This window comes from Rickettsia sp. Tenjiku01, assembly GCF_001653015.1.
GTDB lineage: Bacteria > Pseudomonadota > Alphaproteobacteria > Rickettsiales > Rickettsiaceae > Rickettsia > Rickettsia rickettsii.
Window position 1 is genome coordinate 1 of record NZ_BCMR01000017.1, and the last position, 55,634, is coordinate 55,634.

The following is a 55,634-nucleotide window of genomic DNA, read 5'->3' on the forward strand; positions in this document are numbered from 1 at the left end:
TATTGATAGACGGTAAAATTGAAATACGTCCGATGATGTATATAGCTTTATCTTACGATCATCGTATAATTGACGGGAAAGAAGGAGTATCGTTCTTGGTAAAAATTAAGCAGCTTATTGAGAATCCTGAAAAGTTATTGTTAAATTTGTAAAAAATTGTCATTGCGAGCAGCCGTAGGCTGCATGGCAATCTCATGAAATAATAACCAAACTCCTGAGATTGCTTCGTCAATTACTTCGTAATTTTCCTCACAATGACGTGGTCCCGTTTTTACTCTTTGAAAAAAAAGTAAAATCATTCAAAGAAAGGAAGTATATAATAATGATAAAATGTACTCGTCGTATTGAGTTCGATGCAGGACATAGAATTATAGAACATCAAAATAAATGTCAATTCCTGCACGGTCATCGCTATGTTCTTGAGATCACTATAGCCGCAAACAAAACCGATAAACTTGGTATGGTAATCGATTTTGGTTTAATTAAGGATTTAGCTAAAAAATGGATTGATGAAAATTTTGATCATAGCTTAATCCTACATCAAGACGATAAGGAAATGGGGCAGCAAATAGAAAATTGTACCGGTCAAAAAATATATTACATGCAAAATAACCCGACTGCAGAAAATATAGCGACGCATTTAAAGAATGACATTTTTCCTAAACTTTTCGTAAGTCAAAACTTCTTCGTAACTAGCCTCAAACTATATGAAACACCGAATTGTTTTGTTGAGGTTTAGGCATGCAAGATTGCTGTTTAATTTTAACTACTACTAATGATTTGCAAATTGCCGAGAAAATAGCATCTGTTTTGTTAGAATTAAATCTTACTGCCTGCATTCAAATTGACGATGTCAAAAGTTACTTTAGATGGAATGGTAGAGTAACTTTAGAAACTGAATATAGACTTGTAATTAAAACAAAATCTTCTCATTATAATGAAATTGAAAATAAACTCCTTGAAATTCATAATTATGAATTACCACAAATAATAAAAATAAATATTGACTATGGCTTTCAAAAGTACTTAGAATGGATTAACCAAAATAATCAATAAATTTATAGTTGAGCAAATTTAAAAATTAAGTAAATAAATTATGAAATTATGGCAAAAAGTTACCTTAGGGTTAATCTTAGGTATTATGTTTGGTATATACTTACCACAATATGTTAATTATATTAAACCTATCGGTGACATTTTCTTACGTTTGATAAAAATGATCATTACCCCTTTAATTTTCTTCAGTTTGGTTTCCGGTATCACTAGTATGAATGATAATTCTGCCCTTGGTAGAGTAGGAATGAAAGCGGTAGCCGCTTTTTTAGGTACTACTTTTTTTGCCACGGTTTTTGGACTCACTGTTGCCTTAGTATTAAAGCCAGGAGTAGGCGTACATATAGATTTCACCTCTTCAGAAACGACAAGCAGAACTTCATTTAATATAATTGATTTTTTTGTAAATATCGTCCCTGATAATGCTGTTGGGGCTTTTGCAAACGGTGATGTCTTACAAGTTGTATTTTTTGCTATTTTTGTTGGAATTACCTTAAACAAAATGAAATCTATCGGTGAACCTATTACTGATTTAATTCATGTAATGTCAAAATTAATATTAAAAATGATATCGTTTGTTATTCAATTATCCCCTTACGGTGCTTTTGCTTTAACAGCCTGGATTGTAGGCATGCAGGGAGTTGAGGTAATGATTAGTTTATCGAAACTTGTTGTAGCAGTAGTTGTGGCGATGACATTCCAATATTTAGTTTTTGGCTTACTTATATGTGTATTCTGTCGTGTTTCACCTATACCTTTTTATAAGAAAAGTTTTGAGTATCAGATACTTGCTTTTTCTACTTCAAGCAGTAAGGCAACTCTTGCAACTACTATGCAAGTTTGTCGTGCAAAGCTTGGCATTTCAGAGTCTAGTACTTCGTTCGTACTTCCGATAGGTGCGTCAATTAATATGGACGGCTTTGCTATAAATTTATCTCTTACCACCATATTTTTTGCTCAGATGATGGGAGTAACGCTTGCTCCTCACGACTATTTAGTCATTATTCTCACCTCAACACTTGGATCTATCGGTGGTGCCGGTATTCCCGGTGCCTCTTTGATAATGCTTCCTATGGTTCTTTCTTCGGTTCACTTACCTATAGAGGGAGTAGCAATTATTGCTGGTATTGACCGAATACTTGATATGCTACGTACTACTATCAATATTACCGGTGATGCAACAATTACTATGATTATAGATAACAGCGAAGATACTTTAGATAAGGAAGTATATTTATCTTAATGATATTGCTAACTAAGACCAGACATTGTCATTGCGAACAACTATAAGCATTGTTGTCTGAATTGAAAAATGCGTTTTATGTCATTCCCGCGAAAGCGGGAATCCAAGGAAAAGCGAAATTAAAATATAGTTATCAAAAAGAAGATAATAGAATAGAATTTTTACAAGGTGATTCTAATAAAGTAGAGGCAATATTCCCAAAAGAAAAAATATCTGAAATAGTACATCCTATACTTTGAATAGAAGATGCTCATATTAATACCATAGGTATTTTAGAATATTTTTGAAGAAGGGGATTATTTCATCATTGAAGATACTAATATTGACTATAATAATGCATGCTATGATGTTTGGAGGAAAATTTTAGATGAAAACACTTGTATAGCAACATTAGAAAATTTAAACAATAAAATTAGATTAACTAGCTGATTGAAAGAAAACAAAGATTTATATTTAGTAGCTACAAAAGAAATTAAAGATGTCGTAAATAATAATACAGAAATTATACATATAAAAAATATCGATCAAAAAAATTATAATATAATGACTCCCTATGACGGTGAGGTACGGATTAGCGGAATAGAAGAATTAATTTGTCATATGTATGGAGTAATAGGAATAATTGGTAGTTTGCCTGTATTATATAAAAAAGATAAGAATATTATTAGAGCAGTAGCACCAAGACGTAATTCGCATAATGAACATAGCGCTCAATCGCCGTATAATGATTGAGATTGGCATGTAAATGCTGCATACCGTCCAAATGACCAAGAAGAGTGATAACTTATCTCCTATAGTTGACTATTTAATTTGGGGGATTGTACATAAAGGACATGAGAATCTACCTATAGTATATATTAGCCTTAAAGATATATTAAATCAATTGAGCTACCAAGATATCTTAATCGGGCTAACAACATCGCAGTCGTAGACTGCATGGCACTCCCCAAAAAATAATAAAAAAATTCTGTAAATCAGAATTTTTTCTCTTCCTTACTTCGTCAATTGCTATGCAATTTTCTTGCAATGACAGAAACAGAACATAAGGCAGAAAATTAAGATAGGTTTTTATCCTAACTTGTGAAGTATAAATAGAAACGCTACAAAAATTTAACGGTAAGAATTAAGAAACTTTTTTATTACTTTTCTTTGTTTTGAGTCTTTATGCTATTTCTTGCTTTTATAATTTTCAGTTTAGTTTTAAATGGAGCAACAAATAAAGCAGTATAGTATACTACGTCAGAAGCATGTAAAGTTCCACCGCTATCCAATCTAAAGCTCTTTTCCCTTTACAATCTTTAATTTTTTGATCCGCTCCATATTCTAATAAAATACGAGTAGGTTCAACATTAAGATATGATGATGCATAATAAGGGAAGTCATTCCGGTTTTAGAATTTTGAACATTAGGATTAACACCTAACTTAAGCAAAAGCTTTATTAAATCAAGATTATTTCTTTCTGCGACTAGCATCATTCCGGTAATACCGTCTTCATATCTTAAATTAGGACTCATTCCCTGATTAATTAAAAGTTCGGCAATTTCCGGCTTCATAAATCCTATATTTATATGGATTAAATTCATAGGTGCACCACACTTTAATAAAAAATCGGCAATTTTTATATTATTATTCGATATAGCATAATCTCAAGGAGTCCAGCCCAAGTATGGTTGATTTACTCCATATCCCTCATCTAATATTTTTTTACTTCATCAATATTATCTGCTTTAATAGCATTTGCTATCGGTGTAATTGGATTTTTGACTTTTTGATCATACTCAACACCATTCACATATATCTTTTTTAAACTCAAGTTTACATTCCATAACATGAATAGACGAAATAATAAAAATAATTATAAACTTTAAAATTACTTGAATAATTTTCATATAATCAATCTAGGTACTATGTAGCTATACAGCATTAAACCTTTGTCGGTAAGATAGATATTTTCATCTAGTCTAATTAAGTCTAACGCTTGATAATGCTTAAGATTATTCATATCTAAAATATTCTCTAATTTCGTGTTTAATTTCTGCTCTAATGTAGAAATATTTATACCTTTGCTAAGGCGTAAACCCATCATTAGCACTTCTTCACTAATCTCTTGATGTGTTAACTTAGTATTAGTTTGAATACCAACATTTTTTGTTTTAACCGAATCTAACCATTTTTCAGGTTTATGCCACATCATAATTGCCGATACCGAACTTGAGGATTCAATGATTCTACTATGAGCTCCGGGACCTATACCTAAATAGCTATTATAATTCCAATAAGTTAAATTATGCAAACATTCATACCCTATCATAGCATAATTGGATATTTCATATCTAAAATACTTTTTAGATTCTAGATAATGATTCGTCCATTCATACATTTCAGCTGCCGCATCTGAATGCGGCAAAATCAGATTACCCTCCTTAAATAATTTATAACACGGCGTACCTTTTTCGATAGTCAATTGATAAAGAGAAATATGTGAGGTAGCGAGCTGCATAGCTTGTTTTAATTCTTCTTGCCAATCTTTTAATGTCTGACCGCTACGTGCATATATTAAATCAAATGACACTCGTAGAAAAATCGTATTTGCCGCCTCAATTGTTTTAATGGCCTGCATACAATCATGAGTTCTACCTAATTTTTTTAAATCGTCCTCTTTTAAGGATTGCACTCCTATTGAAACACGATTAATTCCGGCGGCTTTGAATGCTTTAAATTTTTCAGTTTCAAATGATGTGGGATTAGTTTCTAGAGTTATCTCGGTTTGATTATCAATAATTGCTAGATTACTGATTTTATTTATTATTCCTTCAACTATTACAGGATTCATTAAAGAGGGAGTACCGCCCCCAAAAAAAATAGATTTTATATATTTATTTTGAATAATATCCTTAAAATATTCACTTTCAGTTTCATAAGATTTAAGCCACTGATTATGATCTATAGTACTTACTACATGAGAATTAAAATCACAATACGGACATTTGGACAAACAAAAAGGCCAATGAATATAAATACTTAACTTATTAGCCATAACTCTCATATTTTGTATTTTTGCTAGTGCTAACTTAGGTTTTGTGGACATTGCTAAAAAGATTTAATTTTGGTTATTTTTTGCTACAAATTATAAGATTTTTTTGAAAAATGAATAACTATTTCTACAAAAATCTTATTAATTTTCGCTAAAAAAGACCTCAAAATAGCAAATCAATTAGCAATGTCCACAAAACCTAGCATTTTCTTTGATGTTATTCAAGGTGAATGAAAAAACACTATTCTAATTCAAAGAAAACTTTAAATAAAGCTTTTAATTTAATAGATATTATTAAAATAATGAAAAAAAATTACCCACTATTTTATAATTTTTTGTGTTCAAGCTATGGGAAGTAATAATGAACAAATATATAACCCAAAAGACACTAAATTTCTAGAAACAGCTGAAGCTCTAAAATGGGCAAAAGAGCATACTGATAAAACAGCAAAGGCTTGCCAATCTATGCCTACTTATAAGGTAGTTAAGAAAGAAATAGAGTCTGTTTGCTATGATCAAAGAAAAACTCCTTTTGGTGCTATACGTAAAGGTTACGTGTATAATTTTTGGATGGATTATAAAAACCCGCAAGGTTTATGGAGTAGGACATTGGTTGAGAATTACTCGAAAGATAAACCAACTTGGGAAGTTCTAATCGATTTTGATAAATTATCCAAAAAACTCGGTAAAAAAGTAATGTATCGAGGTGGGAGTGATTGTTTTCAAAATCCTAATCGTTTCTTAATGACCATGTCATTTGGCGGTAAGGATGAGATGTTTTTTAGAGCATGGGATTTAGAGCAAAAGATTTTGTAAAAAATGGTTTTGAGCCAAAAACAATTAGCGGGAAATTACTAGAAGGTAAATTTACTGTCCCTACTTGGGTTGATCAAGATACTATTATATTTATCCAGTTTTGCATCAAGAGGAAGTGACTGACTCTTTATATCCTAGCTTGCTCTACATATGGAAGCGAGGAGAACCTATAGAGAAAGCCAAAAAACTATTTGAAATACCAAAGAATTATACAAGTAAGCTTTTACCGATAATATTTCTTCATCTTTAATATTTATATCTGCAGATAAGGCTTTTTATAATTACGATAATTATATTATAGATACTAAAGATGAGAGCTTAAAATTACAAAAAATAAATATGCCATCAGATGCAATACCTGAAGGTTCTTTTAAAGAATATGTTATTTTTTGGCTACTGCGTTCCGATGGGCAATTTCAAGATAGTAATATAAAGCAGGTTCACTTGTTGCCATACACTACGCTGATCTTCTAAAAGAAGATAGCGATAAAGCTAACTTAAAAATATTATTTACCCCAACAGAGAGGGAAATATTGTATTTTGTAGGAATGACTAAAGATACGGTATTTTTAACTAGCTATGAGAATGTTATTTCAAAAGTAGTAACATTTACATTAGAAAATCATGAATGGACAAAACCGGTAACTTTACTGTCTTATGAAAATACAATTTTTGATATGTTGTCTGATGATGAGGAAGAAGATGCATTAATTACTATAGAAAATTCTATAGTTCCTCCCACTATCTATTTATGGGATAAAACTCATGAATTAAAAGTTATTAGAAAGCCTTTATATCCGTTTGATAGCAAAAATTATGCTGTAGATCAAAAGGAAGCTACAAGCTCGGATGGAGTTAAAATACCATATTTTATTGTCTATAAAAAAGGTACAAAGATTGTAAGAATCCAACATTACTTGAAGCATACAGCGGTTTTCAAGTAATCAACTCTCCATATTTCTCTCGCATGGAAAATGAAGTATGGGTTAAAACATGGCGGGGTTAGTGTTCTTGCTAATATTAAAGGTGGCGGAGAGTTTGGTCCTGAGTGGCATAAGGCGACTCAAGGAATAAAACGTCAAACCGGCTTGAATGATTTTATTGCAGTAGCAGAGGATTTAATAAAGCAAAATATTACTAGCCCTGAGTATTTAGGAATTAAAGGAGGAAGTAACGGCGGATTGCTAGTAAGTGTTGCAATGACACAGCGTCCTGATTTATTTGGAGCTATAGCATATGAAGTGCCGATACTTGATACGATATAAAGAATTCGGAGCAGGACATTCATGGGGTACAGAATATGGTGATCCAAAGTAGAAGATTTAGTACATATCAAAAAATATGCACCGCTAGAGAATTTATCTTTAACGCAAAAATACCAAGCTGTGTTTAATTACAGATTCAGTATTAGAGCAGCGTGTACACCCATGACATGGAAGAATTTTTGAGTATGTGCTTGAGAAAAACCCGCATACTAAAACTTACTTTCTAGGAAGAGTAGATAGTGGGCATGGTAGTGGTAGTGATTTAAAAGATAGTGCCAATTATTTGATCAATATTTATACATTTTTTGCAAATACTTTGAAATTAAAAATTAATTAAATTTCATACTAGGTCAATATGTGTTACTGATTATACTACTGGATAGTTTAAAAAAACCGTCGATGTCATTCCTGCGAAGACACATGGGTGTCAACTTAAGGAAAAGGTCACCCCGTGGCTTGACCACAGGATCCATATAATTTTAGTATTTTTAACTGGATCCCGTAATCAAGTCGGCATTGTTGCATGGATCGGAAAACCTACTCGATGTCATTCCCGCGTAGGCGGGAATCCAGAAAAATAACTTCAATATTGCTACAGAAGTTACATACTTGATAAAATAACCATACAAACACTTGTTTTTATATGCTTGACTGGATTTCCGCTTCGCAGGAATGACATAATGTAGATATAATATAAATTCAAGAAAACAATTTTCCAATTCCGCTACGTAATAGATTTTTAGGATTCATTTTACTGGCTTTTTTCATTATCTCGTTTATTTGTTTATATTGCTTTAGCAAAATATTTACCTTTTGTACCGTAGTTCCTGCTCCAACAGCTATACGTTTCCTACGAGAAGCATTAATTATATCGGGATTTTTACGTTCTTTTGGCGTCATAGATAAAATAATTGCTTCTTGATGTTCAATTATTTTACTATTTAATTTTGATTGATCTATTTGATCCATAATTTTACCGCTACCCGGTAACATACTAAGTATACTTCCAAAACCTCCCATTTTTTTTATACTTCTCATTTGCTGAAGATAATCATTTAAATCAAACTTACCCTTTTTTAATTTAGCTTCCGTTTTTTCGGCTTCTTCTCTATCAACAATACTAGCTGCTTTTTCAACAAAAGAGATAATATCACCCATATCCAGTATTCGAGAAGCTAAACGTTCAGCATCGAATTCTTCTAAATCACTTAGGTTTTCACCGCTACTTAAAAATTTAATCGGCTTTTTAGTAATATATTTTACACTGAGTGCTGCACCACCCTTGGAATCGCCATCAATTCTAGATAAAATTAATCCTGAAATTGCTAACTTTTCATTAAAACTACTTGCCGTAACTACTGCATCCTGCCCTGTCATACTGTCGATTACCAACAAAGTTTCTGTAGGCTCCACTATCTTTTTTATTGCAAGCGCTTCCTCCATCATCGCTTTATCAATGTGTGTACGACCTGCCGTATCATAAATTACGACATCATAAGCAGAAATTTTAGCCTCGGCAATAGCTCTTTTGACAATATCGAGGGGTTTCTCACCTTGCACAATAGGTAATGAATTAATCTGTACTGAGTTTGCAAGTATAGCGAGTTGCTCTTGTGCGGCCGGTCTGTAAGTATCCAAAGAAACAAGTAAAACTTTCTTATTTTGATTTCTAAGCCGTAAAGCAAGCTTACTACTCGCCGTAGTTTTACCACTCCCTTGCAGCCCTACCATTAGGAAATTTACAGGCGGCTTTGAATTTAAATTTAGCTTTGTCTCACTTTTACTTGAAGCTAAGAGATTGATCATCTCTTCATGGATAATTTTAATTATCATCTGTCCAGGTGAAACAGACTTAATAACCTCCTGCCCTAAAGCTTTCTGTTTAACTTCCGCTATAAAATCTTTTATCACCGGTAATGCAACATCTGACTCTAAAAGAGCCACTCTTATATCCCGCATAGCAGCATCTATTTGGGCTTCCGTCAAAATACCTGAGCTAACTAGCTTATCAAAAATCTTCGTTAAATTTTGTGTTAAAGTTTTAAACATGCAAATAATTTAATTTATAAAGTTCCTAAAACCTAACATATACTACGAGTAAATGAACAATAGTCAAAATAAAACATAAATTAAATTTATATTCTAGAGGGAAGCCGCTTTCTATCTTGAATATCTATTAACTATTTTTTTAAAAAAAGGAGTATCTCAATATATTTTGTTGTTTTATGGATAACATAGAAAGGAACGTAGTGATATCGTGTTAATTACTAGAAAACTCATTCACCACTAATATATAACTTGTTTTTAAGTCCAAATCATAATCAATGGTATTATATATTAACTTTTTTATGTCGATAAATTTTTGCAGTAAATATGAAGGGTGTCTATTTGATAGTTTATTAAAAATCTTATTTTCCAAATCTAGAAGTTCAATATTAACGTTGGCAGATTTTTTAAGGATTCTATTCATTAATAATAATAAATTATCAATAAAATCTAGCCATAATTCTCGGTCTTTAGTATTAAAGCGATTAATAAAATCTAACGTTTTGTTATCTGCTATCGACTGAATAAACTCGGAATATAATTCGTTTTTAGTATGATGGATAGATGATCTAACATTAATTTTAAAACATCTTGATCTAATTGTAGAAATAATACTTGCAGCTCTTGAAGTAATTAAAAAAATGTAACTATTCTTTGGTGCATCTTCAAGCATTTTTAAGCATGAATTCGCTGCATTCAAATTCATAAGCTCTGCCGAATAAATTATTGCAACTTTATAACCTGAAATTGCAGAAGTTTTACTTAAGAAGTCTTGTAATTTTCTTATTTGTTCAATAGAAATATTTTTAGCATTAGATGTAGCTGAAGTTTCCCTAGCGATGAAATGATAATCAGGATTATTTTCAAGAGGAATGCTATTCTTAAAAAGCTTAATATATATAAACTCTTCTAAATCTTTTAAAGCTTGCTCTATATTTTCGGCTTCGATAAGCCAACTATTGTATAGCTTATTATGTTTTAAGTTAAACTCTAGGCGTTCAATTATCAATGGTTGTAATATCATTATGAATTGTACTTAAGAAGTATTCTATATCATTCCGGCTTTTGCAGAGAATTATTGTATGAGCTGGTTTTTCTAGTGTCACCCCGCAAGCGTGTAACGGGGTTCGGAAATTATTAGTACTGTAAATACGTTACTTCTTTTAATTACAAGCTTCTTTCATTTTTCTTCCGGCTCTAAAAGTAGGTTGATTGTAAGCATCTATTTTCATTTTTGCTCCGGTTTTTGGGTTACGACCCTCACGTGCTTTTCTATGATGTATTTCAAATGAACCGAAACCTGTTATATTAATATTGTGGTGGCTCTTTATAGCACTAATCACACTATCAAGAACTAAATTAAGTGCTTTCTCGGCTTCAGCTTTTGTTAATGTTTTATGTGCAGCATTTTTATGATTATGACCATGGTCGGTCATAAATGCTATAAATTCGGTTTTATTCATTTTTTTTGGTTCTTTTTTGTTATGTGTACTCATAATAAAATCAATTCTCCTTTGATAGGTTAATATGTATTGATGTTTTTATAAAAAAATATATACAACTGGCAATAATATACATCAATATATTTTTTATGTGAGTTAATTATAACAAACTACCCACATACTGCAAATGCCAGTTATTTACAAAATTTAAAATATATACGTTATTATATTAATTTATAGAAAAATGTAGCCATTTTACATCAGTAATACTGTTAAAACTATCTTCATCAAGTAATTAAAGTGAAAATTTATCGTTAAAACCCTAATTTATTGTCAGTAGTAAATTACAAAAACTAATTTTCTACTCTATAAAAAATTATAAGTTTTTTAATAAAAAACAATATATACTTAATTTACATAAAAAGTGGAAACCGTCTTTCACCTTTTATATAGAATATTTCTAACCGAATAGCAGATTATGTAATAATTCACTATGCACATTAATTTAGAATAAAATTTCAAAAATATATTAAATCCAATGTTATTGTCTAAAATTTGTATTAAACGCCCTGTCTTTGCTACAGTTTTGAATTTGGTTATCGTAGCTCTTGGAGCAATTTTTTTTACCAAACTACAAATTAGAGGTACTCCGGATATTTCAGTTCCTATTATAAATGTCGCAGCTCATTATGCAGGTGCCGATGCCTTATATATGGAACAAGAAATAACAACACGTATAGAAAAAGCTTTAAAGACGGTTAAAAATTTAGATTATATAACTTCTCAAAGTTCTACCGGCGAAAGTAGTATTACTTTATCGTTTCTATTATCTACCGATATTGAAGTAGCACTAAACGATGTCCGCGCCAAAATATCGGATATCACTTATATGTTCCCGCAAGATATGAAAGCCCCATCAGTTACAAAACTTAATGCCGATAGTTTCCCAAGCCTCTTCATAAGCATTGAAAGTGATCAATATAGCGATTTAGAATTAACAAAGATCGTCGAAGATAATCTACAAACACCGTTAGATAAACTTGAAAGCGTAGGACAGTCACAAATTTACGGCGGTCGGGAATATATAATGAGAATAGAACCCGATTCTAAAAAATTATATCAACATAAAATTTCTTTATTGGAGATTGAATCCGCAATAAAAGAGCAAAATAAAGATTATCCCGCAGGTACGATTAAAACAAAAAGCAATAATTTTATAGTAACTCTTGAAGGTTCTTTATCTACACCGGAAGAATTCGGTAATATTATTCTAAAAGTACAAAACGGAGGTATCATAAAATTACGAGATATAGCAAAAATATCTTTAACTTCTCCCGATGAGGACATAATTTTTAGATATAACGGCAAAAGCTCTATTGCCCTTGGTCTTATAAAAGAATCAAAAGCTAACGTCATAGATTTATCACATGAAGTAACTAAAGCACTAGAAAGAATTAAAATGCCCAAAGGAATAAGCATAGGTATCGCATATGATGGAGCAACACCTGTAAAAGCATCAATTTATGCAGTATTTCAAACAATTTTTGAAGCTTTAATATTAGTAGTTTTAGTCACTTATTTATTTCTTGCTTCTGCTAAAATTACCTTAATTCCGTTTGTAACGATTCCGGTATCGTTGATCGGTACTTTTAGCGTAATGTATGCTTTTGGGTTTTCTATTAATATATTTACGCTCCTTGCTATGATACTTGCTATAGGTTTAGTGGTCGATGATGCGATAGTTATGCTTGAAAACATTTTTAGATATAATGAAATGGGGCATAAACCCATGGAAGCGGCTATGCTTGCTTCTAAAGAAATCGGCTTTGCAATCATTGCTATGACTATTACGCTTGCTGCCGTATTTTTACCCGTGGGTTTTATAGAGGGTTTTATCGGGAAATTATTTATTGAATTTGCTTGGACTTTAGCATTTTGTGTTTTGTTCTCAGGATTTGTTGCTTTAACTTTAACTCCTATGATGTCAAGTCGTATGGTTACAAAACATAATACGGACTTACCGAAATTCTTAGTAAAGTTTAACGACATTCTACAATTTATTCAAAATAAATATATTTACTATCTAAAGCTAACTTTAGACCATAAAAAGCAATTTGTCATCATTATTGCATCATCATTTATAGTGCTGATTATTAGTTTTAAATTTACTCAAAAAATTTTCGTACCCCAAGAAGATGATGGGTTCTTACAAGTTTCTCTTAAAGGTCCTGAAGGTTCTAATTTAGAATCTTCTACTAAAGTAGTGAAAGAAACCGAAAAAATCCTTGCTAATTATAAAGATATATTAGGTTATCTGATGGTAATAGGTGCAGGCGGTAGCGATAACGTTTTTGGATTCATTCCTCTAAAAAATTGGGGTGAGCGTTCTTGTTCCCAAGAAACTATTAAGAATATGTTAAATAAGCAGTTTTCTGAAATACCGGGCATGTCGATTTACGCTATGGATCCACGTTCAATGGTTAGCGGGAATGCAAGTAGCCCTATCGAGTTTACTATTCAAACGAACCTTGAATATGATGATCTAGATAAAATATCACAACAATTTATTGATATAATGAAAACAAATCCTATTTTCTTAAACGTCAATAGAAATTTACAATCGGCAATGCCAACTATAAGTATAACAGTCAACCGTGATAAGGCTTATTTATACGGAATGGATTTGGCAAATATAGGCAAAACGGTACAATATTTACTTGCAGGTCAACAAATCGGGCATTTTAGAATGAGTAATGATTTATATGACGTTATATTACAATTTAATCAAAAAGATCGAAAAGATATTAGCGATTTTAGTAAAATTTTAATCAGAGCAAAAAATAATAATATGTTACCGCTTGAATCGATAGCCAATATTACGGAAAAAATATCAGTAAAATCATATAGTCATTATAATAATTCAAAATCCGTTACTATTTCTTCCGATCTTGCTCCTGACAGGAAAATTGATGATGCAATTAATGAAATCAATAAAATAGCCGCTAAGTTACTTGATCCTAGTAATACTATAATTGAATATATCGGAGAAATTAAACAAATGAGAGAGGCAGACAGTAATATGCTTATAACATTTGTGTTTGCTCTTATATTTATCTATTTAGTGCTTGCAGCTCAATTTGAAAGCTTTACTGACCCTTTATTAATATTACTCGCCGTACCTTTCTCAATAACCGGTGGTGTACTTGCTCTCTGGCTTGCCGGTAATAGCCTTAATATGTATAGTAATATCGGACTTATTACTTTAATTGGATTAATTACTAAGAATTCTATTATGATAGTAGAATTTGCTAATCAGCTAAGAGCAACAGGAGTAAAGGTTCAAGAAGCTATAATAGAATCCTCAAAACTTCGCTTGCGTCCAATTCTTATGACTACTCTTGCTGCCGTAGTCGGAGCTTTACCTCTAGTTTTTGCAGACGGGGCCAGTGCTGCTGCTCGTAATTCTATAGGCTTTGTAATAGTTGGAGGATTAAGCATCGGTACTATATTTACAATTTTTGTTATACCTGTAATATATCACACTTTTAAGAAGGATTAATAAATTATAGAATACTAAAATTTAGTAGACATATAGCTCAAAATGAGAAATGATTATTTTACGTTAGTTTTGTTGCATGGCTCGGAAAACGCATATAGTGTCATCCCGAGGCCTCGCCACGGGATCCAAAAATGTAACCCATAATACTAGTGTCATTTTAGTATTTTAACTGGACCCCGCTATCAAGTTGTGGGATGACAGAGGTATGAGCCACACAACAAGGTCTTTTACGTTTAACTAAAAGGAGCTTAACTATGTTAATAACTACTTCTAATAATCCACTTATTACTACTGTACATTTATTATCTTCTATAGGTGCTATAAATTGGGGCTTAGTCGGATTATTTAATTTTAATTTAGTCACACTTTTATTTGGCTTATTTCCAATTATTGTTACAATACTTTATATCATAATAGGCTTTTGTGGTGTATATTCTTTCCTTTGTTTAGGTAAACTATTTTGTAAACCCGGAATAGAAAAGGCGAAGTAACTCTACCTTTTCGTCATTGCGAGCAGCCATAGGCTGCGTGGCAATCTCATGAAATCATAACAAACTCCTGAGATTGCTTCGTCAATTGCTATGCAATTTCCTCGCAATGACTCCCTAACAACCTCACTTGTGCTATAGCAGTTATTGCTGCTGTTTCAGCACGTAATATATTACTTCCTAAACTTATAGATTTTGTATTCTTATATGAGGCAAGAAGTTCCAGCTCATCATTAGTAAAGCCTCCCTCCGGTCCTACAATAATAGTTATATCACTATTACTAAGTGATGATGAAATTCGTAATATAGAATTTCCTTCTTTTTCATGTTCATTAGCATATAACATCAAATTATTATTCTTTTTTAGGTAATCTTGTATTGTGATAGCTTTTTCAATTATCGGGGGAGTAAGACGTTCTGATTGCTCTGTGGCCTCAATAACACATTTCGTTAAACGTTCGATATTTACCGATCTAAATTGACACCACCTAGTAATTAACGGAATAATTTTAGTTATACCGAGTTGCGTAGCCATATTTATTGCAAGCATTAATTTATCTTGCTTTATTATAGCAACAGCAAGAGTTAACGTAGATTCTGTATAAGGCTTTTTTAACTGTTCTTTAAGTCTAACCGATAGGTTATTTTTACCTATATCGTTAATTTGTGCTAGAAATTCTCCATCCGTACCGTTAAAGAGACGTAAGCCATCATTTACTTTAAGACGTAGCACCGTTTTGACATAATGAACATGATCACTTGCTAATTCTAGCTTGCTATTTTCAGCTAAACGACTATTAATATAAATACGGTTATATTTCATATATTTAGTACTATGGACGATAAAAAAGATAATAGACATCTTTCCAAACCAGCTTATAGAGAGGAATGTACAGGAGACACGGAACGCAGCACTACAGCGTATATGGACATACGTGAGGATGTGAGTACCGGATCGACGTCTAAATTACCTCTAGAAGCGAAGTTTGTAAAGATATCTAATAATATATCAGACAAAGAAAATTTACCAAAGGAAAAAGAAATTGGTGGTGTTAAAGGTCTAGAACCGACAAGATACGGGGACTGGCAGCATAAAGGTAAAGTCACAGATTTCTAATGCCTTGCCTTCAACACACTAAAATTTTACCCTATAAACCGCAAGAATTGTTTGATTTGGTCTGGGATGTAAAATCTTATCCTAAATTCTTGCCTTGGTGTTCTGCTTCTAGAATTATTTCAGAAAATAATCAAGAGGTTATTGCTGAATTAGTAATTCAGTTAAAAGGCTTTTCAGAAAAATATAACTCACGAGTTACAAGCAAAATAACAGATGATGGAATATATTTGATTAATACGGTAGCTATTTCAGGACCTTTTGAATATTTAAAAAGTACTTGGCAATTTGTTCCATGCACGGCAGGAACTGCATTAAAATTCTTTATTGATTTTAAAATGAAATCCGTAATACTGGATAAATTAATCGGCACTTATTTTACCAAAGCAACCGAAAAAATGATTATCGCTTTCGAAAGGAGAGCTAAAGAGGTTATTAAATAAAAAAGAGTAAGGTTATAGATCTGTAACCTTACTCTTTAGAAAGTTTTGTATTTAGTTACTAGGCCATATCAGATATATATCCTTCATCTCCCGCATCTCCTAAGATTTGAGTTTGATCATCATTAAGAGTATTATAATCAAGGCTATAAAACTGCTCTCCTTGTTCTTCACTAGTACTGGAAGTATGATAATTAAATAATTCTTCATAAGCTTCATTTATTGCAGCATATTTCTGTATTTCTTTTGAAAGTTCTACTACTTTATTTTGCATAGCTTTTTCTGTACCATACCATAACTTACTTGTCAAACCTGGCTTGTATTCTGCTAATTGCTCATTTTTGTAACTTTCTCTCTTTGCAACAGTTCCTAAACTTAAAGCTTTTTCAATATCTTCACTTGAATAGCCATTTTGTATTAGCTGCTGAATAATACAAGCATGTAAAGGCAAAATACTAGTATCTAGAACTAATTTATTTGTATATTGTCCTTGCACGCCAGGTATTGCCTGATATAACGCACGATCTGTTGATTCTACTATTTCATAGCCACCATTATGTTTGTAACCAACGCCGTCTCGCGTTAAACTTAAGGTTGGTACGCGAGTTATTGCATTAGATATTATCTTAGCGTTTGTTCCTTCAATATATCTACCGGTAAATTTATCTATACCGTTTTTATCTGTAGCAGTACCGTATACAAAACTTCCTAACACCGAAGTAGCCAAATACTCTTCCACTCTAGTTGCTTCATGAGCTTGAGTAAAAAGCTTTACTTGTTCATTACTCTCCATAATGCCTTTTGCCCCATAACTAGTACCAAAAACACCCCCTGTTATTAAAGGTATTTTGCTTAACCAACTACTAGATGAAAAAAAACTACTTACTCCTACAAAAAAGCTTCCTGATGCTAATTTTGCATAAAAACTATAATCTGCTTTTGCTTTTTCTATTAAAGATAAGTAAGTAATCGGTTTATTAGCTCTGAATAAGTTTTGTATTAATAATGTCAACATAGTTTATCTCCTAATTTAATTCACCATATTTCATGGTTGTAAATGCACTATATAACAAAAGTAATCAAATATCAAGCCTTTTTTAATAATAGATTAATATCTATAGATTAATATCTATAGATTAATATTTGACTTGACATTTTTTAGAAAAACCATATTTTATGATAATATTGATCAAAAAGAGGTAGATATGCATACGTACAAAAATTCTAAACATATTAGCACTAAAAAGCTTGCTTATATAGGTTTAGACCTCGCATATAAAACAGATGATTTAAATATTTATAAGCTAAAAGCATCAAAGGTCAATGAACAATTAACAGATAGCGGCTGGGAAATACTGACTGCTTCATGTGATAATATCAACACTGCTAAATATGCTTATAAAGCCGTCGCATTTATAAATAAAGACACTAAAGAAGTTCATATTGCTAGTGCCGGCACAAAATTCAATACATATGATTTATTAGACGACTTGCTTATCGCTCTGCACTATTTACCTACTAAACTAACTCCACTTCAGGATTTTGTTAATGAAATAATTAACAAATTAGGCGGCTTAAGTAAAGCCACAGAATATAGTTTTAATACTAGCGGTCATTCACTTGGAGCAATAATTGCAGATTTAACCTTAGTAGAAATACATTCTCGCAACCTACATTTTAATAAATCTACAACTTTTGACAGCCCTGGCTCAAAACCGATAATTGAAAGAGGCATAGAAAAAAATTTATTTACCGGACAAGTAACAACTCCAATAAAAGAGCTAGCTACCCATTCTAAGATATATAATGCAAAACATAATCTTATTAATATTACTAATAAGCATTTTGGACAAACAACAATGGTACTTCCTGGTAAAAAAACAACACTATCACCATCAGAAGAATGGGCATCATATTTATATCATTTTGCCAAACAAAAAGTTACAAAATATCTAGGAATTAATGGAATATTTGAAGGCTTTGAGGAAATCATAGCCGGAATTAGTAAACATGGACTTGTTAATTTTTCTGATTTGAAACAGAATATTACTTTAACCATAGATGATTGGGAAGCAGCAACACCAAAATATGCTACAAATACTCTAAATTTAAAAAATAATTTATATAATCAAATAGTTGAAACTGAAACCGGAGCTGATTTAGTGGGGATATATAATAATTTTCAAAGCTGCAGTCAAGAATATGCTCAGGAAGTCCAAACAACAGGAGATATAAGTAATTATCATCTATATCCTCTAATATGTTAAATAAAAAAATAAATTTATAGGCAGAAATCACCTTTCGCCTTTCATATTCATTATTTCTTATTTAGAGCAACTAAATAGATTTCCGTAGATTCACTGCGGCTGGATGAAGGTTTAAAATGTTTCACTGTTTTAAATTCACGCTTTACTTTATGTAATAATTCATTTTCTGCACCACCACGAAAAATTTTAGCAATAAAATGACCGGAGGGTTTTAGTACTTTTAAAGCAAATTCAAAAGCTTGCTCACATAAAAGTAAGGTTCTTATATGGTCTGTAGCTTTATGACCTATGGTATTTGATGCCATATCACTCATTACTATATCAGCTCTACCGTCTAAAGCCTGAATAATTAATTCTTCCGTATCTGCTTCAAAAAAGTCCTTTTGAAAAAATTCAACTCCAGCAACATGTTCAATTTCTAACATATCAATAGAGATTATTTTATTATTTAGGTTATTATCCGAAGCTTTAATAAGCTTGGAAGCTACTTGACTCCATCCCCCAGGAGCTGCTCCTAGATCAACAATTTTCATGTTAGGAGTAAAAAGTTTAAATTTTTCATGAATTTCAAGTAGTTTATATGCAGCTCTCGACCTAAAGCCGTCTATACGTGCTTTTGCAACATACGGATCATTTAATTGGCGTCTAAGCCAATTACTAGAAGAGACGGTGCGTTTTTTAGAAGTCTTAACTCTAACGAATTTATTTCTATAACCGCTTAAATTATTTGTCATAAAATCTTTTATACTTATAAATAAATGAAGAATAAGTAGACGAAGTTTAATCTGGAAAAGAGCAAGGAATCCACAAGACGAAGCACGAAAGCCGTTAATAATACTTGAGTACCACAGTACTTGTAGCCAATTTTTCAAATTAAACGAATATGCTCTTTTGCTATTTTATCTAATACAGAATTAACAAAACCAATTTCATGCTCATTTAACATATCATTTGCTATGTCCGTATATTCGTTGATTACTACTTTAGCAGGCGTAGTAGGGCAAAATAATAGCTCACATATACTAACACGCAATAAAGCTCGGAGTAAGATCGGCATATGTGCAGGATCTTTATCATTTGTTAAATGATTGTCGATAATTTCGTCTAGTTTACGAATATTTTCAAATACTGACTTTACCAGCATTTTAAAATGACTTATACTTAATGATATTTTTAAATTCTCAGGTAAATCTGTTATAGAATTATTATTTTGATAAAAAGAAAGTACATTTTGCATGATATCATCCATATCGTCGTTATTTTGCAATATGTTTTGATAAATAGCTTGCACTGCTGCAATACGTGCAATCGACTTTTTATTAATTTTATTTGAACTCATAGAGAAAAGAAATTTAAAATTTAATTTTCGTCATTGCGAGTGTGATATGGCGTGATGTCATTCCCGTGAAAACGGGAATCCAGTAAATTCAAAAACATAAGTACTATTAGTTTTTAAAACTAATACATTTGGATTACTTCATTTTTTTCTGTGGATTCCCGCTTTCGCGGGAATGACATCGGAAACCAAGGAGCAACGTCCACTCACAACGACGAAATGATATCTATCACCTTACAAGGTATACCTTAAAGTAATTTATTAGTAAACTTATAAAATTTTTATGCTCTCTATAATAGGATTTATTATAACAATTAGTATCTTGGTATTTATCCATGAATTTGGGCATTATTGTATTGCTAGATATTTTAATGTAAAAGTTGAGGAGTTCTCGATAGGTTTCGGTAAAGCACTAATAGGCATTACCGATAAAAAAGGAGTTAGGTGGAAGATTTGCCTTATACCGCTTGGCGGTTATGTCAAGATTTACGGCTATGATCGCAGCCTTATGGATAAGACTAAAGAAGTTAACGAAAAAGTAGCTTTTGATGCTAAATCTTGTTTAGAACGTTTTTTAATCGTTGCAGCAGGTCCGTTAATTAATTATTTACTTGCCATAATAATATTTGCAGGTTTTTATTGTTACTTTGGAAAAACAGAGATTCCTCCTATAATAGGTGATGTAGTAGCTTCATCACCGGCAGAGAGAGCAGACTTAAGAGCAGGAGATAAAATTGTTAAGGTTAACGATAAATCTGTTAAAGATTTCGGGGACGTGCAGAGAGAGATATTAATTAACGGTTTTAGCTCTTCTACTTTAACTATAGAAAGAAAAAGTGAGGAATTTATCGTTAATATAATGCCTCAAGAAATAATTATATCACCTCCCGAAGAAAAGCAAGTTAAGAAAACTCCTCGCATCGGTATTGGTATTATAGCTAAAAATGAACCTATTCATACTAAAATAGGAATTTTAGGAGGATTCTGGGAAGCTATTAATACTACTATAGATATGTCTGCTTTAACTCTAAACGCAATATCACAAATGATTGTAGGAAAACGTTCATTCAATGAGATAGGAGGGCCGATAGCTATTGCTAAAGAGTCAGGCAAATCTATAGCTGGTGGAACCCAAATGTATCTGTTATTTATAGCAATGCTTTCCGTTAATTTAGGGTTACTTAACTTACTACCTATACCGGTGCTTGACGGCGGACATTTAGTATTTATATTATATGAAGCAATTACAGGTAAATTACCAAATCCTAAGACTAAAAATATTTTGTTACAATTAGGAGCAATAATCATAATTTTTCTTATTATAATTGCTGTTTCCAACGATATACAAAATTTATTTTCCTAAATTATAGATTTGCTTGCTCTCGTTTATATTATCTACTATAGTGGAGTACATTAATTATGTTTGAATGCATTAGTTAGGAGAACTTTGTATTATTCTTAGCTAAAAGCGGAAATCCAGTTCTTTGTCATACCGCGACTTGAACGCGGTATCTAATTTGTTATTTTTACCGTGGTCAAGTCACGGGATGACATTGGGTTTAAACACAGAAATTTAAATTAAATCTTAAAGAAGGTTTTAGGTGACAATCAGATCAATTAGTAAGTTAACAATTTTATTATTAACGATTTTTTATTATCATATTTCATTAGCTGACTCTGTAATTCGTAAAATAACTATCGAAGGTAATCATAGGGTTGAGCGTTCTACTATTGAGAGCTATTTAAAGCTTAAGGTAGGAGAAACCTATAATAATTCTAAAGAAGATGAGGTAATAAAACGTTTATATGCCACCTCACTTTTTAGAAATATAAATATGCATATAACCAATGATGGTAATTTAATAGTTAACGTTACTGAAACGCCTTTTATAAGTAGTGTAGTATTTAGCGGTAATTCTAAAATCAAAACTAATATGCTCGCTAAAGAAATTTACACAATGTCGGGTGAATCTCTTAGCCAAGCTAAAATTGAATTAGATGTAAAGAAAATATTAGAAATTTATAAACGTAGCGGACGTTTTGCTACTACGGTAACACCTAAAATCGAAAATTTAGAAAACAACAGAGTTAAGGTTATTTTTGATATAGCAGAAGGACCAAAAACCGGTATTAAATATATTTATTTTAGCGGTAATGAAAATTATAGTGATTCAGAACTTAAATCTATTGTTTTAACTAAAGAATCTCGTTGGTTTCGTTTTTTAGAAAGTAACGATACTTACGATCCTGATAGAATGGAGTATGATAAAGAATTACTGAGAGAGTTTTATCAATCTGTAGGTTTTGCAGATTTTAGAGTAATTTCGGCATCGGCAGAACTCAATAATACTAAAGAATATTTCACCCTTACCTATTCCATTGAAGAGGGAGAAAAATATAGCTTCGGTAATATTACAATAGACAATAAATTAACTAATATAGATATAACACCGCTTAATAAAATTGTTAATATTAAACAAGGCAAGGTTTTCAATATGAAAAAGGTTGATGATATAGCTGAAAAAATCGGAGAATATTTTACAGCGAACGGTTACCCTGCGGTAAATGTTTATCCGGATATAATGAAAAATGCTAATCATACTGCAGATATTAAATTTATTATTGAAAAAGCCGATAAGGTTTATATTAATAAAATTAATATTATTAATAACCTTAAAACCGAAGACCCTGTTATAAGAAGAGAATTTAAAATAGAAGAAGGTGATATAATTAATCGTTCATATATTGAAAAAGGTGAGCGTAATCTTAGAAATTTAGATTATTTTGAGAAAGTAGCAATTAGCTTAGCTTCGACTAAAGCTAAAGATAAATATGATGTTAACGTTGAAGTTGATGAAAAATCTACTTCCTCTATAGGTTTTGATTTAGGATATAATACTGCCGGCGGTTTATTCGGACGTTTCTCTTTCTTAGAGCGTAATTTAGTCGGTACCGGGAAACTGCTTAATGCCGGTGTGCAAGTAAGTAAAAACACTACAAGCTATTACGGTGGTATTACCGCACCGCACTTTTTAGATCGTGATTTATCACTTGGCATAAACGCATTTAGAAACTATACCGGACGCGGTGCTAGTGTATTAAATACAACTGATCAAAGCTATAAGTTACACTCTATAGGAGTCAAAACTTCTCTTGGTTATGAAATTAAAGAGGATTTAGGTCACGAAATAGATTATTTAATCAAACGTGATATTTTAAGTGCTCCAACTCCATCAAGCTCAATATTCTTAAAGGAGCAAATGGGAAGATTCATTACTTCTGCTATAGGACATACTATTACTTATGATCACACCGATAATAAAATTGTTCCAAAGAACGGTTATTTAGTAAGCGGCACACAAGAATTTGCCGGCGTTGGAGGTGATAACAAATATATAAAGCATGAAGTTGACGGTAAATATTATAAATCTTTCATACATAACAAGCTTACTTTAAAATTATCTGCTTCCGGAGGCGATATTGCAGGACTTGGAGGAAAAATTATTAGAATTTCCGATCGCTTTAATTTAGGTGATTATAGTTTAAGAGGCTTTGCAAGCGGTGGTGTAGGACCTCGTGAAAAGGTCACTAACGAAGGACTTGGTGGTGAGCGATATTACACATTCTCAACAGAGCTTAATTTCCCAACACCTATACCTGAGGAATTTAATTTAACCGGTACAGTCTTTATGGATTTAGGAAGCGTTTGGGGAGTAGGCCTAAATAAGAAACAATATCAAACTCCAAACGGTTTTTATAACGATAAATCTCTTAGAGCTTCCATTGGTTTCGGTTTTATTTGGGTAACACGTTTTGCACCAATCAGAATGGATTGGGGTTTCCCGGTTAAGAAAAAGAAATATGACGATACGCAGCATTTCCATTTAAGATTTTCGACGCATTTATAAAGATGTTTCATTGTCACCCCGTGGCTTGACCACGGGGTCCAATTAAGGATGCTAGTCTTTTAGCATTTTAAAAATTTTTATTGGATTGCCACGCTCCTTGTCAGTCGTCGCTCGCAATGACGAAACATGTCTCGTAGGAATCCATATATCTCAGCATAATATAATCATATTTCAGCCGATGTAGCTCAGCTGGTAGAGCGGCGCATTCGTAATGCGTAGGTCTGGGGTTCAAATCCCCACATTGGCACCATCTTCTAAATAAAACTATAGCCCTATTTGTGATAGGCGTAGTAGAACCTGATATACTAAATGTATAGAAAAACGCATTCGTGTCATACCGTGGCTTGACCACGATATCCAACAAAATAACTTAAAATACTAATCATTTATTATCACCCTCAATTCAAGTGGTCAAAAAGTCCAGCATCTAAAGAACCTAAAGCGGTTTTAAAACATGCTTATAAAATAAGTAATGATACTGAAAAACTTATTGCTATTGATATAAAAAATGACCAGTTTGTAATATTTGATAATACAAGTGGTAATGTAGCTCATGTAAGGACATATCAAAATAGAGAGAGATGCTGTTTTAAAAAATAACCTAATCACAACAAAAATATGCAAATAAAGTAATAAAAACTTTAATGAAACCTTGAAGCGGTATAAATTATTAGAATAACAAAATAAAATAAACAATGACAGATAAATTATGGTATACAAAAATAAATGAAGAAGATGCATATATCAGCAAAACACTTCAAGAATATATAGATGTATATTTCTTTGATTCTGCAGAATTTAAAGCAGTAGAAGATATAACCTTAGAAAATTTAGGTGAATTTTTAGAAGTAATGTTAAAACATTATCAACAATATCATTTTCATTTAGGCGCATTATATGATACTGGAGAAATATTAGAGAATATTTCGATTATGTTTTTATGGATGATGAAAAATATATACATTATCCTAAATATTCTAAAGAGGGTATAATTTAGGTTGGTTATTGATAGTAACTTATATACAAATGTGTAATCAGACTATTGCCAGAAGATGTCCCGCATTTAATAGAATTTTTACACGCTAAAGATGGAGAAGTGACAAAGGCTCAAGAAAAGCTAAATACCTACCTTGCCCAATTTGATTTAATGAAAAGACAAGATGAAGATTACAGATGCTGGGAAGCAATGAACATCAGCAAGCTATAGCAGAAAATAAACCTTTACCAATAAGACCTATGAGTATTGAACTATCAAAATGCTTGAAAGATTGAAGTGGGAAACTTTTTTAAGACCATCATAGAGCTAGCGAAAGCATCGGGAGTACAGCTGGCGCAGATGATAGCGATAGAGAAAGTAACGGAACTTGCAGTAAATGCTGTAAATAACAACGCACTATCTGGTTTAGGGCAGAAGATAGAAAATAAAATAGCCGGGGAGCGTTACTCCAACTTTAAATTCTAATAACGGGATATTGCTAAGTGCTTACAGTCGTTTAGAGCAGGACGGTAACAAGAGAATATGACGCCATTCGTGATTCCCTGAGCCAATAAATATAGGCCAGGTTGCAGCAACTGCGGTAATGCACTTTATTAACCGCAAGGTCACCTGAGTATTTTAAACTGGATCTCGCTACAAATGAGCTAGGATGACAGGGTGAAATTAATCCATGCAACAACACCAATGCTACACGGAAATGACAATAAGGTCTTTTTAAGCATGGGGTAAAACAAAATTACCTTTTTTAGGTAATTCCATTATATTTTGTAAATAATTATAAGTTGTTGTTAAAAAATAATATATACACTTAGCTTTATATAAAAAGTGAAAGCCAATTGTCACCTTTTATATTCAACTTCTCTTAAGCTGAATAGCAGATTATGTAATAATTCGCTATTTGTGTTAATTAACTATTATCTTTTTTCTTGGAGGAATATAGATTGTTCCATCTTCAGCATGCGAAATCTTTTCTAAAAGTCCGATAAAACGGTCGTTATTAGGTACTAGCTTTACTATCGCCCACCCCTCTTCTATTGATTTCTTTATGCGTTCTATATCAGATTTATGCTCTGAAAAAGATATAACTTTTTGTGCTGGGTTTTGCATATTGATAAATCAATTATAGTTAATTAATATTATAGTAAATATTTTTAATAAATCAATCACATATTTATTATTTGCTAAATATAAATAAAATGATTACCATATATATATTATGTCTTGTCTACTTATATCTTAATAAATAGTTTAATTAAAAATTAATAAGTTGTACGCTGATTTTTTATTTTAAACATATATGTCATTTATTAACTTTATTTAATTTAAACTGTATAATTTAATTATGTCAAATGATAATTTACAACCGCCTGCTCTTTCTAAAAAGCAATTATTTGCTTTTTTTGGTATGGTTGTCGGCATGTTTATGTCGGTACTTGATATTCAAATTGTCACTAGCTCATTATCCGTAATAGCTGCCGGTCTTGCCGCTTCAAGCGATGAACTTTCTTGGGTTCAAACATCGTACTTAATAGCTGAAGTTATCATTATTCCTATTACCGGCTTTTTAGCAAGGTTACTTACTACTAGAATTTCTTATTTTATTGCAGCTTTAGGGTTTACGGTTATGAGCGTATTATGTTCGCTTGCAACTAATATTGAATCCATGATTATCTTTAGAGCATTACAAGGCTTTTTTGGCGGTGCTATGATACCGACGGTCTTTAGTACCGTTTTTATACTTTTTCCTGCATCGCAACGTCCTATCGTTACTATCTTAATTGGACTTGTCGTAACTGTTGCCCCTACTTTAGGACCTACACTCGGTGGATATATTACGGAGATTTTATCATGGCATTTTATGTTTTTATTAAACGTCATACCCGGTATTTTCGTATGCACGGTAGTTTTTTTATATGGGGATTTTGATAAACCAAATTATAAATTACTGAAAAATTTTGATTTTCTCGGTATATTATTAATGCCTTTAACGCTTGGCTTATTACAGTATGTGTTAGAAGAAGGAAGCAAAAAAGGTTGGCTTGAGGATAATTTAATATTATTCTTAAGTATTACAGTAGTTTTAGGTTTTATTTTATTAATCATTAGAGAACTAACCTTTATTAATCCAATTTTAGACTTAAAAACATTTCTTTATAAAGACTTTACTTTTGGTTGCCTTTATTCGTTCGTTATAGGTATCGGATTATACGGGACAGTATATATATTACCGCTATTTCTCTTTACTATTGCCGGATATGATACATTACAAATCGGGGCTACTATGATGGTGACGGGCGGAGCACAATTTTTATCTGCACCACTCGCCGGTAGAATGTTAGGGTTAGGGGTAGATTTACGCCTGATGCTTATTATAGGGCTTGGAGGGTTTGCTCTTGGATGTCATTTGAATAGTTTTCTAACGCCTGATTCTAAATTTGCTGCATTTGTGCTTCCTCAATTTGTTAGAGGGCTTTCATTAATGTTTTGTTTTATACCGACTAATAATATAGCTCTTGGCAATATGCCGAAAGAAAGAGTAGGTAACGCTAGCGGGCTTTATAATCTTACTCGTAATTTAGGAGGAGCGGTAGGGCTTGCAATAATCAGTACTATACTTACTAATGATACTAAAACCTTTATGCAATATTTATCGGAAAATATCTCGTCTACTTCTATAATGGCATTAGAACAACTAGATTCTTATACTGAATTATTAAGCGGAAAAGTTTTAAATCCCGAAAAAGCATCATATTTGTTATTAGCAAACAAATTAAATCATGATGCTTTTGTAATTGCAATAAATAATATATTTAATATGATAGGGCTGTTATTTGTATTTATAATGCTACTAATACCTTTTACTTCAAATATCAAATTAACCGAAAATGTTAATGCTCACTAAAATTAAATTTATATTATATTTTCCTTGGTTATTATTAGAAATATGGAAATCGGCTTTCGCGGTTATTAAAATAATTTGGCAAAGAAAGATAGGAATAGAGCCGATTTTTGAATGGGTTGACGCAGAAGGGCTAGAAGAAATAGGTGAAATAATTTATGGTAATTCGATTACTCTAACTCCAGGTACAGTAACACTTGATATAAATAATAATATGTTATTAGTGCATGTACTCAATAAATCATCGATTACCGACCTACAAAGAGGTATAATGATTAAAAAAATTAAGCAAATATTAAAAACAACTTGAAGCAGAAAATGATATCAGATATAAACGCTCTAAAGTATAAAAAAGTTTTACTTAAAGTGTCAGGGGAAGCTTTAATGGGAGATAAGCAATTTGGGCATGAATATGACGTAATAAAAAAGATTGCCATCGATATTAAAGAAGTTATCGATTTAGGAGTAGAAGTCGCTATTGTAGTCGGCGGTGGAAATATTTACCGCGGGATTAATGCAGCACTTGTCGGTATGGACCGAGCTTCAGCGGATTATATAGGTATGCTTGCAACGGTGATTAATGCTTTAACTTTACAAAACGTTATGGAAAGCCTCAATATCTATACAAGAGTTCTATCGGCTATTCCTATGATGAGCGTGTGCGAACCTTATATTCGCCGCAAAGCTAAAAGACATATGGAAAAAAAGCGTGTAGTAATTTTTGCCGGCGGTACGGGTAACCCGTTTTGTACAACCGATAGTGCCGCAGTACTTCGCGCAATCGAAATGAATTGCGATATTTTATTAAAAGCAACTCAGGTTGACGGTGTATATGATTTCGACCCTAAAAAAAATCCGGATGCTAAAAAATATTTCACTATTAGCTATAAAGATGTTATAACTAATAACCTGCAAGTCATGGATACGGCAGCTATTGCAGTTGCAAGAGAAAATAAATTACCTATAAGGGTATTTTCGATAAAAGAACAGGGAAATTTTGCTAGAGTAATACAAGATAAAGGGGAATATACGACAATTGAGGAATAATATATTGTAGTGTGAATTGTTGTATGATTTTTATGTCATGCCCGCATAGGTGTTGTTGCGTAGAGACTAAATCGTCATTGCAAGCAGCCGTAGGCTGCGTGGCAATCTAGAAAAAATAATAAAAAATTCTGTAGATCAGAATTTTTTACTAGATTGCTTCGTCAAAACTTATAGTTTTTCCTTGCAATGACGGAAAAACCAATCTACGCGGGAATTACATCTGGGGCATTTCCTAATACATATAACAATGTCTCAATTCGTGTACTAATAATATATGGATAAATAAAGATGGATAAAGATAATTTAAAGCAAAACTTACAAGAAAAGATGGAGAAAGCTCTAAAAGTTTTAGATCATGAGCTTAAAGGGCTACGTACCGGTAGAGCTTCAGTGAATTTACTTGATAGCGTAACTGTGGAAGCTTACGGGAGTAAAATGCCGCTTTCACAAGTTGCGTCTCTATCCACCCCTGATGCACGCACAATTAACGTGCAGGTTTGGGATAAAGCTATGGTATCATCGGTAGAGAAAGGAATTACGATAGCAAATCTTGGCTTAACTCCTGCAACGGACGGTCAATTAATCAGACTGCCGATACCGGCTTTAACTGAAGAAAGACGTAAAGAACTGGTAAAACTTGCTCATAAATACGGTGAAGATACTAAAATTTCATTACGTAATATTAGAAGAGATGGCAATGAAGCACTTAAAAAGCTAGAAAAGGATAACGTTATCGCAAAAGATGAGCATCATAGCTTATCTGAACAAGTACAAAAGCTAACCGATGATTATAGTAGTAAAGTTGACTCGGTAATAAAACAAAAAGAACAAGAAATAATGACTGTTTGATTTTCTATGTCATTCCTGCTTTAGATTTGTTGCGTGGATACTAAATCATCATTGCGAGGAGGCATTGTTGCGTGGACCGGTAAAATCCACTGTGTCACCCTGTGGCTTGATCACAGGGTCTATAAAAACAATAAAAAATACTAATAATTTTATTTTTAACTAGATCCCGCAATCAAGTCGCGGGATGACAGCAGTGGAATTGATCCACGCAACACTTACGAGGAGAAAAGCGACGTGGCAATCCAGAAAAATCGATCCATGCAACAATGCTAAGCGAGAATGACATAAATTGAATCTATACTGACAAAATAAAATGACAAAATTAGTTAGAGATTTAATTCCAGAAATTATCTTAAAATCAGACAGGATACCAGTTACTCATATTACTGAGTCATATGAGTATAAAGAATTATTAAAAAATAAACTACTAGAAGAAGTAGAGGAAATTTTACAAGATGAGTATATGGGGAAGTTGCCGATATATTAGAAATACTTGAAACAATCTGTAATATTAATGGCTATAAACTAAAAGATATATTAAAAATTAAAAAACAAAAAAAGAAAGTTAATGGTGGTTTTGATAATAAGATAATTTTAGAAAAAATAACTAATTAGCTTTGTTGCCTTAATAAAATAAAGGAGTCATGCAATAAAATCGGCTATAGAACCTTGTATCACAGGCTGTATCCAGGATCTAGCTCACAAGTCGCAGGATGACAGAAATACCGTTACACACAGGCAAGCATTCACAGGAATAACATCAGACTATACCACTCAAAATAATAAAACTATGATAACAAAAGAAGAAGCACAGAAAATAGCAAAATTAGCTAGATTAAAATTTGAAGAAGATACTGTAGAAAAATTTTTTACTCAGCTTAGTACTATTATGGATATGATCGATATTTTAAATGAAATAGATTGCAAAGATATAGAGCCTTTAACTTCGGTTTGTAATATGAATGCTAGAATGCGAGAGGACGCTGTTACAAGTTCTGATTTATCAATTGAGTTATTTGATAATGTAAGTGGAAATAGTGCTCAGCTGGCTAAAGAAGTAAAATATTTTATCACTCCAAAGGTTGTTGAATAATTATGACGGAACTAAACAAACTAACAGTAGCAGACAGTATAAAAGGTCTAAAAAATAAAGATTTTACAAGTACGGAATTAATAGGTGCACATATTAAACAAATAGAGAAGCATAGAAACCTAAATGCTTATGTTACCGAAACTTTTGACTTAGCTTTAAAACAGGCTGAAGCAGCCGATCAAAATTATGCTCAAAATAACGCAAGAACCCTTGAGGGTATCCCGTTTGCCGCTAAAGATCTTTTCTGCACAAAAGGAATTAGAACTACGGCATGTTCTAATATACTGAAAAATTTTATACCTAATTATGAATCAAGTGTTACACAAAATATTTTTGATAAGGGCGGTGTGATGCTCGGCAAAACCAACATGGATGAGTTTGCTATGGGTTCAGCAAATATCACTAGTTGTTTTGGAAATGTAATTAGCCCTTGGAAAGCAAATGATGATAATGCTGATTTAGTTCCAGGCGGTTCTTCAGGCGGTTCAGCTGCGGCAGTTAGCGGATTTATGGCATCTGCTGCTCTTGGTAGCGATACGGGCGGCTCGGTACGTCAACCTGCAAGCTTTACGGGTTTAGTCGGTTTTAAACCGACATATGGTCGTTGCTCAAGATACGGAATGATATCGTTTGCTAGCTCCCTTGATCAAGCAGGAATATTTACTAGAAGCGTTTTAGACAGTAGCATTATGCTTGAAGCGATGATGGGGTTTGACGAAAAAGATTCTACTTCGATTAAAGCAGAAGTTCCAGAGCTACAATCCGCTATCGGAAGTTCTATGAAAAATATGAAGATAGGCGTACCTCTTAGCCTTGGTGAGGGCAGTATTATTGAACCTGATATTATGAAAATGTGGCAGGATACCATAGAACTACTTAAAAATGCCGGTGCTGAAATAGTTGATATTACTTTGCCGCATGCTAAATACGGTGTTGCTGTTTATTACGTAATAGCACCGGCTGAAGCTTCTTCAAATTTATCTAGATATGACGGCGTTAGATACGGTCTTCGAGTAGAACGTGAAAATATGACGCTTGACGAAATGTATGCAATGACTAGATCAACCGGATTTGGGGAGGAAGTAAAACGTCGTATTATGATTGGAACATATGTGCTATCATCTAGTGGTATGGATGCATATTATCTAAAAGCTCAAAAAGTACGTCGTTTAGTTGCAAACGATTTTAATAATGCTTTTGCAAAAGTTGATGCCATTTTATTACCGGCTGCCCCGACTGCAGCTTTTAAGATTGGTGAAAAACAAAATGATCCGACTATTATGTATTTAAACGATTTATTTACTATTCCTGCAAGTTTAGCCGGTTTACCTTGTGCATCGGTTCCTGCTGGATTATCGGCACGCGGTTTACCTCTTGGGATACAGATTATAGGTAAACAATTAGACGAATATAATGTTTTGAAAGTAGCATCGACAATTGAGTCAGGTGTAAAACATATTAAATTTGAACCAAAGGGTTTTTAATTATGGCATATATTGAAGGTAATACGGGGAAATGGGAATATGTAATAGGGCTTGAAATCCATGCTCAAATTTCCTCAAAATCTAAGCTTTTTTCAGGAAGTAGTACTATTTTTGCAGCAAATCCAAATTCGCAGGTTTCCTATGTTGATGCAGCAATGCCCGGGATGTTACCGGTATTAAATAAGCATTGTGTACACCAAGCAATTAAAACAGGGCTTGGGCTTAAAGCTAAAATAAATAAATATTCGGTATTTGACCGTAAAAATTATTTTTATGCCGATCTGCCGCAAGGTTACCAAATTTCGCAATTTTACTATCCTATAGTACAAAACGGCACTATGGAAATACCGACTAGTACCGGCGATCTTAAAACTATTCGTATTAACCGTTTGCATTTAGAACAAGATGCGGGTAAATCTATGCATGATCAATCACCACATTACAGCTTTATCGATTTGAATCGTGCCGGTATTGGACTTATGGAAATTGTGACCGAACCTGATATATCATCACCGGAAGAAGCAGCTGAATTTGTAAAAAAGCTAAGAAATTTGTTACGTTATATTGGCAGCTGTGACGGTGATATGGAAAAAGGCTCGATGCGTTGCGATGCTAATATTTCAGTAAGACGTAGCGGTGAACCACTCGGCACAAGATGCGAAATTAAAAATATTAATTCAATTCGTAACATCATTAAAGCAATAGAATTTGAAGCTAAAAGACAAGTTGACTTGCTTGAAAGCGGTGAAGAAATAATTCAAGAAACACGCCTATTTAATGCCGATAGCGGCGAAACAAGAACTATGCGTTTAAAAGAAGAAGCACTTGATTATAGATATTTTCCTGATCCCGATTTATTACCGCTTGTTATTTCTGATGAGTTAATAAATGAGCTAAAAGCAAATTTACCTGAGCTACCTGATCAAAAGATTGAAAAATATACGAAGGAATTTAGCTTAAGTAAATATGATGCCGAAGTAATAGTAGCCGATGAATCGGTTGCTGAGTATTTTGAGAAAGCAGCAAATGAATGTAACCCTAAAATGCTTACTAATTGGCTAACTAGTGAATTATTTGGCCAATTAAATAAAGCATCGATAGGAATAAATGAATGCAAAATTACCCCTAGTAACTTTGCAAAACTGGTAAAATTAATAGAAAATGATACTATTTCCGGTAAAATTGCAAAAACCGTTTTTGAAATTATGTTTGAAACCGGTAAAGCACCTGATAAAATAGTAGAAGAAAAAGGACTTGTACAAGTTTCGGATAATAACGTGCTAAACACGGTAATTGACGAGGTAATAGCTGAACATCCTGAATCAGTAGAGGATTATAGAAGTGGTAAGGATAAATTATTCGGTTTCTTTGTAGGGCAGGTAATGAAAAAAACCGGCGGTAAGGCTAATCCGACGCTTGTGAATCAGCTTTTAAAGGAGAAATTGAGTTCTTGATGCTATTCCTTTGAAGATATTGCCCGCGTGGATAGATTTTCCTGTCATTGCGAGTAGCCGTAGGCTACATGGCAATCTCGCCAAATATCCTGAGATTGCTTCGTCAATTACTACGTAATTTTCCTCGCAATGACGATTTGATATCCGTACAACAAGGGCAATGCCTCGTAGGATGACACAGAACATACTCAAACTTAAAACATTATTTTTATGAAATTTCTGAAAATATTTTTACTATCTTGCTTACTAGTTTCTTGTGAAAAAAAAGAAACGGAAAAAACTTTAATAGTCGGTACTGCCGCAGATAATCCTCCTTATGAATTTATCCAAGACGGAGAGATTGTTGGGATTGATATTGATATTATCAAAGCAATAAGCGAACGTCTAAATAAAAAAGTTATCATAAAAAACTTCGACTTTAACGGTTTACTTGCAGCTTTGGTTAGTGAAAATATTGATGTTGCGGTGGCGGAGCTTTCCGTAACACCGGAGCGTGCTGAATATATCAGCTTTTCTGATAATTATGCTACCGCAAGATTTGCCATAATATATAGAACAGGTGATAATATACAAAATAGCAAAGATCTAGAAAATAAAATAGTAGGGGTACAGCTCGGTAGTGTTTTAGAAAAAAAAGCACACGATCTATCACAGACGATAAATATTAAAGTTCATTCTTTAGCAAATCATTTAATGTTGGTTGAAGAATTAAAAGCCAGAGTCATAGATGCTATTATTTCTGAGGAATTTCAAGGCAAAAAATTAAAAGAAAATAATTCAAATTTAGAAAGCAGTACTTTAGAAGAATTTTCATCCGATTTTGCTATAGGCATGTCTAAAAACTCAGGACTAATTAATGAAATTAATGAGGCAATCGATTCATTAAAAAAAGACGGAACCATTAACAAAATTATGAAAAAATGGCTGGGACAGTAACAGAAAGTCAATTTAAAGATGCTATGAGCCGATTCCCTCAGGGAGTGACTATTATAACAACAAATTGCAATAACGAACTTTTTGGCTTTACTGCTAGTTCTCTTACTTCCGTATCTTTAAAACCGCCGTTAATATTATTTTGCCTTAATAAAAACTCTTTTAGTATAAACAGTTTTCAAAAAAGTGATAAGTTTGCAATTAGTATTTTAGCAGAGAATCAAATTGATATCTCAAAACATTTTGCTAAATCACAATCTAATAAATTTACAAAAATTGATTATGAGCTTGGTAATAAAACTGATTGCCCTTTAATACACGGTGCAACTTATCATATAGAGTGTAATAAATATGCTTCTTACGATGCCGGTGATCATGTTATATTTATCGGTGAAGTAATAAATACCGCTATTAAAAATGATTTAAAGCCTCTATTATATTTTCATAAATCGTATACAAAGATTTAATTTTGGTTATTTTTTGCTGCAAATTATAAGATTTTTTGAAATATAAGTAACTATTCCAGCAAACATCTTATTAATTTTCGCTAAAAAATACCTCAAAATAGCCAATCAATTAGAAATATTCACAGAACCTAGTTTAATTTGAAAAATTGGCGTCGTCTAATAAGATCTGCGGTTCGAACTATATTAAGTATACACTACGATCCAAGGACTTTAGACGCCTTGCTCTTGTCCAAATTAAACTTCGTCTACTGACTGTTCATTTATTAGGAGTATACATTGCCAATATGTTAAATATCGGTCTTAGTGGTTCTACCGGTAAAATGGGAGAAACCATTCTAGAGAGAATAGATAAATTTAAAGATTGCAAAATTGCAGCAAAATTTAATAGTACTAATAATTTAGATGATTTAGATAATTTTTGTAAAAATTCTGATGTGATCATCGATTTTTCTACCCCTGAAATATTAGAAAAATTAATTAATTATGCATTAAAACATAATACAAAATTAGTAATCGGAACCACAGGTCTCCAACCTCAACATTTTAAGCTTTTAGAAAAAGCAGCTCAAACTTTACCTGTTTTATATTCTGCAAATATGAGTATAGGAGCTAATTTGCTTAGCTATCTAGCTAAAGAAGTAACAAAAATACTAGATGATTACGATGTTGAAATTCTAGAAACGCATCACCGTAATAAAAAAGATTCACCCTCAGGAACTGCTGTTATGCTTGCTGAAACAATTGCCAGCAAAAAAGGATTAAATATAACATTTAATCGTGGTAATAGACCAAGAAGCGAAAAAGAAATAGGTATTTCCTCACTTCGTGGTGGAAATGTTCACGGTATACATGAAATATCTTTCCTAGGTGACGATGAAATAATCACCTTAAAACACGAAGCTCTGAATAAAAATTCTTTTTCTATTGGTGCAATTAAAGCCGCTATTTGGCTACAAGATAAACCTTCTGCTTTATATTCAATGCAAGATATTTATAAAAAATAATTAATATAGCTTGAAAAAATACCTTTAAGAGGCTATATTTTATTATGTAAATAACATAATCCTAAGGTTACTTATGATCGATTATACAAAAACTTTAACTGCCGCCTCAAAAAATAAAACTTTTGATGAAGGCTTAAGAAAATACATGCTTAAAGTATATAATTATATGGCTTTAGCACTTTTACTAACCGGTGTAGCAGCCGTAACGACTATATCAGTTGAACCTATTTATAATTTAATGTTTCAAACAGGTTTCGGTACTATTATAATGTTTGCTCCGCTCGGTATTGCTTTATATTTCTTTATGGGCTTCGGACAAATGAACCTGCAAACGGCACAAATATTACTTTGGGTTTATGCCGGTTTAACCGGTATGTCGCTTGCATATTTAGCTCTTATTTATACCGGTGCATCAATAGCTCGTACTTTCTTTATTTGCTCTTCCGTTTTTGGAGCAATGAGTTTATACGGTTATAGTACAAGTAGAGATTTAACATCTATGGGTTCATTTTTTGCAATGGGTCTTATAGGTCTTATCATTGCTTCATTAGTCAACTTGTTTCTAAAAAGCTCGGCTCTTTATTTTGCTACTTCTCTTATTGGAATAGTAATATTTATGGGATTAATTGCTTGGGATACTCAAAAAATTAAGTCTATGTATTACATGGCAGGAAACGATGCAGTAGGACAAAAGCTTTCTATTATGGCAGCCTTTACTTTATATTTAGATTTTATAAATCTTTTCCTATATTTAATGAGATTTTTAGGCAATAGAAGAGATTAATTGGTATCATTCTTGCAAAGTCATGATTTTATTTCATTGCTTCGGTTTTTTCATTGTTATATCACGATTAAATCTATAGTACTGAATAGTTTTTAAAAAGACCTCGATGTCATATCCCTGCAAAAGTGGGGGCTTTGTTGTACGGCTTCGAAAACTTATTCAATGTCATTCCCACGTGGCGTTGTTGCGTGGATATCGAATCATCATTGCAAATGGTCGCAGCGCACTCGGCAATCCAGAAAAAATAATAAAAAAATTCTGTAAATCAAAATGTTTACTGGATTGCTTCGTCAATTGCTGCGTGGTTTCCTCACAATGATGAGGATTTTGACCCACGCAACAACACTTTTTCACTATTTAATATTAAGCAGGTTATTTTTATGTCTCAAGAGAAAACTCAACAAGAATTATTATTACAAGAGCAACTTTTTAAAGCCCTGAAAACTAACGATACAGAATTGAATGCCAAAATATCTAGAACCTGCAAAGGTATTGCCGAATCTGTTATTGACCTTTCTAATGACCAATCTCCTACTGCTAAAAGCCTATATATTAGCTATATGGCCCTAGCCGATTTAAACACTAAGGATTTAGCTAAAGTGACAACAATAATAAAAAACTCGTTTCCAGGAGATAAAAACAAGGAATTAAGGGAAATAATCGATGCACCTCTTTTAGAGCACTTAGTTATGATAGAGGCAATTGAACGACAGGTTGGATTAGATGATAGCCGATATAACGCAGATTACAGAAAACTTGAAGAAATAAGAAATCCTAATGACCCTAAAAAAGTAATTGATGCTATGCTACGTGATAAGAGGGTGGCACAGCAAGCTGAGTTTGAGGAGAAAGGAAAAAAGGCAGCAGGCGTCTCGGCCGGTTATGTTGCTCACGATAACGCAGGTAATACTTTTATTTTAAAACATTTTTATAAAACTCATGCTGCATGCCAAAAAATACAAGGTAATCATGCACAAAGACAGGCTATGGCTGACCGAAGAGACGGAGTACAAGAATTAATAGGCTCTACCATGTATCAATTTTTATTATATGATCGCGCACCAAAAGAAGGGCTGGTAACAGCGGATGAAAAACACCCTGATTCACTTTATGTACGTTCTAAATTTTTTGATAATGCTGTAACACTAACAGAATTTTCCGGTTTATCAGGTGAAACTAGAGTCAGAGCTAATGACCAAAATTTAAAAAAGTTGGAAGGATTTGAAAAAGCCATAGCTGCTTGTCATATGCTGGGGGAAGTAGATTATCATGCTGGTAATTTCATGGTACAGGATGGTAAAACAATAACCAAAATTGATCATGGTCGCTCTTTTTTAGTATTTCATAAGAATTTTAGCAGTATGATTCAATCAACAGCTGAAATGTTTACACATCCTGGTGTTGGCTACAGTGCTGCTATTAAAGCAGGTAATTTCTCATTTAGTATCGATAAATATAGCGAATCATTAAATCAAATGATAAGTCAATTTGATGAGAAACAGATGGAAGCAATAGTTGATCAAAAAATTGATGAATTAAAAAAAGCTGGGTTTGATCCAAAAAATATTATGTTATCCACTAATATTCAAAATTTTGATGATTTGAGAAAACACTATAAAAGCAGTATAAAAGAAAATCTTGTTAATATGCAAGAAGTGGCCAAAGGAGCTGAGATAGTAACAAAATTCAGTAATGTTTCACCTGAATTTAAAAATGGTGGTTGGTTAGAGGCTTTCGCTAATTCAGCTGTAAAAGACCCGGTACTATATGCAATAGATAATAACATTAAAATTGAAGGTAAAGATGCTAAAGAGTGGGCATATGAAAATAATTACCAAATTAAAATTTCTATAGGCTTGAAAAAAGAAACAATCAAGGAACAACAATGGAGCAAAGATTTGGACGGAAAATGGAAAGAAAAAGCAGTTGAGGTTAAGACAGATAAAGTAGAAGTACAAATTTCTGATCCTGCAAAATCAATGCGTATACAAGACAAATCTACAGGCGAAAAATTGGCATCACTAATTGTTGATTTTACAAAGCAGGCAACAACTAAAAACGTAACCGATAAAGCAGTAGCAAAATTCTACGACAATATAATGAAAGTGCTAAAAAAAGAAAATTATCTTACCGAGCAAGATATTAAGGATATAAAGAAAAATTTAAAATATCAGGATAACATCGAAAACACGACCAACTTATTAAATGCTAAATCTTTCAAGTTAAATTCTAAAGATACTATATATTACAAGGTAGGAATTTTTTGTGAAAAGAGAGGTTTACCTAGTATCTCAAATTATTTTATGAAACAAATTTCTCCTGAGAATTTAAATAAAATTCATAATACAGAAAAACTTATAGCAGAAAGTATAAAAATTGGTAATGTTCTACAACAGAAGAAGCAAGAAAGACTCCAAACAAAAAGAGTAGAAACGGTAAAAGAAATCGCATTCTCTCAATTACAAGCTAGGAAGGAAAGACATCAACAAAGATAAGCATTGTTGAGTGTATGCCTTAAACGTCATTGCGAGCAGTCACAGAGACGTTGCATAGCCCTAATGTCATTTCTAGCTAAAAGCGGAACTCCAGTAACTATTAATCTCATCCTGCAACTTGATCGCAGGATCTGGTCTTTTTTAAATTTTTTTCTCGATACCGTGGTCAATCCATGGTATGACAGCGAAAAGTACTGGATTTCCGCTTTTAGCTAGAAATGACATACTATAGGCCAAGTTGCGATATGACATAATAACATACAATAACTATAAATGCTTATTCTTTTTCTGCATTTTTTCTAGCAGACGGTGAGAGCATAATGCTTAGCTCTTTTAGAGCTTTATCCTCTACATAGCTTGGGGCGTTCATTAGTAAATCTTCAGCCTGTTGGTTTAAAGGAAACGCAATTATTTCCCTTATATTTGTTGCTTCCGCAAGCAGCATAACGATTCGGTCAATACCGGGGGCTATGCCACCATGTGGTGGAGCTCCAAACTTAAATGCTCTAATCATCCCTCCAAATCTCTTATCAACTTCCTCTTCACTATAACCTGCTATGGAAAATGCTTTATACATAATTTCCGGCTTATGGTTTCTAATAGCACCGCTGGACAGTTCAATACCGTTACAAACAATATCATATTGGTATGCGGTAAGTTCTAATAACTCTTTAGTGGTTTTAGCTTGCTCTAAAGCATCTATTCCGCCCTGCGGCATAGAAAACGGATTATGGCTAAAATCAATTTTTCCTGTTTCTTCATTTAACTCATAGAATGGAAAATCGGTAATCCAGCAGAATTTAAAACAATCTTTTTCAAGTAAATCAAGCTCTTCACCAAGTCTTATTCTAACCTTACCGGCAAGTTTAGCAGCTTTCTCTTTCTTATCGCTAGCGAAAAATACAGCATCACCGTTACTAATACTAGCTGTAGCTTTTAGACTCTCTAATTGCTGCGGGCTTAAGAATTTTACTACCGGTCCCTTTGCTTCACCGGTTTCACTAAACTGAATATAGCCAAGTCCACCTGCTCCTTCTGATATCGCAAACTCTATCATTTTATCGAAGAAACTACGAGGCAGTGCAGCTGCCTTAGGTGCAGGAATTGCACGAACTATGCTACCTTTTTTAATATTCTCTCTAAAGATTGTAAAATCGGAATCTCTAAATATCTCAGTTACATCGGCAATTATAATAGGGTTACGCAAATCAGGCTTATCAGAGCCGTATTTTAGCATAGATTCATTATATGGAATACAAACGAAAGGAGTCTCTGATACTTTCTTATCCGTGAATTTAGTGAATAAATCATACATCACAGGCTCAATAGTACTAAATACGTCTTCCTGTGTAACAAACGACATTTCTACATCTAGCTGATAAAACTCGCCGGGTGATCTATCGGCTCTTGCATCTTCATCCCGAAAACAAGGAGCAATTTGGAAATAACGATCAAAGCCTGATACCATCAATAACTGCTTGAATTGCTGAGGTGCTTGCGGTAATGCATAAAACTTACCCGGATGCATTCTACTAGGTACTAAAAAATCCCTAGCCCCCTCAGGTGAGCTTGCTGTTAAAATCGGAGTTTGAAATTCGGTAAAACCGTTTGCCGTCATCAAATGACGAATATGAGAAATAATTTGTGAGCGGAGTATTATATTATTATGTAATTTCTCACGTCTAAGATCTAAAAAGCGATGTTTAAGCCTAGACTCTTCGGGAGCGTCTTTTTCAGTATTAATAACAAAAGGTAGAGTGTCCGCAGCTGACTCAACACTAAATTCCACAGCTAGCACTTCAACATGACCTGTCGGAAGCGTATTATTAATCGTGTCCTCTGATCTTGCTACAACTGTACCCCTTACCGTAATTACCGACTCATAGCGCAAACGACTTGCATCCTCCATAAGCTGAGGGTTTTGATCGGTAAACACGATTTGAGTTATACCGTAATGATCACGTAAATCTATAAAAACTAGATTCCCGTGATCTCTTCTTCTATGTACCCAACCGGACAGCTTAACTTCTGTTCCTACATCGGATATTTGTAATTTGTTACAATTATGAGTTCTGTATTTATGCATTTTTATTTTTTTATTATACGATTTCCCCATTATATATATAAAATCACAAATTTTCGCAAATAAAAACTAAAAATTTATCTTGCCAAAGTTTTATCTTGATATTGCAGCAGCTTTTGGCTTTGATGGGCGTTGCTGATAATTTTGTTGTTGAGGTTTTACTTGATTTAACTCACCTTTAATCCATTCATATATTGCTTTCTTAGGATTTTTAATTATCTCTGCAACATTTTCGACTAGATTTATTATTCCTTTAACTAAAGATAATACATCTTTTGCTATTTCACCTATAGAATTATTACCTACTTGTAGTTTTTCTTGGTCTTGCTTAGACAAATTACTACGTATCCTATTCATTCTTGATTTAAGCTCATCTTGTTCTAGCTCTTCTTTTGTAAAATGTGACTTAAGTTTTCTATCAACAATTTTTTGTTCTTCCGGAGTTAAATTTTTATATTGATCAACAAGCTTATTAACTTTTTCTTGTTCTTCCGGTAGTTTTGAAATATTTTCAGCAATATTTGGCATTTGTTTCTCTTCTCTTATAAAGTTAAAGCATATTAATTTACATTATATATATTTTTTTATACAAGAAAAACTTTAATAGAAATTAACCTTTGAACGCAGCCTTAATACCTAGAAAGTCTAAAAAATTTCGTAATTCTTGACGTGCAAGCACATGTGAGCTATTAAATGCTCTATCATATTTTGCAGTTTTTAGATCAAGTAATGTTAGACCTTGTAAAAATAACTCCCTATATATTACACGTTCACTAAATCCTTCTGCGAGTTTAAAGTTAATTCTTTTAGCAAGTTTAGCTAATACATTTCCTACGCGTCTTTTATTTAATGCATCAAGATTACTTAAACGATTACGAAGTATTACCCAATCTATACTAATTCTATCACGACTAGCACGTTCCATTTTCTGCTCCCAAATCATTTGACTATATATTGATGGGCTAATAATTTCATCCTTGCTATCGACTTTTGCTATTACGTCTAAATCTAGAAAGCTATCATTAATCGGTGTAATAATTGTATCGGCGTAAGAATGAACAACCCTTGATAAAGGAGTATGACTGCCTGGGGTATCAATCACTATATAATCGACATCCTGATTATTTTTGAGTATCGGCTCAAAACTCTTTGCTTGCTCTTCTACTTTGCTTTCCGATATATGAAAATGTTTCGGTACTAATACAGGTTTATCAGGATTGTGTTTATTATATAAATCTCGATTTTTTAAATAATTCGTTAACGAACTTTGACGTGAATCGGTATCTATACTTACTACCGAATAATTTTGATAAAGCAGAGCGATTATTAGATGCATAGAACAGGTAGTTTTACCTGCTCCGCCTTTCTCATTACCTATAACAAATATATAAGGTTTATTTATTGTGTTCATAATTATATTCAGAATAAACGAATAGTAAATAGACGAAGTTTAATGTCATTCTTAGCTCAGTATTACACATGTGGATAGTTTGTTCCGTCATTGCAAGAAAATGACGTAAGTAATTGACGAAGCAATCTCAGGATATTTGACGAGATTGCCACGCAGCCTAAGGCTGCTCGCAATGACGACTCGGTATCCATGCAGGAAATGCAACACAAGAATAGCATTTAAGTATATTCTTTGATAAATTTCTCTAGTAATCTCACGCCGTATCCTACTGCCCCCTTAGGACCAAGTGCTGAAGCTTTATTACTATTTGCAACGCCTGCTATATCTAAATGAGCCCAATCTACTCCATCTTTAATGAAACGTTTAATGAAATGTGCAGCTATGCAGCTTCCGGCAGCTCTCGGTACGTTCCCGATATTTGCCATATCGGCTATGTCGGAGTTAATCATTGCATCATACTCATCATGCAGCGGCATTCTCCAAAGTTTTTCATTAACTTCTTCCCCTACTTTTATTAACTTATCAGCTAACTCATCATTATTGGAAAAACAACCAGCATATGTATTACCAAGTGCTATGGTTATTGCTCCTGTTAGAGTTGCAACGTCAATCACGCATTTAGGCTTAAATTTTTCTTGTGCATACCAAACAGCATCAGCAAGTACTAAACGCCCTTCTGCATCGGTATTTAAAACTTCGGCAGTTTGTCCTGACATGGTAGTTACTACATCCCCTGGACGCTGTGCATTACCGGACGGCATATTTTCGACAAGCCCTACAACACCGACTATATTTATAGGTAATTTTTGACCGGCAACCGCAATGATGGTACCCACAACTGCTGCAGAACCTCCCATATCGTATCGCATTAAGTGCATATCACTTGACGGTTTTAATGAAATACCGCCTGTATCAAAAATCACTCCTTTACCGACCAAAGCAATAGTCGGAGCATCTTTACTGCCACCTTTATATTCCATCACCACTAACTTTGACTCGTTTTGTGAACCTTGCCCCACACCGAGTAATGCTCCCATACCAAGGTTTTTCATCTCACGTTCACCGATAACATCAACATCTACCCCTAGCGGTTCAAGTCTATCAACTATTCTTTCGGCATAAACTTGAGGAGTTTTAATATTTGACGGTTCATTACTTATATCTCTTGTAAAAAATACTGCTTCAGCAATTAATTTTTTGATTTCAAATAATTTTGCCGTTTCAGTGCTATTATCAGTACAAATTTCAATTGACTCTACTGCGAACTTCTCTGCTTCTTTTAAGGTAGTTCTATATTTATCAAATCTGTAAGAAGCAAGAAACGCACCACTAGCAACTAAAGATGCAAATGTTTGAGATGTAAACCTGCTAATTCTATTTGTCAGTTTTAAGCCAATAGTAGAAATTTTACAACCGGTTGCATGCTGTAAGATTTTGCCTCCTAACTCTTCAATTTTTGCTTCAGTTAATTTTTCTTCATTCCCAAGACCTGCTATTATCAAATATCTAACCTCACCTGATTTAATGACGGACGGAATAACCTTGATCTGTCCATATTTACCGGTAAATTGCAGTTTATTCTGAATAGTTTTAGAAATTAATCCATGATGTTGTTGATCAAGTCCTATTAAATTACTATCAAGCTTCAACTGTTCATCAATAAAAACTACTAGACCTTGATTAGTAGATGCTTCTTCATTCACAAAATTTATGTTAAGCATATTTACTCCTTATATTATTTTTGATGGATCATTCTATTTATCTTGATAAAACTTTGCAAGTATTTTAATTGATTTAAAACAAAATCTCATTAAATAGCATTTGACAAATGTTAACATTTTTTATATCTTACTGACGAATTAGTTAAATTTAAGTAAAAATAATATGCCAGTATATGACATCACTTCTTATTTAATTAAGCAGAAGTATACAATGATTAAAACATCATGTGAGTTAAACCAAAATATGGGTAAGATTTATAGTCTCACTCCTCATCCAATACGATATACTTGCCTTAACTATTTAAAGTTATTATCTCTACCTATATCGCTAGCATTTTATGTAACAAAGCTTTGTTTTACGGCTAATCCGTCATGGACATGGATCGGGGTTAATGCTTTGCGTGAGAAGATAGGTCAAGCAACAGCCAAAAAAATATTACACGGCTTACCTGACGACGTAGAACCAGATCAAAATATACCTAAAATTGTCGAGTATGTATTGAGACAATATGAAGAAAATCCTACATTAACCCCTATTATTGAACCTACATTTATACAAAAATTTTTAGCAAAGGCCAGTAAATATATTCCTGCTTTGTCTAGAATAGTAAAGTTTTGGAATGAAGGAGGAATTCACTATTCTGATGAAATACAAACAAAACGAGCATTAATTGACGTTATTTATAAACACATTATTGCTAAAGCTTATGAAGTAGGTAAAAAAGGAGGAAAACTTGAAATAACGGATGTGACAGCACTTTTCCCAGAGATAAATTTTGAAGCAAAAGTCAATGCTGCATCAGCAAATCTTGAAACAGAGAAGGTAGAAGTAAGCAATGAAGAGTCTTTAATTTCTGAATTGCCTGTTAGACATCTTTCTAAATCAGCTTATAGAGAGGAATTTAAAAGAGATACGGAACGCAGCACCGCAGCGTATATAGACATACGTGAGGATGCGAATACCGGATCGACGTCTAAATTACCTCTAGAAGTGCAGTTTGGAGAGATGTCTATTGATCAAAAACACGAAGAAGCTACGATTACTACTAATGCAAATAATAGTATTAACCCATTAGTAAACTTACTCATGTTAAAAGCTTTACATGATGCAATTCGTCAAGAAGTACTGAAAACTTATGTTGAACATTGTTTAGCAGAAATTCAGATATCTAAAAATCAAGACACACTTGAACACTTCCAATATGACGATTCTTTAGCAAGATTACAATTATACGGTAATTATAATTATGATAACAATAATACTATCTTTGAACAACCAGTATCTGGTCAAACCTACGAGTATTTAACAGCACCGATTGCTTGTTATTAAAACGTCATTTCTGTAAGTGGGAAATAAGAAAAAGCCTATAAAAAACCAAGTTTTTTATAGGCTTTTTTTTATCAATAATGCGTAGTAAGGTTATTTTTCTGGATTCCCGCTTCTAGCTAGGAAGGCATTGTTGCGTGGATACCCCCTCGTCATTGCAAGGACATTACAAAGTAATTGACAAAGCCAGCTCAGGGGAATTTGTTATTATTTCATGAGATTGCCACGCCAGCTAAATGTTGGCTCGCAATGACGGGTTTTTTATATACTATCCGGTACATACGAAGATCAACTTGGAAAAGAGCAAAGGGTCTGTAAGTCGAGGAGCGGAGCGTATATTAAACGTTCAGCATCCTACGACTTACAAAGACGACACAGCCAATTTTTCAAGTTCTATCTTAGTATATTTATACATTCTCTTCATCAAGCTTTACGGCTGCTTTACGCATTTTATCCATAAAGTAACCGGTTCCAGCAGGTACTAATCGTCCAACTATCACGTTTTCTTTTAGTCCTCGCAACTTATCTACTTTACCAGCAATAGCTGCTTCAGTTAAAACTCTAGTAGTCTCTTGGAATGATGCCGCGGAGATAAACGATCTAGTTTGCAGAGAAGCTTTAGTAATACCTTGTAATATTAATTGTGCTTCAGCAGGTTTTAAACCATTTTTCATAGCTTTTTCATTTATCTCATCAAATTCATGTCTATCTATTTTTTCACCTGCTAATAACGTAGTTCCGCCTGAATCCGTAACCTCTACTTTTTGTAACATCTGACGGATAATAACTTCTATGTGCTTATCATCAATCTTTACACCTTGTAGACGATAAACAGCTTGAACCTCATTAACAATATAATTTGCAAGAACCTCTACGCCCATTACTTTTAAAATATCTTGAAGTACCGGATTACCGTCAATCAATAAATCACCTTTTTTAACAAAGTCACCTTCGTTAACTACAACATGCTTGCCTTTTGGTACCATATACTCAATAGACATTGTTTCATCAATCGGATGTATAATAATACGTCTTTTAGATTTATAGTCTTTACCGAATTCTACTCTACCGTCAATTTCGGCAATAACTGCATGATCTTTAGGGCGTCTTGCTTCTACAAGCTCGGCAACTCTTGGTAAACCACCGGTAATATCTTTAGTAGTGGTTGATTCTTTCGGTATACGTGCAATGATATCACCTACCGATATTTGTACTCCGTCTTCTACGCTTAAAACTGCTCCAACCGGCAAGTAATATCTAGCTTCTAAACCGTTTGATAAGGTGATAACTTCACCTTTAGCATCTAAAAGCTGTATACGCGGACGTAATTCTGCACCGCGTGAATATTGCTTTGATTCAATAATAACTTTACTCGGTATTCCGGTAGCTTCGTCAGTTACGTCACGAATAGAAATACCCTCAACCATATCTTTGAATAAAACTTTACCTGACTTCTCCGTGATAATCGGTATAGTATAAGGATCCCATTCTGCTAGCTTTTGAGTTTTAATCACCATATCACCGTCATCAACAAGTAATCTAGCACCGTATGGAATTTTATGACGAGCCTTTTCATGACCGTTATTATCAAGCAATAATAATTCACAATTTCGGCTCATAACAATTTTGCGTTCTTCAGAATTAACCACAACGTTACGACTTATAATTTTCACTTTTGCATCATAGGAAGCGTCTACGGAAGAAACCTCAGCACCTTTTGTTGCCGCTCCTCCGATATGGAAAGTTCGCATTGTAAGCTGCGTACCCGGTTCACCGATAGATTGAGCAGCAATAACCCCGATTGCTTCACCCTCCGATACTAATGTACCGGTAGCAAGATCCCTACCGTAACATATGCTACATATACCGGTAGTACTTTCACAGGTTAATACGGATTTTATCATAATTCTGTCGAGTCCTGCCGACTCAATCTGCTCTAACTTTGCTTCATTAATAAGCTCGCCTTTATTGAGAATTAGATCATTAGTTACCGGATGAAATATATCAATAGCAGCAGTACGACCTAAAATCTTTTCAGCTAAAGGTACTATCACTTCTCCACCTTCAATAACACTCTTAACTTCAATTCCTTTATCAGTGCCACAATCTTTTTCAGTAATAATACAATCTTGTGCAACATCTACTAATTTTCTTGTTAAGTAACCTGAGCTTGCCGTTTTTAAAGCCGTATCTATTTGCCCTTTACGCATTCCGTTAGCAGAATTAAAACACTCAAATTCAGTTAATCCTTCCTTAAAGTTAGAGATAATAGGAGTTTGTATAATTTGACCGTTTGATTTGGTCATTAAACCTCGCATACCGCCTAGCTGCTTAATTTGCTGGAAAGAACCTCTTGCTCCGGAAATAGCCATCATATATATAGCATTTATTTTCTGATGATTTGGAGCATCATTAACCGGCGGCGTAGCAATCTCTTTCATCATGTCGTTTGCTACTCTATCGGTACATCTTGACCAAGCATCGACTACTTTATTATATTTCTCTCCGTAAGTAATTAAACCGTTTGAATATTGTTGTTCAAATTCTTTTATTTCAAGCTGAGTTTCGTTGATATGAGTACTCTTAGATTCCGGTACTACCATATCGTCCATTCCAAAAGAAATACCTGAAGAACAAGCATATTTAAAACCTAGTTTCATTAGCTGATCGGCAAAAATTACCGTAGCTTTTTGACCGCAGTGACGATAAACTAAATCTATAACTAATGATATGTCTTTTTTAGTTAGTTGTTTATTAATAAACTTGAATTCTATATTAGGGTTAGAAGGCAATAACTCACCGACCATTAACCTACCGTAAGTAGTATCAATGATAACAGGGACCATTTTACCTTCGGCATTTAACTGATTTCTGCGATATTTTATCTTTGTATGAATAGTTATAAATTTATTATATAAAGCATGTTCCATCTCAGCTAAATCTGAGAACATCATCCCTGCGCCTACTTCATTATCAAATGCAAGGGTTAGATAATATAAACCAAGCACTATATCTTTATCCGGTACAATGATAGGACGACCGTTTGCGGGGCTTAAGATATTATTTGTAGACATCATAAATACCCTAGCTTCAAGCTGTGCTTCAATCGATAACGGGATATGTACTGCCATCTGATCACCATCAAAATCCGCATTGAACGCAGCACACACAAGCGGATGAAGCTGGATCGCTTTACCTTCAATTAATAGCGGTTCAAATGCTTGAATACCAAGCCTATGTAACGTCGGAGCCCTATTCAGTAAAACCGGATGCTCTCTAATTACCTCTTCAAGCACGTCCCACACTTCGGATTTTTCAGCTTCCACCATTCTTTTAGCGGCTTTAATAGTTGTAGCGATGCCATACAACTCAAGCTTAGAATAAATAAACGGCTTAAATAACTCCAGAGCCATTTTTTTAGGTAAACCGCACTGGTGAAGTTTAAGCTCAGGTCCTACCACGATAACCGAACGTCCTGAGTAATCAACCCTCTTACCTAGCAAGTTCTGACGGAAACGCCCCTGCTTACCTTTAAGCATATCACTTAATGACTTAAATGGACGCTTATTAGCATTTTTCGCTGCTCTACCGCGACGACCGTTATCAAATAACGCATCCACCGCTTCTTGTAACATTCTTTTTTCGTTTCTGACTATTATATCAGGAGCTTTTGACTCTATTAATTTCTTTAAACGATTATTTCTATTAATTACTCTTCTATACAGTTCATTTAAGTCTGAAGTAGCAAATCTTCCGCCGTCAAGCATAACAAGTGGTCTAATTTCAGGAGGAATAACCGGTAAAACATCCATAATCATCCATTCCGGCTTATTTTCCGACTCTAAAAAATTCTCTACTAATTTTAAACGCTTTACTAATTTTTTCTTTTTGACTTCTGAAGAAGTGGTGTGTAATTCCTCGTATAACTCTTGCTTTAACTTTGAAAAATCAAGCTCTTTAAGCATTTGTTGTATTACTTCTGCACCTATAGAGGCAGTAAATGCATCTTCACCGTACTTATCTTTTGCTTTCTGTAATTCTTCCTCTGTTAAGAGTTCGCCTTTTTGTAAAATCGATAGCCCTGGGTCAACTACTACATAATTTTCAAAATAAAGAATCTTTTCTACATCTCGCATTGTCATATCAAGAAGTGTACTAATTCTTGAAGGTAGCGACTTTAAAAACCAAATATGAGCAACGGGAGCTGCAAGTTCAATATGCCCCATTCTTTCACGTCTTACTCTAGAAACCGTAACTTCAACGCCGCATTTCTCACACGTAATGCCACGGTTTTTCATCCGCTTATATTTACCGCAGAGACATTCATAATCTTTTACCGGACCAAAAATTCTTGCACAAAATAAACCATCTTTTTCAGGTTTAAAAGTTCGATAGTTAATTGTTTCAGGTTTTGTTACTTCACCGAAAGACCACGAACGTACCTGATCGGGACTTGCTATATTAATCCTTATCTGATCAAATTGTTGAGTATTACTTAATTGTCCGTAAAAATTTACTACGCTCATAAATACTTTTCCTTAAAAATTACTCGTATATACTCGGTGAATTTCAAAAATTGGCGTTGTCGTTCTACAAGTTCTGCGGTGCTCACGTATTAAGTATACGCTCCGCTCCTCGCCTTGTGAACTCCTAGCTCCTTTTGAAATTGACCTTCGTCTACCCAGAGTTCTTATTGCACCCTATATGTCATTCCCGCAAAAGCGGAAATCTAGTAAAACAGATAAAAAACTTGTTTTTTATCTGTTTAAATGACCTGTCTTTCTTAACTTGAAGTTACTTCAAGCTTTACGTTAAGACATAAAGATCTAAATTCTTTTATCATAACATTAAATGATTCAGGAATGCCTGATTCAAAATTATTTTCACCGCGTACTATAGAATCATAAGTTTTGATCCTACCGTTTACGTCATCCGACTTAACCGTTAACATTTCCTGTAACGTATAAGCTGCACCATAAGCTTGTAATGCCCAGCATTCCATTTCTCCGAAACGCTGTCCGCCGAAATGAGACTTACCTCCAAGCGGTTGCTGCGTTACTAAGCTATAAGGTCCTATAGAACGGGAATGAATTTTATTATCGACTAAATGATGCAATTTCAGCAAATATTTCTGTCCGACGGTTACTAGACGGTCAAAATATTCACCGGTTCTACCGTCAATTAATTTCACTTGTCCTGAAGGGTCTTGACCGGCAAGCTTTAGCATATCTTTAACGTCCTGAACTTTTGCTCCGTCAAATACAGGAGTTGCAAAATGTACGCCTTTACTTACTTTCTTACAAAAAGAGATAATCTCTTCTTCCGGTCTTTCAAGTATAGAATTAATATTTTCTCCATACAGTTCAATTAAGAATTTCTTAATCTGCTCAATACCTATATGTTTATTTTTATATTCCTTTACTAAAGTAGCTATTTTTTTTGCTAAATTTATTGATGCCCATCCAAGATGCGTTTCTAAAATCTGTCCTATATTCATACGGGACGGAAGACCTAGAGGGTTAAGAACGATATCTACCACAGTTCCATCTTCTAAAAACGGCATATCTTCTTCAGGTACGATACGTGAAATAACACCTTTATTTCCGTGTCTTCCTGCCATTTTATCCCCGGGTTGTAATTTATGCTTAGTTGCAATAAATACTTTTACTACTTTTAAAGCTCCCTGAGGTAAATCATCACCACTTTGCAATTTCTCTACCTTAGTAGCAAATCTTTTATCAAGAGCCTCTTTTTTCTCATCATAATGAATCTTTATCTGCTCTATTTCATTCATTACATTTGCATCTTCCACGGTAATCTGCCAAAATTGCCCTTTAGATAAGCCTTTTAGCATTTCAGTAGTAATAGTTTGTCCTACTTTTACTTGCTTAGGACCGTTAATAATCACCTGCCCTACTAAAAGCTTTTCAAGCCAACTAAACACAAAATGCTCAATAATTTCTAATTCATCGTCTCTGTCTTTTGTGAATTTTTCAATTTGTTGTTTTTCAATAGCAATAGCTCGCTGGTCTTTTTCTACACCTCTACGAGAAAATACCCTTACTTCTACTACAGTTCCGCTCACTCCGGAAGGTACATGCAGCGATGAATCTTTTACGTCAAAAGCTTTTTCCCCGAAAATAGCACGTAGTAGCTTCTCTTCAGGAGTAATAGGCGATTCACTTTTTGGTGTTACTTTTCCAACTAAAATATCACCGGCTTTTACTTCTGCACCTATATAAATTATTCCAACCTCATCAAGATGACGCAACGCTTCTTCACTTACATTCGGTATATCACGGGTAATTTCTTCAGGACCAAGGCGTGTATCTCTAGCTATTACTTCAAACTCTTCAATATGAATAGATGTAAATACATCCTCTTTTACTATACGTTCGGATATTAAAATGGAATCTTCAAAATTATAACCGTTCCAAGGTAAGAAAGCCACAAGCACGTTTCGACCTAAAGCAATTTCACCGTTATCCGTACTAGGACCGTCAGCTATAATATCGTTTTTCTTAACGTAATGACCGACCTTAACTAAAGGCTTTTGATTTATACAAGTATTATGATTGGATTTTTGGAATTTTAGTAAGTTATAAATATCAACCGAAGGAGAACCGTCAACTTTTTGTTCTAGAGTTCTAATCACGATTCTATTTGAATCTACCTGCTCAACAATACCGTCATGTAATGCAAGCACTGACGCTCCGGAATCTTTAGCTACTACCCCTTCAACTCCGGTACCTACAAAAGGTGCATCCGTTTTAATTAAAGGAACGGCTTGTCTTTGCATGTTTGAACCCATCAAAGCACGGTTAGCATCATCGTTTTCTAAGAAAGGTATAAGAGAAGCCGCAACCGATACTACCTGCATAGGAGTAACATCAATGAAGTCTACCTCATACGGTTCTACCATTACAAAATTACCGCCTTCAACACGGCAATTAATAAACTCTCCTTGCAGCTTTCCGTCTTTATTAATTTTAGAATTTGCTTGTCCGATTTTGTATTTACCTTCTTCAATAGCAGAAAGATATACCACTTCATCGGTTACACATCCATCTTTAACTCTTCTATACGGACTCTCTATAAAACCGTGTTTATTTATTCTAGCATAAGTAGCTATAGAGTTAATTAACCCGATATTCTGACCTTCAGGTGTTTCAATAGGACAAATACGACCGTAATGAGTCGGATGTACGTCACGCACCTCAAAACCTGCTCGATCTCGACTAAGACCTCCGGGACCGAGTGCCGACAGCCTTCTTTTATGAGTTATTTCCGATAATGGATTTGTTTGATCCATAAATTGGGATAATTGGGAGGTACTAAAAAATTCTTTTACTACTGAAACTAAAATTTTAGAATTTACTAAATCATGAGGCATTACGGTATCAACATCACCTGCCGACATCCTTTCAATTACAGATTTTTCCATTCGGACTAAACCTATTCTAAATTGATTTTCTATCAATTCACCTACCGATCTAACCCTTCTATTACCTAAATGATCAATATCGTCTATGATACCTTTACCGTCTTTAAGCTCTACTAAAACTCTTACGATATTTTTAATATCATCAATTGTTAAAACCGTAACTTCTTCAGAAATATTCAGCTCTAACCTAGAATTCATTTTTATTCGCCCGACTTCTGAAAGATCATATCTTTCCGTATCAAAGAATAAACTATAAAACAGGCTTTCAGCCGCTTCAATATTAGCAGGTTCGCCTGGTCTTAGAACTCTGAAAATATCACATAATGCTGCCTCACGATCCTGATTTTTATCAGCAAATAAGGTGTTCCTTATATATGGACCGGATTGAGGATTGATTACTAATACGTTAACATTTTTAATTTTAAGATCATTAATAACATTTAGCATATCAGCAGTAATCATTTCACCGATTTTTGCTAATACTTCATCGCTTGCAGGATCTCTTAAATCTTCGGATAGATATTTGCCGATTAAAGTTTCATGAGCTACTAAAATATTATTAAGTCCTTCCCCCAAATATTTTTTAGCCAAACGCGGAGTAATTTTTTGTCCTGCTTTCAGTAGAATATTTCCGGTATCTGCATCTACTAAATCACTTGTTAAACGATGAGCAGTAATATGCTGAGGTATAAATTTAACCGCCCAACCTTTATTTTTAACAAGCTTATAAGTTACTGAATTATAATAAAATTTTATAATTTCTTCAGTACTCATACCTATAGCTCTAAGCAAAGTAGTAGTATAAAGCTTTCTTTTTCTATCAATCCTGAAATAAATAACATCCTTAGCGTCGAATTCTAAATCAAGCCAAGACCCTCTATATGGAATAACACGAGCAGAATATAAAAGCTTGCCGGAAGAGTGGACTTTTCCTTCATCATGATAAAAGAATACACCAGGTGAGCGATGCATTTGTGATACAACTACTCTTTCCGTACCGTTGATAATAAAAGTACCGTTTTTAGTCATTAATGGGATATCACCCATATATACTTCTTGCTCTTTAATCCCTTTAATTTCTCTAGTACCGGTATCCTCATCTATATCCCAAATACTTAATCTTAAAGTAACTTTAAGAGGAGCAGCATAACTTAAACTTCTTTGACTGCACTCTTCTACATCATATTTTGGAGTATCGAATTCATATTTTACAAATTCTAAATTAGCAATATTGGAGGAATCTGAAATAGGAAAAATTGAGTTTAATATAGATTGTAAACCTTTGTTTTTTCTTTCAGAATCTTTAATATTTAACTGTAGAAAGTTTTTCTCATATGAATTTTTTTGAATTTCAATCAAATTCGGTATATCTGCTACTAAATTTATGTGACCGAAATTTTTTCTTATTCTTCTATTATGTGACAAGGGTTGTGCTTCTATATTATCCCTTAATGAAACCATATAATCTCCTGACTGATAAAATTACTGCCCGTATTACAGTGATTAGATCCTATGCACTTTATAATAGAATAATCATAATTATGGCTCTTTTTAGCTGTAAATCATAAGATTTTTTTGAAATAGTAATAAACTCTCCTCTCAAAAATCGTATTAATTTTCGCTTAAAAATATCTCCTAATTAATAATCATTAATCAAAAGTATGCAGAACCTAGATTCTGTATATAAAATTCAAATTATTTATATTTTAAACAATAAAGTTTTTATTGGAATAGATACCTATTTCAATAAAATGCTTATAACTTGCAGTAAAATAAAATATACTGTTTTAAAATTTTTCACATAGCACTTAAATTAAAGAAACCTAGTAAGTTTCTTATTTAGATCTTGTGTAGGCTCTACGAACATTTCCAAAAAGATTTGATTTTGGTTATTTGTTTGTTGCAACAAATTTATAATATTTTTTTAAAATAGGTAGCTATTCCTTTAAAAATCTCATTAATTTTCACTAAAAATCAATTATAAATGTTCACAGAACCTAGAAAATTTCAATAATTTAAATTTCTAGACGTATGGTACATTAACAAAATTATTTTAATCAATAAGATTTTTAATGTAATAGCTTTATCCTATTGCAAAAAAATAACTTAAATTAGCTTTAAATTAACTTC

At 33.3% G+C, this 55,634-nt stretch carries 45 protein-coding genes, 1 tRNA gene and 3 pseudogenes; 32 read left to right on the forward strand and 17 right to left on the reverse strand.

Going from position 1 to position 55,634, the window contains the following annotated elements:
• The coding region (locus TENJIKU01_RS07745) for a 2-oxo acid dehydrogenase subunit E2 (protein ID WP_172795046.1) at positions 1-152 on the forward strand (152 nt) is incomplete at its 5' end.
• On the opposite strand, the gene TENJIKU01_RS08955 is transcribed toward TENJIKU01_RS07745, so the two are convergent.
• Positions 141-299 carry a hypothetical protein gene (locus TENJIKU01_RS08955; protein WP_172795045.1) on the reverse strand — a complete coding sequence of 53 codons (159 nt, stop codon included), beginning with the start codon at positions 297-299 and terminating at the stop codon, positions 141-143. The genes TENJIKU01_RS07745 and TENJIKU01_RS08955 overlap by 12 nt on opposite strands.
• A gap of 23 nt (positions 300-322) precedes the next feature.
• On the opposite strand from TENJIKU01_RS08955, the gene TENJIKU01_RS04915 reads away from it, so the two are divergent.
• From TENJIKU01_RS04915 to TENJIKU01_RS04940, 6 genes are all read left to right on the forward strand, one after another.
• A complete protein-coding gene (locus TENJIKU01_RS04915; protein ID WP_064429415.1) occupies positions 323-739 on the forward strand; it encodes a 6-pyruvoyl trahydropterin synthase family protein in 417 nt (138 codons plus the stop codon).
• 2 nt (positions 740-741) lie between these two features.
• Positions 742-1,056 (forward strand): divalent-cation tolerance protein CutA, encoded by a 315-nt coding sequence (gene cutA / locus TENJIKU01_RS04920; RefSeq protein ID WP_064429416.1) that lies wholly within the window; start codon positions 742-744, stop codon positions 1,054-1,056.
• Positions 1,057-1,096: 40 nt separating this feature from the next.
• Positions 1,097-2,296 (forward strand): dicarboxylate/amino acid:cation symporter, encoded by a 1,200-nt coding sequence (locus TENJIKU01_RS04925; protein WP_064429417.1) that lies wholly within the window; start codon positions 1,097-1,099, stop codon positions 2,294-2,296.
• A gap of 53 nt (positions 2,297-2,349) precedes the next feature.
• Complete coding sequence (locus TENJIKU01_RS04930; protein WP_014013930.1) at positions 2,350-2,535, forward strand: hypothetical protein; 186 nt, start codon at positions 2,350-2,352, stop codon at positions 2,533-2,535.
• Positions 2,536-2,839: 304 nt separating this feature from the next.
• Entirely contained in the window at positions 2,840-3,028 is a 189-nt protein-coding gene (locus TENJIKU01_RS10725) for a hypothetical protein (protein WP_064429450.1), read from the forward strand.
• 31 nt (positions 3,029-3,059) lie between these two features.
• Complete coding sequence (locus tag TENJIKU01_RS04940; protein WP_227780008.1) at positions 3,060-3,227, forward strand: hypothetical protein; 168 nt, start codon at positions 3,060-3,062, stop codon at positions 3,225-3,227.
• A 392-nt stretch (positions 3,228-3,619) separates the two neighbouring features.
• Here the strand turns inward: TENJIKU01_RS04940 and TENJIKU01_RS04945 are convergent, their stop codons facing one another.
• The gene (locus tag TENJIKU01_RS04945; RefSeq protein WP_227780014.1) at positions 3,620-3,934 is read right to left on the reverse strand and encodes an ankyrin repeat domain-containing protein; all 315 of its coding nucleotides are present in this window, start codon (positions 3,932-3,934) and stop codon (positions 3,620-3,622) included.
• Between the two features lie 248 nt (positions 3,935-4,182).
• Entirely contained in the window at positions 4,183-5,385 is a 1,203-nt protein-coding gene (gene hemW, locus TENJIKU01_RS04950; RefSeq protein WP_064429419.1) for a radical SAM family heme chaperone HemW, read from the reverse strand.
• 294 nt (positions 5,386-5,679) lie between these two features.
• On the opposite strand from hemW, the pseudogene TENJIKU01_RS09815 reads away from it, so the two are divergent.
• A pseudogene (locus tag TENJIKU01_RS09815) lies at positions 5,680-7,749 on the forward strand (prolyl oligopeptidase family serine peptidase).
• Positions 7,750-8,111: 362 nt separating this feature from the next.
• On the opposite strand, the gene ffh reads toward TENJIKU01_RS09815, so the two are convergent.
• The 3 genes from ffh to TENJIKU01_RS04990 form a co-directional block, all read right to left on the reverse strand.
• On the reverse strand, positions 8,112-9,461 hold the full coding sequence (ffh, locus tag TENJIKU01_RS04980) for a signal recognition particle protein (RefSeq protein WP_064429423.1): 1,350 nt from the start codon (positions 9,459-9,461) through the stop codon (positions 8,112-8,114).
• 211 nt (positions 9,462-9,672) lie between these two features.
• The gene (locus tag TENJIKU01_RS04985) at positions 9,673-10,482 is read right to left on the reverse strand and encodes a DNA polymerase III subunit delta' (protein WP_172795047.1); all 810 of its coding nucleotides are present in this window, start codon (positions 10,480-10,482) and stop codon (positions 9,673-9,675) included.
• Between the two features lie 139 nt (positions 10,483-10,621).
• The gene (locus tag TENJIKU01_RS04990) at positions 10,622-10,954 is read right to left on the reverse strand and encodes an HU family DNA-binding protein (protein WP_064429424.1); all 333 of its coding nucleotides are present in this window, start codon (positions 10,952-10,954) and stop codon (positions 10,622-10,624) included.
• A gap of 484 nt (positions 10,955-11,438) precedes the next feature.
• On the opposite strand from TENJIKU01_RS04990, the gene TENJIKU01_RS04995 reads away from it, so the two are divergent.
• A complete protein-coding gene (locus TENJIKU01_RS04995) occupies positions 11,439-14,459 on the forward strand; it encodes an efflux RND transporter permease subunit (RefSeq protein WP_064429425.1) in 3,021 nt (1,006 codons plus the stop codon).
• 254 nt (positions 14,460-14,713) lie between these two features.
• Positions 14,714-14,950 carry a DUF378 domain-containing protein gene (locus TENJIKU01_RS05000; RefSeq protein WP_064429426.1) on the forward strand — a complete coding sequence of 79 codons (237 nt, stop codon included), beginning with the start codon at positions 14,714-14,716 and terminating at the stop codon, positions 14,948-14,950.
• A gap of 88 nt (positions 14,951-15,038) precedes the next feature.
• Here TENJIKU01_RS05000 and TENJIKU01_RS05005 read toward each other — a convergent pair whose 3' ends face one another.
• The gene (locus tag TENJIKU01_RS05005; RefSeq protein ID WP_064429453.1) at positions 15,039-15,770 is read right to left on the reverse strand and encodes a 16S rRNA (uracil(1498)-N(3))-methyltransferase; all 732 of its coding nucleotides are present in this window, start codon (positions 15,768-15,770) and stop codon (positions 15,039-15,041) included.
• A 12-nt stretch (positions 15,771-15,782) separates the two neighbouring features.
• Here TENJIKU01_RS05005 and TENJIKU01_RS05010 point away from each other — a divergent pair, with 12 nt between their 5' ends.
• Positions 15,783-16,064: a DUF1674 domain-containing protein gene (locus TENJIKU01_RS05010; protein ID WP_064429427.1), complete on the forward strand. Its 282-nt coding sequence runs from the start codon at positions 15,783-15,785 to the stop codon at positions 16,062-16,064.
• A complete protein-coding gene (locus TENJIKU01_RS05015; RefSeq protein ID WP_064429428.1) occupies positions 16,064-16,504 on the forward strand; it encodes a type II toxin-antitoxin system RatA family toxin in 441 nt (146 codons plus the stop codon). Before TENJIKU01_RS05010 ends, TENJIKU01_RS05015 begins: the two co-directional genes overlap by 1 nt.
• 58 nt (positions 16,505-16,562) lie before the next feature.
• Here the strand turns inward: TENJIKU01_RS05015 and TENJIKU01_RS05020 are convergent, their stop codons facing one another.
• On the reverse strand, positions 16,563-17,516 hold the full coding sequence (locus TENJIKU01_RS05020; protein ID WP_064429429.1) for a hypothetical protein: 954 nt from the start codon (positions 17,514-17,516) through the stop codon (positions 16,563-16,565).
• A gap of 190 nt (positions 17,517-17,706) precedes the next feature.
• Between TENJIKU01_RS05020 and TENJIKU01_RS05025 the strand changes: the two genes are divergently transcribed.
• Positions 17,707-18,768, forward strand: a complete 1,062-nt coding sequence (locus TENJIKU01_RS05025) for a hypothetical protein (RefSeq protein WP_064429454.1) — start codon at positions 17,707-17,709, stop codon at positions 18,766-18,768.
• A gap of 50 nt (positions 18,769-18,818) precedes the next feature.
• On the opposite strand, the gene TENJIKU01_RS05030 is transcribed toward TENJIKU01_RS05025, so the two are convergent.
• On the reverse strand, positions 18,819-19,502 hold the full coding sequence (locus TENJIKU01_RS05030) for an RlmE family RNA methyltransferase (protein ID WP_064429455.1): 684 nt from the start codon (positions 19,500-19,502) through the stop codon (positions 18,819-18,821).
• Between the two features lie 134 nt (positions 19,503-19,636).
• Positions 19,637-20,107: a transcription antitermination factor NusB gene (gene nusB / locus TENJIKU01_RS05035; protein ID WP_064429430.1), complete on the reverse strand. Its 471-nt coding sequence runs from the start codon at positions 20,105-20,107 to the stop codon at positions 19,637-19,639.
• 280 nt (positions 20,108-20,387) lie between these two features.
• On the opposite strand from nusB, the gene rseP reads away from it, so the two are divergent.
• The 5 genes and pseudogenes from rseP (at position 20,388) to TENJIKU01_RS05060 (ending at position 25,535) form a co-directional block, all read left to right on the forward strand.
• A complete protein-coding gene (gene rseP / locus TENJIKU01_RS05040; RefSeq protein WP_064429431.1) occupies positions 20,388-21,467 on the forward strand; it encodes an RIP metalloprotease RseP in 1,080 nt (359 codons plus the stop codon).
• A 238-nt stretch (positions 21,468-21,705) separates the two neighbouring features.
• The gene (gene bamA, locus TENJIKU01_RS05045) at positions 21,706-24,012 is read left to right on the forward strand and encodes an outer membrane protein assembly factor BamA (protein WP_064429432.1); all 2,307 of its coding nucleotides are present in this window, start codon (positions 21,706-21,708) and stop codon (positions 24,010-24,012) included.
• A gap of 174 nt (positions 24,013-24,186) precedes the next feature.
• Positions 24,187-24,262, forward strand: a tRNA-Thr gene (locus TENJIKU01_RS05050).
• Positions 24,263-24,707: 445 nt separating this feature from the next.
• Positions 24,708-25,284: pseudogene (locus TENJIKU01_RS10730) on the forward strand (hypothetical protein).
• 64 nt (positions 25,285-25,348) lie between these two features.
• Positions 25,349-25,535: pseudogene (locus tag TENJIKU01_RS05060) on the forward strand (hypothetical protein).
• 377 nt (positions 25,536-25,912) lie between these two features.
• Here the strand turns inward: TENJIKU01_RS05060 and TENJIKU01_RS05065 are convergent.
• Positions 25,913-26,116 (reverse strand): DUF2674 domain-containing protein, encoded by a 204-nt coding sequence (locus TENJIKU01_RS05065; protein WP_064429433.1) that lies wholly within the window; start codon positions 26,114-26,116, stop codon positions 25,913-25,915.
• A gap of 235 nt (positions 26,117-26,351) precedes the next feature.
• Here TENJIKU01_RS05065 and TENJIKU01_RS05070 point away from each other — a divergent pair, with 235 nt between their 5' ends.
• The 13 genes from TENJIKU01_RS05070 (at position 26,352) to TENJIKU01_RS05125 (ending at position 39,518) form a co-directional block, all read left to right on the forward strand.
• Complete coding sequence (locus TENJIKU01_RS05070) at positions 26,352-27,911, forward strand: DHA2 family efflux MFS transporter permease subunit (RefSeq protein ID WP_064429434.1); 1,560 nt, start codon at positions 26,352-26,354, stop codon at positions 27,909-27,911.
• Positions 27,895-28,218 carry a monovalent cation/H+ antiporter subunit E gene (locus tag TENJIKU01_RS05075; protein WP_064429435.1) on the forward strand — a complete coding sequence of 108 codons (324 nt, stop codon included), beginning with the start codon at positions 27,895-27,897 and terminating at the stop codon, positions 28,216-28,218. The genes TENJIKU01_RS05070 and TENJIKU01_RS05075 overlap by 17 nt, the downstream gene beginning before the upstream one ends.
• A gap of 8 nt (positions 28,219-28,226) precedes the next feature.
• Positions 28,227-28,955, forward strand: coding sequence for a UMP kinase (gene pyrH, locus TENJIKU01_RS05080; RefSeq protein ID WP_064429436.1), 729 nt, complete (start codon positions 28,227-28,229; stop codon positions 28,953-28,955).
• 288 nt (positions 28,956-29,243) lie between these two features.
• Positions 29,244-29,804, forward strand: coding sequence for a ribosome recycling factor (gene frr / locus TENJIKU01_RS05085; RefSeq protein WP_064429437.1), 561 nt, complete (start codon positions 29,244-29,246; stop codon positions 29,802-29,804).
• Between the two features lie 313 nt (positions 29,805-30,117).
• Positions 30,118-30,291 carry a hypothetical protein gene (locus TENJIKU01_RS08960; RefSeq protein ID WP_172795048.1) on the forward strand — a complete coding sequence of 58 codons (174 nt, stop codon included), beginning with the start codon at positions 30,118-30,120 and terminating at the stop codon, positions 30,289-30,291.
• 303 nt (positions 30,292-30,594) lie between these two features.
• Positions 30,595-30,897 (forward strand): Asp-tRNA(Asn)/Glu-tRNA(Gln) amidotransferase subunit GatC, encoded by a 303-nt coding sequence (gatC, locus tag TENJIKU01_RS05090; RefSeq protein WP_064429438.1) that lies wholly within the window; start codon positions 30,595-30,597, stop codon positions 30,895-30,897.
• Positions 30,898-30,899: 2 nt separating this feature from the next.
• Positions 30,900-32,381 carry an Asp-tRNA(Asn)/Glu-tRNA(Gln) amidotransferase subunit GatA gene (gatA, locus tag TENJIKU01_RS05095; RefSeq protein WP_064429439.1) on the forward strand — a complete coding sequence of 494 codons (1,482 nt, stop codon included), beginning with the start codon at positions 30,900-30,902 and terminating at the stop codon, positions 32,379-32,381.
• Between the two features lie 2 nt (positions 32,382-32,383).
• Positions 32,384-33,835, forward strand: a complete 1,452-nt coding sequence (gene gatB, locus TENJIKU01_RS05100; RefSeq protein WP_064429440.1) for an Asp-tRNA(Asn)/Glu-tRNA(Gln) amidotransferase subunit GatB — start codon at positions 32,384-32,386, stop codon at positions 33,833-33,835.
• Positions 33,836-34,045: 210 nt separating this feature from the next.
• Positions 34,046-34,771, forward strand: a complete 726-nt coding sequence (locus TENJIKU01_RS05105) for an ABC transporter substrate-binding protein (protein WP_010976861.1) — start codon at positions 34,046-34,048, stop codon at positions 34,769-34,771.
• A complete protein-coding gene (locus tag TENJIKU01_RS05110; protein WP_064429441.1) occupies positions 34,756-35,235 on the forward strand; it encodes a flavin reductase family protein in 480 nt (159 codons plus the stop codon). Before TENJIKU01_RS05105 ends, TENJIKU01_RS05110 begins: the two co-directional genes overlap by 16 nt.
• Before the next feature lie 284 nt (positions 35,236-35,519).
• On the forward strand, positions 35,520-36,239 hold the full coding sequence (dapB, locus tag TENJIKU01_RS05115) for a 4-hydroxy-tetrahydrodipicolinate reductase (protein ID WP_064429442.1): 720 nt from the start codon (positions 35,520-35,522) through the stop codon (positions 36,237-36,239).
• A 73-nt stretch (positions 36,240-36,312) separates the two neighbouring features.
• Positions 36,313-37,023: a Bax inhibitor-1/YccA family protein gene (locus TENJIKU01_RS05120; protein WP_064429443.1), complete on the forward strand. Its 711-nt coding sequence runs from the start codon at positions 36,313-36,315 to the stop codon at positions 37,021-37,023.
• A gap of 380 nt (positions 37,024-37,403) precedes the next feature.
• Entirely contained in the window at positions 37,404-39,518 is a 2,115-nt protein-coding gene (locus tag TENJIKU01_RS05125) for a hypothetical protein (protein ID WP_064429444.1), read from the forward strand.
• A 277-nt stretch (positions 39,519-39,795) separates the two neighbouring features.
• Here the strand turns inward: TENJIKU01_RS05125 and aspS are convergent, their stop codons facing one another.
• The 4 genes from aspS to TENJIKU01_RS05145 all read right to left on the reverse strand — a co-directional run bounded on the left by aspS (position 39,796) and on the right by TENJIKU01_RS05145 (position 44,733).
• Complete coding sequence (gene aspS / locus TENJIKU01_RS05130) at positions 39,796-41,604, reverse strand: aspartate--tRNA ligase (protein ID WP_064429456.1); 1,809 nt, start codon at positions 41,602-41,604, stop codon at positions 39,796-39,798.
• A 90-nt stretch (positions 41,605-41,694) separates the two neighbouring features.
• The gene (locus TENJIKU01_RS05135; RefSeq protein WP_064429445.1) at positions 41,695-42,129 is read right to left on the reverse strand and encodes a hypothetical protein; all 435 of its coding nucleotides are present in this window, start codon (positions 42,127-42,129) and stop codon (positions 41,695-41,697) included.
• A gap of 82 nt (positions 42,130-42,211) precedes the next feature.
• Positions 42,212-43,012 (reverse strand): division plane positioning ATPase MipZ, encoded by an 801-nt coding sequence (locus TENJIKU01_RS05140; RefSeq protein WP_004996620.1) that lies wholly within the window; start codon positions 43,010-43,012, stop codon positions 42,212-42,214.
• Between the two features lie 218 nt (positions 43,013-43,230).
• Positions 43,231-44,733, reverse strand: a complete 1,503-nt coding sequence (locus tag TENJIKU01_RS05145) for a leucyl aminopeptidase (RefSeq protein ID WP_064429446.1) — start codon at positions 44,731-44,733, stop codon at positions 43,231-43,233.
• Between the two features lie 163 nt (positions 44,734-44,896).
• Between TENJIKU01_RS05145 and TENJIKU01_RS05150 the strand changes: the two genes are divergently transcribed.
• Positions 44,897-46,063, forward strand: a complete 1,167-nt coding sequence (locus tag TENJIKU01_RS05150) for a palindromic element RPE1 domain-containing protein (RefSeq protein ID WP_064429447.1) — start codon at positions 44,897-44,899, stop codon at positions 46,061-46,063.
• 404 nt (positions 46,064-46,467) lie between these two features.
• Here TENJIKU01_RS05150 and rpoC read toward each other — a convergent pair whose 3' ends face one another.
• Together rpoC and rpoB are read right to left on the reverse strand one after the other, a co-directional pair.
• Positions 46,468-50,586: a DNA-directed RNA polymerase subunit beta' gene (gene rpoC, locus TENJIKU01_RS05155; RefSeq protein ID WP_064429448.1), complete on the reverse strand. Its 4,119-nt coding sequence runs from the start codon at positions 50,584-50,586 to the stop codon at positions 46,468-46,470.
• A gap of 257 nt (positions 50,587-50,843) precedes the next feature.
• A complete protein-coding gene (rpoB, locus tag TENJIKU01_RS05160) occupies positions 50,844-54,965 on the reverse strand; it encodes a DNA-directed RNA polymerase subunit beta (protein WP_064429449.1) in 4,122 nt (1,373 codons plus the stop codon).
• Positions 54,966-55,634 lie beyond the last annotated feature (669 nt).

Excerpts from the sequence above, each read along its gene's own strand:
- hemW (WP_064429419.1), bottom strand. The coding sequence starts at position 5,385 with ATGTCCACAAAACCTAAGTTAGCACTAGCAAAAATACAAAATATGAGA.
- rseP (WP_064429431.1), top strand. The coding sequence starts at position 20,388 with ATGCTCTCTATAATAGGATTTATTATAACAATTAGTATCTTGGTATTT.
- TENJIKU01_RS05120 (WP_064429443.1), top strand. The coding sequence starts at position 36,313 with ATGATCGATTATACAAAAACTTTAACTGCCGCCTCAAAAAATAAAACT.
- TENJIKU01_RS08955 (WP_172795045.1), bottom strand. The coding sequence starts at position 299 with ATGATTTTACTTTTTTTTCAAAGAGTAAAAACGGGACCACGTCATTGT.
- TENJIKU01_RS10725 (WP_064429450.1), top strand. The coding sequence starts at position 2,840 with ATGACTCCCTATGACGGTGAGGTACGGATTAGCGGAATAGAAGAATTA.
- TENJIKU01_RS05015 (WP_064429428.1), top strand. The coding sequence starts at position 16,064 with ATGCCTTGCCTTCAACACACTAAAATTTTACCCTATAAACCGCAAGAA.
- frr (WP_064429437.1), top strand. The coding sequence starts at position 29,244 with ATGGATAAAGATAATTTAAAGCAAAACTTACAAGAAAAGATGGAGAAA.
- ffh (WP_064429423.1), bottom strand. The coding sequence starts at position 9,461 with ATGTTTAAAACTTTAACACAAAATTTAACGAAGATTTTTGATAAGCTA.
- TENJIKU01_RS05135 (WP_064429445.1), bottom strand. The coding sequence starts at position 42,129 with ATGCCAAATATTGCTGAAAATATTTCAAAACTACCGGAAGAACAAGAA.
- TENJIKU01_RS05020 (WP_064429429.1), bottom strand. The coding sequence starts at position 17,516 with ATGTTGACATTATTAATACAAAACTTATTCAGAGCTAATAAACCGATT.
- pyrH (WP_064429436.1), top strand. The coding sequence starts at position 28,227 with ATGATATCAGATATAAACGCTCTAAAGTATAAAAAAGTTTTACTTAAA.
- TENJIKU01_RS04995 (WP_064429425.1), top strand. The coding sequence starts at position 11,439 with ATGTTATTGTCTAAAATTTGTATTAAACGCCCTGTCTTTGCTACAGTT.
- TENJIKU01_RS05030 (WP_064429455.1), bottom strand. The coding sequence starts at position 19,502 with ATGACAAATAATTTAAGCGGTTATAGAAATAAATTCGTTAGAGTTAAG.
- TENJIKU01_RS04985 (WP_172795047.1), bottom strand. The coding sequence starts at position 10,482 with ATGATATTACAACCATTGATAATTGAACGCCTAGAGTTTAACTTAAAA.
- TENJIKU01_RS05125 (WP_064429444.1), top strand. The coding sequence starts at position 37,404 with ATGTCTCAAGAGAAAACTCAACAAGAATTATTATTACAAGAGCAACTT.
- aspS (WP_064429456.1), bottom strand. The coding sequence starts at position 41,604 with ATGCATAAATACAGAACTCATAATTGTAACAAATTACAAATATCCGAT.
- TENJIKU01_RS04990 (WP_064429424.1), bottom strand. The coding sequence starts at position 10,954 with ATGAGTACACATAACAAAAAAGAACCAAAAAAAATGAATAAAACCGAA.
- TENJIKU01_RS04940 (WP_227780008.1), top strand. The coding sequence starts at position 3,060 with ATGACCAAGAAGAGTGATAACTTATCTCCTATAGTTGACTATTTAATT.
- TENJIKU01_RS05150 (WP_064429447.1), top strand. The coding sequence starts at position 44,897 with ATGCCAGTATATGACATCACTTCTTATTTAATTAAGCAGAAGTATACA.
- TENJIKU01_RS05005 (WP_064429453.1), bottom strand. The coding sequence starts at position 15,770 with ATGAAATATAACCGTATTTATATTAATAGTCGTTTAGCTGAAAATAGC.
- gatB (WP_064429440.1), top strand. The coding sequence starts at position 32,384 with ATGGCATATATTGAAGGTAATACGGGGAAATGGGAATATGTAATAGGG.
- TENJIKU01_RS04925 (WP_064429417.1), top strand. The coding sequence starts at position 1,097 with ATGAAATTATGGCAAAAAGTTACCTTAGGGTTAATCTTAGGTATTATG.
- TENJIKU01_RS05145 (WP_064429446.1), bottom strand. The coding sequence starts at position 44,733 with ATGCTTAACATAAATTTTGTGAATGAAGAAGCATCTACTAATCAAGGT.
- rpoC (WP_064429448.1), bottom strand. The coding sequence starts at position 50,586 with ATGAGCGTAGTAAATTTTTACGGACAATTAAGTAATACTCAACAATTT.
- TENJIKU01_RS05000 (WP_064429426.1), top strand. The coding sequence starts at position 14,714 with ATGTTAATAACTACTTCTAATAATCCACTTATTACTACTGTACATTTA.
- gatC (WP_064429438.1), top strand. The coding sequence starts at position 30,595 with ATGATAACAAAAGAAGAAGCACAGAAAATAGCAAAATTAGCTAGATTA.
- TENJIKU01_RS05110 (WP_064429441.1), top strand. The coding sequence starts at position 34,756 with ATGGCTGGGACAGTAACAGAAAGTCAATTTAAAGATGCTATGAGCCGA.
- TENJIKU01_RS05010 (WP_064429427.1), top strand. The coding sequence starts at position 15,783 with ATGGACGATAAAAAAGATAATAGACATCTTTCCAAACCAGCTTATAGA.
- dapB (WP_064429442.1), top strand. The coding sequence starts at position 35,520 with ATGTTAAATATCGGTCTTAGTGGTTCTACCGGTAAAATGGGAGAAACC.
- nusB (WP_064429430.1), bottom strand. The coding sequence starts at position 20,107 with ATGAGTTCAAATAAAATTAATAAAAAGTCGATTGCACGTATTGCAGCA.
- TENJIKU01_RS05065 (WP_064429433.1), bottom strand. The coding sequence starts at position 26,116 with ATGCAAAACCCAGCACAAAAAGTTATATCTTTTTCAGAGCATAAATCT.
- TENJIKU01_RS08960 (WP_172795048.1), top strand. The coding sequence starts at position 30,118 with ATGACAAAATTAGTTAGAGATTTAATTCCAGAAATTATCTTAAAATCA.
- TENJIKU01_RS05140 (WP_004996620.1), bottom strand. The coding sequence starts at position 43,012 with ATGAACACAATAAATAAACCTTATATATTTGTTATAGGTAATGAGAAA.
- TENJIKU01_RS05025 (WP_064429454.1), top strand. The coding sequence starts at position 17,707 with ATGCATACGTACAAAAATTCTAAACATATTAGCACTAAAAAGCTTGCT.
- TENJIKU01_RS05070 (WP_064429434.1), top strand. The coding sequence starts at position 26,352 with ATGTCAAATGATAATTTACAACCGCCTGCTCTTTCTAAAAAGCAATTA.
- TENJIKU01_RS05105 (WP_010976861.1), top strand. The coding sequence starts at position 34,046 with ATGAAATTTCTGAAAATATTTTTACTATCTTGCTTACTAGTTTCTTGT.
- TENJIKU01_RS04915 (WP_064429415.1), top strand. The coding sequence starts at position 323 with ATGATAAAATGTACTCGTCGTATTGAGTTCGATGCAGGACATAGAATT.
- TENJIKU01_RS05075 (WP_064429435.1), top strand. The coding sequence starts at position 27,895 with ATGTTAATGCTCACTAAAATTAAATTTATATTATATTTTCCTTGGTTA.
- cutA (WP_064429416.1), top strand. The coding sequence starts at position 742 with ATGCAAGATTGCTGTTTAATTTTAACTACTACTAATGATTTGCAAATT.
- rpoB (WP_064429449.1), bottom strand. The coding sequence starts at position 54,965 with ATGGTTTCATTAAGGGATAATATAGAAGCACAACCCTTGTCACATAAT.
- gatA (WP_064429439.1), top strand. The coding sequence starts at position 30,900 with ATGACGGAACTAAACAAACTAACAGTAGCAGACAGTATAAAAGGTCTA.